The sequence below is a fragment of the Streptomyces aidingensis genome, from assembly GCF_900112355.1.
Lineage (GTDB): Bacteria > Actinomycetota > Actinomycetes > Streptomycetales > Streptomycetaceae > Streptomyces > Streptomyces aidingensis.
Genome location: NZ_FOLM01000028.1, coordinates 1 through 41671, shown reverse-complemented (window position 1 = coordinate 41671; position 41671 = coordinate 1). Strand labels below are relative to the sequence as shown.

Here is a 41671-nt window from a genome sequence, read left to right as displayed (position 1 = left end):
GCGGGTGGTCTCGTAGATGTCGTAGGTGCCGCCGTCGCTGTTGACGGTGCCCTTGTAGGTGCCGGTGGGCCGGTAGGTGCCCCAGTTGTCGACGATGTAGTACTCCACCAGCGGGTTGCGCGACCAGCCGTAGAGCGTCAGATAGGCGTTGCCGGAGGGGTTGAAGGTGCCGGAGTAGGTGACCGTCCGGCTGCTTCCGGTGCTCCAGCCCTTGCCGGCCACGAAGTTGCCGGTGTTGCTCCACTGGGTGGAGTAGTTGCCGCCGGAGCCGGTGTTCATGGTGACCGTGCCGGGGGCGTCGGTCCAGAACGAGTAGAAGTAGCCGCCGTCGGTGCCGGTGGAGTTCTGCGTGATGGTCGCGGCCTGGGCACTGCCGGCGGGCAGCAGCGCCGCCCCGACCAGCGCGGCACACGCGGCACTGATCAGCAGCTTGATCCGGCCGCTCGTCCGGCGGCTCCTGAGCAGCGGCCGGAAGCGGCCGAGCCCGCGGCGTTTCGTGGGGGGTGGGGCGTCGTTCACGTGCAAGCTTCCTCCTTCGGAAGGCTGGCTGGGAAGCCAGGAAGCGCGTTACGACCCGGCACGGCCGGTCGGTGGGCAGGGTGCGCCACCGCGCGACGGCGTCGTAAACGACGGTGGGGGGTGAACTCCCGGTCACCGAGCGGCCGGTGACCGGTGTTGTCCGGGTCGCGGCTCGTGACCCGGGTCGGCAGCGGCCGAGGCTGCCAACGGCCCATAGGTTGGCCCGCACACGACAAGTTGTCAACAGTTTTCGGAGAAGACCCGAAACTTTAACCGCCGAAGAAATGCGCACGTCAGGGCATTGGCACTGGTCATCCAAAGAAACAGGGCAGTTGAACAAGAGAGGGATCGCTGTTGAACGATCAAGAACCGGGGCTCCATGGCCACTTCTCCGGAAAAGTTCCGGAACCATTCCGGAAACTTTTCGGCGTGCAGTCGGGTCAGTCCGGGAACACCACCCGCGGACATGGCGGATGCCGCTGCCGCCGCGGATCGGTCAGCGGTCCGCGGTGCCGCGTGCGGCGTTCTCCTCACCCTGCGCCCGCGCCGCCGCGGGCCGCCGCCGGCGTGGTGGGCGGGGAGCGGGGGCCGCGGGGGCGGTGGCGAGGAAGGAGCCGGTGAGGATGGCGGCGAAGGAGACCAGGATGACGGCGGTCAGCGGCTCGGAGAGCAGCAGGACGCCCGCGGCCACGGCCACCGCCGGATTGACATAGGTGAACACCACGGCCCGGCCGGTGCCGACCTCGCGGAGCAGTTCGAAGAACAGCAGGAAGCCGAGCGCGGTGCAGACCGCGCCGAGCCCGGCGAGGGAGGCCAGCGCCTCGCCGGAGGGCACGGCCGAGGGCCGGGTGAGCCAGGCCGGGACGGCGTAGACGGCGGTGGCCACGGCCAGGCAGGCGGTGGTGAGCTGAAGCGTGGGCACCTCGCGCAGCCGGCGGGCGGCGATCAGCGGGGCGATGGTGTAGCCGAAGGCGGTCAGCAGGACCTCGCCGACCGAGAGCGCACTGCCGCCGCTCAGATGCGGGGCGGCCAGCAGGGCGACCCCGCCGAGACCGAGCAGCAGACCGGTCCAGCGGCGCGGCCCCAGCCGCTCGCCCCCGTCGCCGCTGCCGCCGCCGGTCAGCCGGGTCAGCCGGGTCAGCAGCGCGGTGAGGATGGGCACGGCGGCGATCAGCAGGCCGGTCATGGAGCTGGAGAGTTCGCGTTCCGCGTGCGAGAGCAGCGCCCAGGGGCCGACGATCTCGACCCCGGCGAAGAGCAGGACGGGCACCCAGTGGCCCCGCAGCGGGCCGAACCCGCCGGCGCGCAGCGCGAACGGCAGCAGAAGCAGCAGGCCCAGCGCGCACCGGGAGAAGACCACCATCGGCACGGAGACCTCCGCCACCGCGACCTTGATCATCAGATAGGGGATGCCCCAGACGACGCCCATCAGCGAGAACAGCGCCCAGCCGCGAGGTGACACCGCGCCCTCCGATCGCCCGTCAGCGGTGGTCCGGAAACGGACCGGGCTCAGGATGCGGGGCGGGCCCGGGCCGGGTCTTGAACGCTGTTGCGGTACGCGGCCGGGGTGACGCCCATCACCCGGCGGAACCAGCGGGTGAGATGGGCCTGGTCGGCGAAGCCGGCCAGCGCCGCGGCCTCGGCCGGGCGGTGGCCCGCGGCCAGCAGGGCACGCGCCCGGCCCACCCGGTACTGGGCCAGCCAGGCATACGGCGGCATGCCGCTGCCGCGCCGGAAGGCACGCAGCAACTGGTAGCGGGAGACGCCCAGTTCGGCGGCGAGCTCGGCCAGCGTCGGCGGGGCGAGCAGATCGGCGGCCAGCCGGTCCCTGACATGCCGCAGCAGCCGCCCGGCCGGGTCGGACAGCTCCCGCGGCGGCCGGGCCGTACCGGGCACGGCATGCCGCCGGGCCAGCGTGGCGAACAGCCACAGCAGCCGTGATTCGTGCTCCAGCGCGTCACCGGCGCCGGCGCCGCCGCCCGCCGCGCGATAGGCCCGGTGCAGCGCCACGGCCAGCGGCCCGTCCTCGATCACCGGCTGCCGGAAGTGCGGCGGCCCGGCGGCGGCCACCCCCTCGCGCAGCAGCGCCGCCGGCGGATACGCCACCCGGTAGGCGAAGCCCTCCTCCCCGGCCGGGCCACCGGTGTGCACCTCGCCGGGCTCCAGCACCACGATGCTGCCCGGCCCCGAGTACAGCCTCCCGCCGCGGTAGTCGATCACCTCCAGCCCGCCGAGCGTGACCCCGACGGCGAACTCCTCGTGCGCATGCGGCGCGTAGCGGTGCGCATGGAAGCGCGCGGCCATCAGATCCAGCGGACGCCGGCCGGCCCCCAGCACCAGCCGCGTCCACTCCGCCCGCTCCCGCGCCCGATCGCCTCCCCCGCGCTCCTCGCCCGATGGTAGGACCGGGCACCGACAGGCCGCCGGGCGGAGCGGGGCTCAGGCGGGGCTGTAGGTGAGGCAGTCAACCTCGGACTGGCGGTAGCCCACGGTGATACCGGGGGCATGGCATTCGAGGCGGTTGTTGTGACGGCAGTCGGCCATCTTGCAGGCACCGACCCGGCCGGTGGCGCCGGGCTCGCCGCCCTCGGGGCCGGTGCCGAGGAAGGTGTCGCAGTGCGGGTGGCGGCTGTCTCCCACCGTGATCGCCAAGGCGTGGCAGTCGCCCTCGCGGTTGTAGGCACACTCCTGCACGGCACAGGCGTTCACGGCGGGCATCTCGCTGGGCACGTCCATGGGGCCGAGGCTGGCAGGAGAGCGCGGCAGCGGCGCGCCGGAATGCGCCGTCCGGGTTACGTGCCAGGCTGGGAGCAGGACCAGGTCCGGCACACCACGCGTGGACGTGCGGCATTGCCCCCGCCGGGGCCGTCCGGCCCGGTCCGGCCGGCGGGCAGGCGGTGGAGAATGGGCTGGGCGGGGACCGGCACGGAAGGCGGTGATCAAGGATGGCCTGGGCATCTTGGACAACACAGGGCGTGTTCACCGGGCCCGGAGGCGTACGCACCGACGAGATGGGTGTGGTGACGGGTGACCTGACCGTCCACACCACCTGGGTCGGTGACCGCGCCGATGTGACGGTGCAGTACACGGGCGCGTCCGACTGGTTCACTCTCTCCGGCAGCCCGGTGGAGTGCCACTCGGAGGAGGCCAGCCGGGCGCTGCACCAGGCCGTGGTGGAGGTCGTGCGGGTGGGCGGCGGCCGGTCCACCCCCGCCGGCTGGGCCTCGGTGGGCTGACCGCCGCCGCCGGTCCGGGAGACCGCGTGCCGCCGCGCCGCCGCAGCGCCGGCCTGCTGCTGTTCCGGGTGACGCCAGGGAACGGCCTCGAAGTGCTGCTCGGCCACCTGGGCGGCCCCTTCTGGGCGCGCCGCGACGCCGGGGCCTGGACGGTGCCCAAGGGCGAGTACGAGCCGCCGGAGGAGGCCCGGGACGCGGCACCGCGCGAGTTCCGGGAGGAGCTGGGGGTGGAGCCCCCGGCGGGCGAACGGCTGCCGCTGGGCGAGGTGCGGCAGTCCGGCGGCAAGACGGTCACCGCCTGGGCGGTGGAGGGCGATCTCGACCCGGCCTCGGTGGTGCCGGGCACCTTCACCATGGAGTGGCCGCCCCGCTCCGGCATCTTGCGGGCCTTCCCCGAGCTGGACCGGGTGGAGTGGTTCCCGGTGGCCCGGGCCCGGGCGAAGCTGGTGCGCGCCCAGGCCGTCTTCCTCGACCGGTTGCGCGACCGGTTGCGCGACCGGTTGCGCGAGCGGCGGCCGGCCGCTGGCGAGCCGGAGCCGGGCGGCCCCGGCTAGCGCGACCGCCGGGCCGGCGGGAGCGGGACGGCGGACGCCGCCGGCCCCGGCGCGGGGGCGGCGGCGTCCCGTCACGCCGCGGGCCCGGTCAGCCGGGCAGGGAGATCTTTTCCGGCGGGGCCGGGCGGGGTTCCTCGTGCAGCCCGTAGCGGTGGTGCAGCCGGCGCAGCGGCGCCGGCGACCACCAGGCACGCCGGCCCAGCAGGCTCATGGTGGCCGGCACCAGCAGCATCCGCACCACGCTGGCGTCGATCAGCACCGCCAGCGTCAGCCCGAGCCCGATCTGCAGGATCGGCGAGAAGCCGCCGGTCATGAAGGCCGCGAAGACCACCGCCAGCAGCAGCGCCGCGCAGCTCACCACCCGGCCGGAGCGCTGCAGCCCGGCGACCACGGCCTCCCGCTCGTCCCCCGTGTCCAGCCAGGTCTCCCGCATCCGGGCCAGGATGAACAGCTCGTAGTCCATGGCCAGGCCGAAGGAGATGGCGATGATCAGCGGCGGTCCGGTGAGGGAGAGCGCACCCATCTCCTCGGCGCCGATCAGCCAGACCAGATTCCCGTCCTGGAACACCCAGGTGACCACGCCCAGCGCCGCGCCCAGGGAGAGCAGGGTGGTGGCGATGGTGCGCAGCGGGATCAGCAGCGAGCCGGTGAAGGCGAACAGCAGCAGGAAGACGGAGACCAGCACGGTGGCGACCGCCCAGGGGGCGCGGTCGGCCAGCATGGCCCGGAAGTCGACCAGCGCGGCGGCGTTGCCGGTCACCTCGACCGGCTCCGCGCCGCGCAGCTCGCGGACCTGCTCCACCAGCGCGGTCGCGGCCGGGCCGTCCACGCTGCCGGTGGGGGTGAGCTCCACCAGCAGCGTGCCGTCCGGCAGTTCCCGGCTCTCGGCCCGGGCCACGCCGGGCAGCTCCGGGAGCCGGTCCAGCAGCGCGGGGTCGGTGCCGGGACCGGCCAGCACCTCCACCGGGCGGACTCCGGTGCCCTCCGGGTAGTGCTCGGCGAGCGCATCGTAGAGCTTGCGGGCCTCGGTGTCGGTGGGCAGCTGGCGGGCGTCGCCCAGTTCGATGGTGGTGCCGGCGGCCGGCACGGCCAGTACCACCAGCCCGGCCACCACGGTGACCGCCACGGCCAGCGGGCGGCGGGCCGAGAAGCGGGCCAGGCGGGCGAAGAGATGGCCGGGCTCACGCCCCGAGCGGGTGGTCGCCGGGGCCGGGGTGATCCGGCGGCCGAAGCGGGCCAGCAGGGCCGGCAGCAGGGTGACCGCGGCCAGCATGTCCACGGCCACCACGGCGGCCACGGCCAGGCCCATGGAGCGCAGGAACGGGTTGGGGAACACCAGCAGCCCGGCCAGGCTGACGGCCACGGTCAGGCCGGAGAACAGCACGGTGCGGCCGGCCCGCACCACCGTGCGCCGCACCGCCTCCAGATGGTCCTCACCATCCCCGGCCGCCGCGCGTTCCTCGCGGTAACGGACCACGAGCAGCAGGGCGTAGTCCACCGCCAGGCCCAGGCCGAGCATGGTGGTGACCTGCACCGCGTAGACCGAGACATCGGTGACCAGGCTGAACAGGAACAGCGCCAGGAACGCCCCGGCGATGCCGCTGACCGCCACCACCAGGGGCAGACCGGCCGCGCGCAGGCCGCCGAAGACCACGATCAGCAGCAGCAGGACCAGCGGCAGCGAGATGATCTCGGCCCGGGCCACATCGCCCTGGGCGCGCTCGCCGATCTGGTCGCCGAGCAGGGCGTCGCCGCTGACCTGGACCTCGGCATCGGCCAGGCCGTCCAGTTCCCGGATGCGGTCGGCGGCCGTGGCCACCGCGTCCTCCTCGGCGCCGTCGTCCAGGGCGGCGTCGAAGCCGACGGGCAGCAGCAGCGCCTCGCCGTCCTCGGCGGCCAGACCGGGGGTGGTGTAGGGGTCGGGGACCTGGGTGACGCCCGGGATGGCGGCCAGATCGGCCACGGCGGCGGCGACGCCGGAGCGCAGCGCGGGGTCGTCCACGGCGGGTGCCACGATGACGGCGGTGAGCGAGTCCCCGGCCGGATCGAGGCCGTCGAGCCGCTCGGCGGCCTGTTCTGTCTCGCTGCCCGGGATACTGCTCACGGCGTCGTCGAGCCGCTCGAACACCCCGGTGCCGAGGCCGAATCCGAGCACCAGAAGGACCAGCCAGGCGAATATCACGGTCATCGGGCGGCGGGTCGCCACCCGGGCTAGTGCGGCGAGCATGGTGTCTCCTCGGCATTTCTCGGCGGTCTTCGCGAATGCCACACAGAGTGACGCCGCCGGGACCTGCGGCGGATCGCCCGGACGAGCGGTTTCCCGGCCTCCCCCCGGCGGGGGAGCCGGCGCCGCTCCTCCCCCTGCGGGGGGAGGCCCGGCGCCCGGTGCCGCCCTCGGCGGGCGGACGCGCGGGCGCGGGCCGCTGCCCGGCGGGCCGGCGGGCCGGCGGAGCAACGCCCGCCGGCGTGAACGGCCCGGGGCCGGGCGTACCGGGGCGCGGCGGGGCGTGCCGGGCCGGGCGGCGGCGACCGCGGAGCGGGGGTCAGGCGGGGTCGGGGGTACCGGGGGTGACCAGGCCCGCCTCGTAGGCGCAGATCACGGCCTGCACCCGGTCGCGCAGTCCGAGCTTGGTGAGCACGCTGCTGACATGCGTCTTCACCGTGTGCTCGCTGACCGTGAAGGCCGCGGCGATCTCGGCGTTGGTCAGCCCGCGGGCCAGCAGCCGCAGCGTCTCCGCCTCGCGGGCGGTGAGCACCGACAGCCGGCCGGCCGCGGCCTGCGGTGCCTGCGGCTGCGGCGCGGGCCGCTGCCGCTCCCGGCGCAGCCGGATGACGTCCGCGATCAGCCGCCGGGTCACGGTCGGGGCGAGCAGCGAATCACCGGACGCCGCCAGCCGCACCGCGTGCACCAGATCGTCCCGGCGCACATCCTTGAGCAGGAAGCCGCTGGCGCCCGCGGCCAGCGCCTCGTAGACGTACTCGTCCACGTCGAAGGTGGTGAGCATGACCACCCGGCAGTCACTGCGGGCGCACACCTGCCTGGCCGCCTCGATGCCGTCCATCACCGGCATCCGCACATCGAGCAGCAGCACATCGGGGCGGTGCTCGCCGACCGCCGCGACCGCCGCGGCGCCGTCGCCCGCCTCGGCCACCACCTCGATGTCGGGCTGGGCCTCAAGAATCATGGTGAAGCCGCTGCGGACCAGCTCCTGGTCGTCGGCGACCACCACCCGGATGCTCATCCGAATCCCTCAGCCCTTCAGCTCTCAGGCCACCGTCCGGCGCCGGCCGGCGGCCGGGAGCCGGGCCACCACCCGGAAGCCGCGGCCGTCCGGTCCCGGCCCGGTGCGCACCCGGCCGCCGCAGGCGGCGGCGCGCTCCCGGATGTTGACCAGGCCGTTGCCGCCGCCCTGCGCGGGCACCGTCCCCGCCGGGCCGCGGCCGTCGTCGGCGACGGTGAGCACCAGCATGTCGTCCTCGTCCTCCCAGTCCAGTTCCACCCGGACGGTGCGGGCACCGGCGTGCTTGACGGTGTTGGTCAGCGCCTCCTGGACCACCCGGTAGACGGCCACCTCGGTATCGGCCGGCAGCGGGCGCGGTTCGCCGCTGGTGTGCAGTTCGGTGCGCAGCCCGGTACTGCGGGTGACCTGCCGCACCAGCTCCGGCAGATCGGCCACGGTGGGCTGCGGCGCCCGCGGCGGGCCGCCGGTTCCGGGGCCGGGGCCGGGGCCGTCCGCCGCGGGGGCGGCGGCGCTGCCGTCCCCGTCCTTCAGCACGCCGAGAATACGCCGCAGCTGGGCCATGGCGTCCCGCCCGGTCCCGGCTATCGCGTCGAACGCCGCCTCGGCGCGGGCCGGGTCGCTGCGCACCACCACCGGACCGGCCTCCGCCTGCACCACCATCAGGGACACCGCATGGGCCAGGATGTCGTGCATGTCCCGGGCGATCCGGGCGCGTTCCAGGGCCGCGGCGCGGGCCACCTGGATCTCCCGCTCGCGCTCGGCCCGGCGGGCCCGGTCCTCGGCGGCCTGGGCGTATGCGTGCTTGACCCGGGTGAGCACCCCGATGCCGTACGCGCTGCCCACGCCCAGCAGGTGAAAGCCGTAGTCGATCGGGTCGGCGCCGCCCTTGACGGAGATCACGGCGGAGGTGCCGACCAGCCAGGCGACCAGGGCGAAGCGGCGCTGCCAGGGGCGGCCGGCGGCGGCCAGGGTGTAGACGATGACCAGGCCGCCGTAGAGCACATCGGGCGGCGGCTGGTGGTGGACGCCCATGCCGGTGGTGGCGGCGCCCACCGCCAGGCAGACCGCAAAGGGCGCGCGCCGCCGCCAGAGCAGCGGCAGCGCGGTGCCCGCCGCCAGCACCCAGCCCAGCGGGCTCACCGATTCCCGGCCGTCCGCCGGGAAGACGCACTGCAGCCAGGCGGCGCACAGCACGGCCACGGTCACGGCCAGGTCCAGCGCCAGGGGGTGGGGAAGACGGAGCCGGGCGGCGAGTGCGGCGGCGCGGTTCACCGCTGGAGGGAGACCCGGCGACGGAGCGAAGGGAACGGTCATCGGCGGCTCCTCGGCAGAGTTCCGGCCAGTATCCCGGCCGGCCCGCCGCACCGTCCTCGCCGGTGCGAGGGAGGTTCCGCCTCACCGGCGAGAGGGAGACGCGTGCCGCTCCAGCCGCTCCGTGCCACCCGCACCGCCCGGGGTCGCGCCGGCGCCCGCGGCTGTTGTCCGCTTCTCGCGGTCCGCGGCGGCGGTCAGCGGGCGGCGGCGTCCGCGGCGAGTGCGTCCCGGGCCGCCATCAGGGCGAAGCCGAGCAGATTGAGGCCGCGCCAGCGTGCCGGACTGCCCGCCCGCTCGTCGTCCGCGGCCAGGCCGATGCCCCAGATCCGGTCCAGCGGGCTGGCCTCCACCAGCACCCGCTCCCGGGTGGCCAGCAGATACTCGCGCAGCTCCGGGCGGGCGGCGAACTTGGCCGCGTTGCCCCGCGCCACGATGCCGGACCGGTGCTGCCGCCAGACGGCTTCGTCGAAGCCGCGGACCAGCCGGCCCAGCTTCTGCGCCTCGGCCGGATGCCCGGCCGCGAGAATCCGCCCGGCGGTCTCCTCGTCGCCGAACAGCCACGCCTTGTGGGCCATCATGTAGTGCTCCGCGGAGCGGTAGACCCGCCCGTCCCCGGCCGTGAACTCCTCCGGCCACCACTGGCTCAGGCAGCCCGGGCCGATCCCCCCGTCCCCGCCGTCCCCGGCCGGCTGCCCGTGGCGCCAGAAGAAGACGAAGCGCAGCCGCTGCCCGGCCGTCTCGGCGGCCACGGCGTCGGCGAGACTGCGCGGCAGCGCCGCTGCGGAGCGTGGGGTACCGGCCATGACCGGCAGCCTGGCATGCGTCCGGCCGGACGGGCCAGCGGTTTCCGCGCCCGGCGCCCGCGCGCGGCCCGGCCCGGCCGCTCCTACGCTTGAGGCATGGCTGGATCCGCGGCCCGGGGCACGGTGGGGCTGGCGCTGTGCGGCGATGTGATGCTCGGCCGCGGCATCGACCAGATCCTGCCCCACCCCGGCGATCCGGCACTGCGGGAGCCGTATGTGCGGGACGCCCGCGGCTATGTCGCGCTGGCCGAGGACGCCGCCGGCGTCCAGGTGCCGCACCCGGCCCCGCCGGAATGGCCCTGGGGCGAGGCGCTGCGCGCCATGGACGAGCAGGCACCGGACGCGGTGCGGCTGCTGAATCTGGAAACGTCCGTCACCACCAGCGCGGACTTCGAGCCCGGCAAGGGCATCCACTACCGCATGCACCCGGCCAACCTGCCCTGCCTGGCCGCGGCCCGCCCCGACGTCTGCGTGCTGGCCAACAACCATGTGCTGGACTTCGGCCGCCGCGGGCTGGCCGAGACCCTGGAGGCGCTGGCGGGCGCCGGGCTGCGCACGGCCGGCGCGGGCCGGGACGCGGACCGGGCCGGCCGGCCCGCCGCCGTCCCGCTGCCCGCCGACGGCGGCACGCCGCGGGGGCAGCGGGGGCAGCGGGGCCGGGTGCTGGTGTTCGCGCTGGCCATGCCGTCCGCGGGGGTGCCGCTGGAGTGGGGCGCCACGGCGCGCCGGGCGGGGGTGGACTTCCTGCCCGGCCCGTCGGCACAGGCCGCGGACGTCCTGGCGCACCGCATCGGGCAGGCCCGGCGGCCCGGCGATCTGGTGGTGGTCTCGCTGCACTGGGGGTCCAACTGGGGGTGGGAGATCCCGCCGGATCATGTGACCTTCGCGCACGCCCTGATCGACGGCGGCGCCGATGTCGTCCACGGCCACTCCTCGCACCACCCCCGCCCGCCGGAGGTGTACCGGGGAAAGCTGGTGCTCTACGGCTGCGGCGATCTGGTCAACGACTACGAGGGCATCGCGGGCTACGAGGAGTTCCGGGACGATCTGCGGCTGTGCCATCTGGCCCGGCTGGAGCCGGACACCGGGCGGCTCGCCGAACTGCGCATGGTGCCGCTGCGCGCCCGCGGCCTGCGCCTGGAGCACGCCTCGGGCGGTGAGACGGAGTGGCTGCGCCGGACCCTCACCGCCGCCGCCCGCCCCTTCGGCACCCACCTCTCCACCGACAAGGACGGCAACCTCGCCCTGCACCGTTGACAGCGGCAGCACCGCCCGCCTGCTCCGGCTGCTCCTCCGGCGGCCGGTTGTACGCGTCCAGCGTCGCCTTCGCGGTGGAGGCGTCCCGGAACACCGGCTCCCACGGCCCGGTGTTCACGTCGAAGTCCTTGCCGATCCCGACCCACTTCCCGGCCATCCGCCGCCCGGTCGGCTCCACCAGGAGCTGTACGGCGCCGTGATAGCGGGCCCCCTGGTAGTAGCCGTCCGGCGCGGTCTGCTCCGACCAGGTGCCCGTCAGTACGTTCCCGTCGGCCTCCAGGTCCATCGACAGCGGGGAGCCGGAGGAGCCGGGCAGGCTGCGGACCGTCAGCCGACCGCCGTGCTGAAGGATCACCACGTAGTGCAGTCCGGTGCGGGTGTTCTCACGGCTTGAGCTGTAGTACTCGTACCGGGAGAGCCACACCCCGGAGAAGCTGCCGCGCCCGGCCGCGGCCGCGGTTCCGGGCCGGCCGCCGGCGGCCGGCACACCGTCGGCGGAGGGGGCGACATCGTGCCCGCCATGGCCGTCGCCGGAGACACGGGCCATCGGCACCGGAGAGGCGAAGCCCAACGCCTCGATCGGCCGCCCGGTGACGCGTTCCAGAGCCCGGGCGTACATCGGGCGATCCACCACACCTCCCGCGTCGGACCCGCAGCAGCTACAGATCGTCGGGCAGGAGACGGAAGGCGTGAGTGCCGGTGAGCGGGGTGATGGCTCTGAAGTCTCGGCGGTCGAGCGTCAGGATGGTCTCGGTGTCGTATGCCTCGGCCAGGACGACGTTCACCGCGTCGGTCAGATCGAGTCGCAGGGCCGCGTAGCGGTTCTGGACTGCTCGGGCCTTGCGCAGGGTGACGGCGGACAACTCGGGAATGGCCACGCGCCCGGTACGTTCCTGCGACAGGAGCCAGTCGTTCACCGAGTGGGCCGCCCGGCGGTCGACGTTGCGAGTGGCGATGTGTTCGATCTCCAAGATCACCAGAGGTGAGACTACGGTGAGCGCGGCCTGACGCATGGCGGTGCGGGCGGGCTCGTGCTCGGCGTCCGAGACATTGAGGGCGGCGACCAGACCGGAGGTGTCGCCGATGACGATCACTCGGCGTCCGCCACGCCGTCCGAGACCGCTCGGTCGATCTCCTCGGCGGTGACCGGACCACCGAAGTCCAGGCGGGGAATGTCCCAGTCCTCGCTCCAGCGCCGGGTGCGCAGAGCCGCGATGTGGAACGCCTCCCGGAAGTACTCCGACTCCGGCCGGCCCTCGCGCGCCGCGGCCTCCTTGATCAGAGCCAGATCCTCTTCGTCGACCATGACGGTCGTCTTCTTCAAAGCCATATGGTTATGGTACCTCAGCCATATAGGCGCCACTTGTCGCTGACGAGCCAGACCGTCCGTCAGTAACCCCCGACCAACCCGGTTACACCACTCGTTTGACCCGGCACGGGGTCTGGCGCCCTCAGGGGTGGGTGGGGTGGGGGAGGGCGAGGCGGCCGTGGGCGACGACGGCGGTCCGGTGGGCCAGTCCGGCGGCCAGCGGCAGATCGTGGGTGATCAGCACCAGGGCGGTGGGCGGGGTTGTGGCGGTGCCGGTGGTGAGTCCGGTCAGCAGGGTGCGGATGGCCTGCCGGTTGGCGGGGTCGAGTCCGGAGGTGATCTCGTCGCAGAGCAGCACCCGGGGCCGGGCCAGCAGTGCGCGGGCGAGCGCGGCGCGCTGGAGTTCGCCGCCGGAGAGCCCGGCGGGGGTGCGGGCGGCGGTTGCGGCGTCCAGGCCCAGGGTGGTGAGGAGGGCTCCGGCCTCGTCGAGGGCCGCGTCCGGGGCGGCGCCGCGCAGCCGCACGGCGGTGCGGGCGACCTGCTCCCGCACCGGCCGGTATTCGTCGAACGAGGCACGGGCGTCCTGGAACACGTACTGCACGGCGGCGAGCTGGCCGCGGGTGCGGTCGCGCAGGCTGGGCGGCAGCGGCTGTCCGTCCAGCAGCAGCCGGCCTGACCAGCGGCGGTGCAGTCCGGCCAGGCAGCGGGCCAGGGTGGTCTTGCCGGAGCCGGAGGCGCCGATCAGGGCCAGGCACTCGCCCGGCCGCACGGTGAGCGCGACCTCCCGCAGCGTCACCGTCCCGGCGCGGCCGGGCCGCCGCTTTCCGCCGCCGTGCCATGCCGTGAGCCCGGCGGCCTCCAGCACCACGTCCCCGTCCGGCTCCGCGCCCGGACCGGCGGGACCGGCAGGACCAGCGGGACCGGCGGGAGCGGAGGCGGCCGTACCCGAGGCCGTCGGCCCGCCGGCAGCCGAGGCGGCGGTGACGGGGGGTGGTGCGGCCATGGCCGGTACCGGGGACGGGGCGAGCGGGGCGGCTGTCCACAGGCTGTGTACGGCGGGGAGGACCCGGCCCGCCGGTCCGGCCTCCGCCACCCGGCCGTCGCGCAGCGCCACCACCTCGTCGGCGAGTTCCCGCACCACCTCCAGGTCGTGGCTGAGCAGCACCAGCGCGATGCCGCGGTCCAGCACCGTCCGCAGCTCGGCCGTCACCCGCCGCTTGGTGTCCGGGTCCTGGCCCGTGGTCGGTTCGTCCGCGACCACCACCGGCGCCCCGGAGAGCAGCGCCTGGGCCAGCACCGCCCGCTGCTGCTGCCCGCCGGACAACTGGTGCGGATGGCGGCGCAGCACCAGCTCCGGATCCGGCAACTGGGCCGCGCGCAGCGCCTGACGCACCGCCGCCGCCCGGTCCGCCCGCCGCCGCGGGCCGCTGCCGTGGCGCTGCCGGGCGATGTCGCCGAGCAGCGCGCCCGCCCGCCGGGCCGGGTTGAGCGCCGCCGCCGGGCTCTGCGGGATGTACGCGGCGCGCCCGCCGGTCACCCGTACCGTGCCGGAGACCGCCGCCCCGTCCGGGTACTCGCCGAGCAGCGCCAGCCCGGTGGTGCTCTTGCCGCTGCCGGACGGGCCGATCAGCGCGGTGCAGCGGCCGGGCAGCGCGGTCAGCGAGACGCCGTCCACCAGGGCCCGGCCGGCCACCTCGACCCGCAGCCGGTCGATGCGCGCCGCGGGCGGGATCGTTTCGCGGTTCACGAGGTGACCGTCCTTCCGGGGGCCGCCGGGCCGCCGCGGCGGGCGGACAGCGCGGCGTCGGCGAGCAGATTGGTGCCGGTGGTCAGCGCCACGATCAGCAGGGCGGGGACCACCACCGCCCACGGCTGGATGAACAGCCCGGTGCGGTTGTGGTCCACCATCACCGCCCAGTCGGCGGCGTCCGGGGCCACCCCGACCCCCAGAAAGGCGGCCGTGGCGATCAGATACAGCGCGCCGGTCAGCCGCACGCCCGCGTCCGCCGCCAGGGTGCGCAGCATGGAGCGGCCGACATAGCCGATCGCCATCCGCCACCAGCTCTCCCCCTGGAGCCGCATCGCCTCCACGGCCGGCCGTCCCGCCGCCTCCGTCGCCCCGGCGCGCACGATCCGCACGGTGTCCGGCACATTGACCGCCGCCACGATCAGGGCCAGCCCGGCGGCGCCGGGGGTGAACAGCGCGGCGGTCATCAGCAGCAGAAGCAGCGACGGCACGGCCAGCACCACGTCCAGCGGGCGCAGCAGCGCCTCCTCCAGCCAGGTCCGGTGGGTGAGCGCGGCGGCCAGGCCGATCGGCAGCGCGGCCAGATACGCCAGCACGGTGGCGGCCAGGGCGGTCAGCAGCACCGAGCGCCCGCCGAGCAGCACCTGCCGCCACACGTCCCGGCCGGTGAAGTCGGTGCCCAGCCAGTGGCCGTCGCCCAGGGTGAAGGAGACGCCGCGCGGGCCGGGTTCGCCGGCCAGCCAGGGCCCGGCCAGGGCCAGCAGCAGCGGCACGGTCAGCAGCGCCGCGCCCAGCACCGCCTGTCCGCGTCCCGTCCGCCGCGCGGCGGCCCGGGGCTTCATGCGGCGGCTCCGGTGCGCGGCGCGAAGTGCCGGGCGACCAGGTCGGCGCCCAGGTTGAGCAGCACGGTGAGGGTGCCGAACACCACGGCCAGGCCCTGGATCACCGGGATGTCGCGGGCCGCCACCGCGTCCATCAGGATGGTGCCCAGCCCCTGGATCACAAACAGGGTCTCCACCACGATCACCCCGCCCAGCAGCCAGTCCAGGGTGCGGGCGAGCTGCTGGGCCGCCGGGGCGAGGGCGTTGGGCAGCGCGTGCGCCCAGCGGACGCGCCCGGCGGGCACGCCGTAGCGGCGGGCCTGCGCGCTGTACGGGGCGGCCAGCGCGTCGATCATCCCGGCCCGCACCAGGCGGCTGATGGAGCACACCGGCCGGGCCAGCAGCACCAGCACCGGCAGCACCAGCACGGCCGGCTCGGCCAGCGGGTCGGAGCCGTGGCCGACCGCGGTGGGCGGCAGCCGGCCCAGTTGCAGCGCGAACACCACCACCAGCAGCACGCCGAGCGCGAACTCCGGCACGGCGTAGACGGCCAGGGTGGCCGTGGAGATCAGCCGGTCGGTCCGGCCGCCCTCGCGGCGGGCGGCCAGCACGCCCAGCCCGACCGCGACCGGCACCAGCAGTGCCATGGTCAGCGCGGCCAGCACCAGGGTGGGGCCGAGTCCGGCGGTGAGATAGCCGGTGACCGGGCGGCCGGAGACCAGGGAGGTGCCCAGGTCGCCGGTGAGCAGTCCGGCGGCCCACTGCGCGAGGCGTTCGGCGGCCGGCTCGTCCAGATTCATGGTCTCGCGGATGCGTGCGATGCGTTCGGGGTCGGGGTGGTCCCCGGCGAGTGCGACGGCCGCGTCGCCGGGGAGGGCCTCGGTGAGGAGGAAGACCAGCGCCAGCACACCGGCGATCTGGAGCACCCCGACGGACAGCCGCCGCACCAGCCAGGCGCGGCGGTCGCTCATGTCCTTGGTTCTCTGCCGGTTCTCTGCCCGCTCACCCCTCGGCCAGCCAGACCCGGTCGAACCGGGCCCAGTCCAGGGTGTTGGCCGGGGCGTCCCCGGCGATGCCCCGCACGGAGTTCGCCGCGCCCAGAATCCAGTCGGCGAATCCCCAGATCAGGAAGCCGCCCTCGGCGTGCAGCCGGCGCTGCATCCGCTCGTAGAGCGCGGCCCGCTCGGTCTCGTCGCGGGTGGCCTGGGCCTGCTGGTAGAGGTCGTCGAAGTCGGCGTGGCGCCACTGGGTGGCGTTGGTGGGCGAGTCGGTGAGCAGCCGCTGCGAGATGTGCGACTCGATGGGCATGGTGCCGGAGCGGGTGCAGGAGAACATGCCGCCGTCCAGGGTGTCCGACCAGTAGGTCTCGGCGTTGCCGACCTTCACCTCGACGGTGACGCCGGCCTGCGCGGCCTGGGTCTTGAAGATCTCGGCGGCCTCGACAAAGCCGGTGGCGACCGGGGAGGTGTCCAGGGTGACGGTCAGTCCGGTGCCGTTGTCCGGGTCGTGGCCGGCTTCGCGGAGCAGGGCGCGGGCCCGGTCGAGGTCCTGCTCGCGCTGCGGGATGGCGTCGGCGTAGTACTGGTAGCCCTTGCCGAAGAGGTCGTTGCCGATTTCTCCGGCGCCGGAGAGGGCGCCGTCGATGAGTTCCTGCCGGTCGGCGATCAGGAAGAACGCCTCGCGGACCCGCTTGTCGTCGAAGGGGGCGCGGTCGGTCTTGAGGACGAAGCCCTGCATGGCGCTGTTGGCCAGCCGGATGATCTGTATCCGGCCGCCGGTCTCGTGGGCGCGGGCGGTGGCCGGGTTGAGTTCGTGGGCGTATTCGACCTGGCCGCCGAGGAGCGCGTTGATCCGGGCGGATTCCTCGTCGGCGATGACGAATTCCAGCTCGTCCAGGTGCGGGGCGCCCTCCCAGTAGTCGTCGAAGCGGGAGACCAGCAGGGATTCGCCGGGGGTGAAGGAGACGAAGCGGAACGGGCCGCAGCCGACCGGCTCGGTGAAGTCGGCGGCCGAGTCCTGGACGATGTAGGCGCCGAACGCGGCCATGACATTGGGGAAATCGGCGTAGGGGCGCTTGAGCTGGAAGACCACGGTGCGGTCGTCGGGCGCCTCGCTGGCCTGGAGGTCGATGGGCTCCAGCGCGGCCTTGGCGCGGAACGCCTGGCCGGGGTCGGCGATGCGGCGGTAGCTGTACAGCACATCGGCGGCGGTGACCGGCTTGCCGTCGTGCCAGAGGGCGTCGCGCAGGGTGATGGTCCAGCGGTCCAGGGCGTCGTTGGGTTCCCATCGTTCGGCGAGGCGGGGCTGGGCGGACATGTCGGAGCCGAACTCGGCGAGCTTGTCGAACAGGGCCTTGGCGCGGGCGGCGTCGGCGAAGAGGTTGGTCAGGTGGGGGTCGAGGGTTTCGCCCGCGCCGCCGCCGGCGAAGGCGGCGCGCAGCTTGCCGCCGCTGCGCGGCGTGGCGTCGCCGCCCTCGCCCGATCCGCCGGTGCCGCCGGAGGCCGAGCCGCCGGAGCCGGAGCCGCCGCAGGCGGCGAGGGCCAGGGCGGCGGCCGTGCCGCCGCCCGCCGCGAGGACGGTACGTCTGCTGGTTCCCGTGGTGCGCATGCTGGTCTTCCTGTTCTTACTGGTTCCTGGTGGTTCGGGTTGCTGCTGGTGGTCTCTGGTGAACTCTGGCAGTCTTTGATGATTTCCGGTGATTCCGGTGATTTCTGCGGGGACGGCCGGGGTGCTCCTGCTGTTGCGGTGACCGGTGCGGTGCTGCCGGCCGGGCTGCCCGGTCAGGCGGCGCGGGCCACCAGATGCAGCCGGTCGCCGTCGGCCGGGCCGTCCGGGGACGGGGCCGCCGCGCCCGGCTCGCCGCCCGGCCGCCAGGGGGGATCGGTGCGCGGCCCCGGCCCGTCATGGAGTTCCAGCACCCGGAATCCGGCGGTGCGCAGCACCTGCCGCAGCTCCTGCGGGAAGAGCAGCCGCCAGGCCGAGTGCTGCTCCACCGGCGGTGAGCCGTCGTCCGCCGTCCAGACCCGGCGCCGGCGCAGCAACTGGGCGGCCCGGTCCACCCACAGCGTGGTGACCGAGGTGCGGGTGACGCCCTGCCAGGTGAGGGAGCGGGTGCGCGGCGCGTCCAGCAGATCGGTGCGCCCGAGGAAGTACGCCCCGTTCCGCATCTCGGCGATCAGCAGCCCGCCCGGGGCGAGATGGCGCCGGCAGGAGGCCAGGAAACCGGCCAGTTCGTCGTTGCTGTGGCAGTACAGCAGCGCGCTGTCCAGGCAGAGCACCGCGTCGAAGACGCACCGGCCGAGGTCGAAGCCGCGCAGGTCGGCGGCGAGGTATTCCGGTCCGGGGTGGTGGGCTCGGGCGTGCGCCAGCATGGCCGGGGAGAGGTCGAAGCCGGTGACCCGGCGGCCCCGGCCGTGCCGGCCGTGGTGGTGCAGCCAGGCGGCGTCCCGGCCGGTGCCGCAGCCCGCGTCCAGCAGCCGGGGGCCGGCGGCGTGCCGGCACAGCACATCCTCCGCCCAGCGGGCGGCCAGCCGCTGCGGGTCGGGGAACTGCGCCTCGTACAGCTCCGGCCGGTCGGTCAGCAGATTGTCACCGGCGCCGCCGCCGGTGCTGCCGTGGCCGGAAACGGTGGCGGTCATGACACGGCCTCCCTGCTGTCGCGGCGGTGCGGATCGGCGACGGCGGCGGTGGTCTGCCGCTCCGGCTCCGGCCGGGGCTCGGGCCGGGGCTCGGGCTGGGGCTCGGGCTGGGGCTCGGGCTGGGGCTCGGGCTGGGGCAGCACGGCGCGGCGGTGCAGCACCGTCACGGCCGCGGCAGAGGCCAGGCCGACGGCGCAGCAGCACAGCCAGGGCAGCCAGGGCCGGCCGGTGCGTTCGCCCAGGTCCATGGCCCAGCCGATACCGGTGTTGCCGGCCGCGGCGGCGAGTCCGGACACCATGAAGAACAGGCCGAAGCAGGTGCCGGTGAGGGACGGCCGGCCGAAGGCGGGGATCAGTTCCATCACGAACGGCTGGGCCACCATCACCCCCAGATAGAGCAGGAAGGTGCCGGCCAGCACCGGCAGCAGCCGCAGCGCCGCCTCCGCCACCCCGTCCGGCGGCGGCCCCTCCCCGGCCGTGGGGTGGCCGGTGACCAGCAGCGGCGGCAGGAACGCCAGCCCGGTCAGCGCCATGCCGAGGGCTATCCAGCGGCCCCGGCTGCCGCGCGCCTTGAGCCGGGTGGTGATCCGCAGTTGCAGGCCCAGGGTGGCCAGGGTGCCGGTCAGAAAGAGCAGTCCGGCCGCGCCGGACCAGCCGGTGGCGGTCCGGGCGCCTTCCGGAAGCAGCAGATAGAGCTGGGTCTCCAGGGTGAACAGGCCGGTGAGCGCGAGGGCGAAGGCCAGGAAGCGGCGGTTGCCCAGCACCTCCCGCCAGTCGCCGAGCACCCCGCGCCGGCCGGCACCCGGGCCACCCGGCACCCCCGGCTCGCCCGGCTCGCCCGGCTCGCCCGGCTCCCGGGCGGCGGCCGGCTTCCGGGCCGGCAGCACCAGCGCCTGGGCGACGGTCAGCAGCGCGAACACCGCGGCGGCGGTCAGCGCCGAGACCCGGAAGTCGGCCAGCAGCAGCACGCTGCCCAGCAGCGGCCCGGCCAGCGCGCCCGCCGTGGCGAACACCTGGAACAGGGCGAACGCCTCGGCCTTGCGGTCCCGGGCCTCCAGCGCCACATAGGCGCGCACCGCCGGGTTGAACAGCGCCCCGGCCAGACCGCTGAGCACCGAGGCGGCCAGCAGCACGGCGAGGTCGTCGCCGAGGGCGAAGAGACCGAAGCCGACCGTGCGCAGGGCGCAGCCGGCGGTGATCACGCCGCGGGCGCCCAGCCGGTCGGCGGCCGAGCCGCCGATCATGAACAGGCCCTGCTGGCTGAGGGTGCGGGCCCCCAGCACCATCCCGATCACCGCCGCGGACATCCCCAGGTCCTCGTCCAGATGCAGCGCGAGATAGGGGATCAGCAGATAGAAGCCGACGTTGACGCCGAACTGGTTGACCAGCAGCAGCCGGACGGCGAGCGGAAAGCCGCGCATGGCGCGCACCGTGCGGATCATGCCGTGCTCCTTCCGGAACGCGCCGCGGCGGTCGCGGGCTCCGGGCCGCACCTCGGGCCGCACTCCGGGCCGGACTCCGGAGCGGACGGGGCGGGCGAGGCGGACGGGTGGGACGGGCCGGACGGGGGCGGGGCGGCGGAGGCGTCCTCGGACGCGGGCCGGACCCCGAGCCCGGGACGTTCCGAGGCCCGTACCGTGCCGTCGGCGCCGCCGATGCCCTGCCAGGGGTCGTGGGCGAGCAGCAGATGACCGTCCAGATCGGCCCAGCGGGCGCGGTCGGCCAGATGGACGGCCGGGGCGAGGGAGAGCGAGGAGGCGGTCAGGCAGCCGAGCATGACCCCGGTGCCGCTGCCCGCCAGCGCCGCGCAGATCCGCAGCGCCTGCTGGACGCCCCCGCACTTGGCGAGCTTGATGTTGACGCCCTGCACCCGGCCCGCCAGGCGCCGTGCGTCGGCCAGGCCGGCGGCGTCCTCGTCCGCGATCAGCGGCACCGGCGAGCGTTCCGCGAGCCGGGCCAGCGCCTCCGGATCGCCCGGCGCGGTGGGCTGCTCGACGGCGGCCACGCCCAGGTCGGCGAAGCGCGGCAGCAGCGCCGCGGCGCGGGACGGCGTCCAGGCGCCGTTGGGGTCCAGCAGCAGTTGCACAGCGGACGGCACCGCGTCCCGGACCGCGGCCACCCGGCGCAGATCCTCCTCCGGGTCGGCGGTGCCGGCCTTGAGCTTGAGCACCGCGAAGCCCCGGCCGGCCAGTTCCCGCGCCTGCGCGACGGCCTCGGCAACACCGGTGATGCCGATGGTCCGGGCGGTGCGCGCCGCGGGCGGGCGGACGGCAGGGAAGGCCGCGTCCGCCAGCAGCCGGTAGACCGGCTGCCCGGTCAGCTTGCCCAGCAGGTCCAGCAGCGCGGCGTCCACCGCGGCCGCCACCGACGGCGGGCACGGCGCGGGCAGCAGCTCCCCGGCGCGCAGCGCCTCCAGCGCGGTGTCCGGCCCGGCGTGCCGGGCCAGGGCGGGGGCGGCCTGTTCGCGCAGCAGCCGCACCGCCTGACGGGTGGCCACCCCCAGATAGCGGGAGCTGACCACCTCGCCGTATCCGACGGCCTCGTCCGCCGCGGTCTCCTCGACCGTCCCGGGCGGCGCCGTGGGGGCACCGCCCGGGACGGAGCGGCCGGCGGAACCGGTACCGGCCGCCGCCGCGCCACGCCCCGGCGTCCTCGGCTGACCGGGGGGCGGCGCGTCGTCCGGGAACACCGCGACACAGACCGCGTCGCGGTGCGTCATCACCGAGCGGGAGATGCGCAGCGGGGTGGCCAGCCGCAGCACGGTGGTACGCGTGGTGAGCCTCACGACCGGGCCTCCCCTGCCCCGGCGTCCGTCCCGGCTCCCGCCGCCGTCCCCGGTTCCGTCCCCGCCGCCGTCCCCGGCTCCGGCTCCGGCAGGGTCCGGTCCGCCAGCGGATCGGCCACCGTGCGGCAGCGGGCCCAGCCGGTGGCCTCCACCGCCTGCGGGTGCGGGATCTCCAGCGGCCGGTCGGCGACCGGCCCGCCACCGCTGCCGGTCAGCCCCTGCCGCAGGCAGTAGTCGTCGTCGAAGAGGGTGCCCAGGTAGCGGTGCGGGCCGTCCGGGAAGACGGTGGCGACCACCGCGCCCGGCCGGGTCCGGGCCGCCCAGGCCGCCACCAGCGCGACCGCGCCGGTGCTCCAGCCGCCGCTGACGAAACAGCCCCTGGCCAGCCGGCGGCAGGCGTCGGCCGCCTCCCGCGGCCCGACCCAGTGCACCTCGTCGAAGATCTCGTACCGCACATTGCGCGGATGGATGCTGCTGCCCAGGCCGCGCATCAGCCGGGGGCGGGCGGGCTGGCCGAAGATGGTGGAGCCGACCGAGTCCACGCCGATGATCTCCAGCCCCGGCCAGCGACGGCGCAGCGGGCCGGCCAGGCCGGCGCTGTGCCCGCCGGTGCCGACGCTGCACACCAGCACATCGAGATGGTCCAGGGCGTTGCCGATCTCGGCCGCCAGCCCGGCGTAACCGGCGGCGTTGTCGGGGTTGTTGTACTGGTCGGGCCAGTAGGCGCCGGGGAGTTCGGCGAGCAGTCCGCGCAGCCTGGCCAGCCGGGCGGCCTGCCAGCCGCCGCGCGGCGCGGGCCGGTCCACCAGCTCCAGCCGGACCCCGTGGGACCGCAGCAGCGCCCGCATGGCGGGCTCCAGTTCGGTGTCGCCGACCAGCACGACGGGGTGGCCCAGCGCCTGCCCGGCGAAGGCCAGGCCCAGGCCCAGGGTGCCGGAGGTGGATTCCACCACGGGCGCGCCGGGGCGCAGTTCGCCGCGTTCCCGGGCGCCGCGCAGCATGGCCACGGCGGCGCGGGCCTTGAGGCCGCCGGCGCCCAGCGCCTCCAGCTTGGCCCAGAAACCGGGGTGCCGGCTCGGCAGCGGGACGGTGATCCGGGCCATGGGCGTTCGGCCCAGCAGCTCCATCAGTTCGGGGGCGGCGGCCGGCGGCGCGGCGGGGACGGCGGAGGCGGACGGCTCGGCGGAGGCATGGGCAACGGTCGCGGTCATCGGGCGCTTTCCGTTCCGTCGGGTATGGGCTGACGCTCCGGGCGGCGGCCGAGGCGGTAGCGGTACAGCAGCCCGGGACCGCCGTCCAGCCAGAAGAAGGGGTAGGGCTCGGCGGAGACGGCGGTGACGCCCGCGCCGAGGAAGCGGGGCAGCACGGCGCTGCCCGTCTGGGCGAACATCACCAGCGGCTTGCCGGTGGCGCGGGCATGGGCCAGCAGCGGTTCGAAGGTGCCGTTGCCCAGGGTCATGCCGGAGACCAGCAGCGCGTCGCAGCCGTCGGCCTCCGGGGCGGCGTCGGTGCGGACCGGCTCGCCCCACTCGGTGCGGCCCCCCTTGAGATCGCACGGCACATAGGCCAGCCCGCGTTCCCGCAGTTGCTCCAGCAGTGAGTTGACCACCCCGACGACCAGCACCCGCCGCACCGCCGCCGGTCCGTCGTCCGGCAGCAGCGCGGCCACCGCGCGGGCCCGGGCCCGGGATCTGGCCAGGCTGGTGCCGGCGGGCAGCGGATACGGGGTGGCGCCGTGCTCGGGGGTGTGCGGCAGGGCGTGGCCGAGGTAGGCGTCCAGGGCGGCGGTGCGGACTGCGGCCAGTGGATGGTCCAGCAGTTCCGCGACGGACGCGCCGACGCACTCCTCGGGCGCGCCGCCCGGCAGGGTGCCGGGCTCCACGGCGCAGGAGCCGACCGCGGCGGCCAGCCGCAGGCTGAGCACCTCGTTGCGGTAGCCGGTGCCGCGTCCCCGGTGGCGCACGGCCTGGCTGGTGACAAAGGCGACGGAGATCCGCTCCCGCGCCGGGTCGGGCCCGTACTCCCCGGCCCGCACCCGCGCCACCAGCTCCGCGACCGAGCGCACGGGCGGTGCGGACCGCGCGAGCCGCCCGGCCTTCGCGGGCGGGCCGGAGGATGTCCCCGTGGCCCCTCCGGCTCCCGTGGCCGCCGTGGCCGCCGCCGCCCGGCTCATGCGGGGCCGCCCGCGTAGCGGGGGCGGAGCCCGGCCAGGACACCGGCCATCCGCTCCCTGGCCTGTCCGGCCCGCGGATCGGTCACCATCACATGGCCCAGATAGTCGTTGTTGCTGCCGGCCGCCCGCACCGTCCGGCCGGGCGCGGCCAGATCGACTTCCCGCACCCCCTCCGCGGCGGCGGCCCGCTCCGCGCCGTCGATCCCGGCCAGTTCGCCCGCCCGGTCCGGCAGCAGGAAGCCGATGGCGGCGCTGCCGACGCCGGTCGGCCGGGGCTCCAGGTCCGGGACGCGGCCGAGCGCCACGTCCACGGCCGCGCCGGGCAGGTCGATGCCGGTGACATGCCGCACCAGCTCGGTGATCCGGTTGCCGGCCGGGCGGGGGTTGACCTCGATCACCCGGGGGCCGCCGGGCGTCAGCCTGATCTCGGTGTGGGCGACGACCTGGTCCAGGCCCAGCGCGCGCAGCGCCGCCACCGCGGTCTCGGCCGCCGCCCGGCGGTCCGCCGGCTCCAGCGCGGCCGGGAACATGTGGCCGGTCTCGATGAACGCGGGTGCGCCGCCCAGGCTCTTGTCGGTCACCCCGACCACCCGGCAGGTGCCGTCGTACGAAACCGTCTCCACGCTGACCTCGGGGCCGGTGAGCAGTTCCTCCAGCAGCACGACCGGGTCCCGGCGCTGGCCGCGCGCATTGACCGGGAAGTCGCTCAGCGCCTTCCAGGCGTCCGCGAGTTCCCGTTCGTCACCGGCCTGCCGGACATACATCCCGGCGCACAGGTCGACCGGCTTGATGACCAGCGGGTAGCCGATCTCCGCGGCGGCGGCGGCGGTCTCCGGCCAGTCCCGGCAGAGCGCGTGCCGGGGGCCGGGCACCCCCGCCGCGTCCAGCGCCCGGCGGGTGGCGTCCTTGCGGCAGGCCGCCGCCACGGCCTCCGGGTCGGGGCCGGGCAGGCCCAGGCGGTCGGCGACCCGGGCCACGGCCGGCAGGTAGTAGTCGCAGGACGACAGCACCCCGTCGAAGCCCAGCACCCCGTGCAGCGACTCGGCCCGGTCCAGCAGTCCGGCGGTGTCGTTGGTCTCGGCGGTGAGCACGTTCTGCGCCGCCAGCAGCGGGTGCGGGCCGCCCCCGGGCGGATGGGCGCGCAGGTAGTGATGCAGGTCCCGGGTGAGAAAGGTGAACCGGTGCCCCGCCTCGCCGATGGCGCGCGGCAGCAGCCGGCTCATCGATCCGACCCAGCTTTCGATCATCAGCAGATGTCCCACGACCGAAGACCATAGCGATAATCATTTTCATTGTCACCTATGCCGGGACTGATGATTACGGCCGCGCCACCGGCGCCGGCGGGCGCCGGCACCCCTTCCCCGGTCCTCGCCGCCCGTTCTCAGGGAATTCCGAGCCGGAGGGTGTACCACTGGAGGAATGCCCGAGTCCGCCGCGTATCTGCTGATCGTCGACGACGAGCCCAACATCCGTGACCTGCTGGCCCAGACCTTCCGGCTGGCCGGATTCGAGGTGTCCTGCGCCGCCGGCGGCGCCGAGGCGCTGCACTCGGCCGCCGCCCGCCGCCCCGACCTGGTGGTGCTGGACGTCATGCTGCCCGACCTCGGCGGCTTCGACGTCGCCGCACTGCTGCGCCGCGACGGCGAACAGACGCCCGTCCCGGTGCTGTTCCTCACCGCCCGGGACACCGTGGAGGACCGCATCCAGGGCCTGTCCGCCGGGGCCGACGACTACGTCACCAAGCCGTTCAGCCTGGAAGAGGTGGTGCTCCGGGTCCGCGCCATCCTGCGCCGCACCGGCCACGGCAACGGCGGCAACGGCGGCGACGGCGGCGGCGGTCCGGCCGGCGCTCCGCCCCCGCTGCGCTGCGCCGACCTCACCCTGCGCCCCGACGCCCACGAGGTCACCCGGGCCGGCCGCCCGGTCGAGCTGTCGCCCACCGAGTTCCGGCTGCTGGCCTATCTGCTGGAGAACACCGGCCGGGTGGTCAGCAAGGCCCAGATCCTGGACCGGGTGTGGGGCTACGACTTCGGCGGCGACTCCCGGATCGTCGAGTCCTACATCCACTACCTGCGCCGCAAGATAGACAGCGGAGCCGGGCCGCCCCTGATCCACACCCTGCGCGGCGTCGGCTATGTGCTGCGCACTCCGCGCGAGGAGCCCACCGCATGACCGCCGGCCCCCCGCACCCCAGCCGGCCGCGACGCCCGCGGCTCCGGCGGCTCCGCTCCTGGCGGCCACGGCCATGGCGGCGCTGGACGCTGCGCGCCCGGCTGGTGGCCGTCACCGTGGCGCTCTCCGCCCTCGCCGTCACCGTGGCCGGCGGCGCCGGGGTGGTCCTGCTGCGCGGCTACCTCACCGACCGGGTGGACGAGGAACTCGCCGCCGAGAGCAGCGCGGCCGGCCGGTTCGTCTTCCTCATGGAGCTCCAGCAACTGCTGCTGCCGGAGGGCGAACCCACCCTGCTGGAACAGCTCCTGGCGGACCGCTACGGCGAACGCTCCCGCATCCATCTCCATCCGGCGGACGGCGGCGAGCCGCTGGTCTTCCCGTCCGGCATGGCCGGCTCCGGACCCGACCTGCCGGACCGGGCGGTCCTGGCCGAACGGTCCGGCAAGCCGTTCACCGCCCCCGACATCGGCTCCGGCGGCCACTCCTGGCGGGTGCACTCCACCGCCCTGGTGTCCGGGCAGATCCTGGTCACCGCGGTCTCGCTGGACCAGGTGGAGTCGACGGTCAACCGGCTGGCCGTGATCGCCGCCGGGGTCGCCGCCGCCGTGCTGCTGGTCCTGGCGGCGCTGGCCGCGGTGCTGGTACGGCTCGGCCTGCGCCCGCTGACCAGAATGGCCGCCACCTCCGGCGAGATCGCGGCGGGCGACTTCACCCGGCGGGTGGCGGACGCCGACCCGCACACCGAACCGGGCCGGCTGGGCCGCGCCATGAACGCCGTGCTCGCCCGGGTGGAGTGGGAGTTCGCCGCCCGCCGCGCCTCCGAGGAGCGGCTGCGGCAGTTCCTGGCCGACGCCTCGCACGAGCTGCGCACCCCGCTGACCTCGATCCGCGGCTTCGCCGAGCTCGCCCGCCGCGGCGGCGACCCGGGCGCGGCACTGGCCCGGATCGAGGCGGAGGCGGCCCGGATGGGGGTGCTGGTGGAGGACCTGCTGGTGCTGGCCCGGCTGGACCGGCAGCGGCCGGTCGAGCACCGCCCGGTCGAGCTGCGCGAACTCGCCGCCGATCTGATCCGCGACGCGCACGGCCGGCACCCGGACCGCACACTGCGGCTGACCGGGCTGGACGGCGGCGGGGCGGGGCGGCCGGCCGCCCGGCCGGACCCGGTGACGGTGCTGGGCGATCCGCTGCGGCTGCGGCAGGTGGTGGGCAATCTGCTGGCCAACGCGCTCACCCACACCCCGGCGGACGCCGGAATCACCCTGCGCGTCGGATGCGCGGACGCCGCGGCGGCCTCCGCGGCCGGCAGGCCGCTGGCCGCCGTCGGCGAGCTGGCCGCGCCGCCGGACGCCGCTGCGGCAAGGACGGCGACGCCGGTGGCGGTGCTGGAGGTGGCGGACACCGGTCCCGGCATTCCGCCGAAGGACGCCCGGCACGTCTTCGAACGCTTCTACCGGGCCGGCCCGGCCAGGGACGGCGGCACGGGACTCGGGCTGGCCATCGCCGCCGCGCTCACCGAAGCCCACCGCGGCCGGATCGAACTGCGGCCCGGCGACGGCGGAGGCGCCGTCTTCCGCCTCCTGCTGCCGCTGCCCGCACCACCGGCACCGCCGGCCCCCGGCGGGGACACGGCGGCGTGCTCCCAGCTTGTTCCCAGGTGACGCCCAGCCCCTTCCCACACCGGCCGCGCATCATCGGCCCATGACCACCACCACGACCACAGCAAGGAAGACGGCGGCAGCCGCGCTGCTGGCCCTGGGCCTGTTCACGGCGGCCTGCGGCGGCGGCAGCGGGGAGGATTCCGCCTCGGTGGCCTCGCTCGGCGACGACGCCTCCGCCGCCGCCGGCTCCGGGGCCGGCTCCGGGGCCGACGACACCGCCGAACAGGCCAGGGAGTTCGCCGAGTGCATGCGCGACCACGGCATCGAGCTCCCCGATCCCGACCCGGAGACCGGCGAGTTCGACCTCGCCGACATGCGGGGCGGCGTGGCGGACCTGGACTCCCTGGAGACGGCCATGGACGCCTGCCGCGACCTGGCCCCGCCGCAGCTCTCCGACCGGGACGGCCTCACCGACGAGCAGCTGGAATCCCTGGGCGACCTGGCCGAATGCATGCGGGAGCAGGGCATCGACGTGCCCGATCCCGACCCGGACAGCGGCTTCGGCCCCGGCCTCGGCGAAACCGGCATCGACCCCTCCTCCCCGGACTTCCAGGACGCCCTGGACACCTGCCGCGACGCGGTCAACGACCTCATCGGGGGCGACGAGTGATGCCGCGGCACGGCAGCGACCACGATCCGGCGGCGGCCACCGCGCCCGGCACCACCACCGGCACCGCCACCACCGGCACGGACCAGCCGCCCCCGGCCGCCTCCCGGAACCCGCCGGGCACCGGTGACCGCACCCCGCCCGGCCCCCGCCGCGGCACCACCGGCGGCGATCACGGCAGCGCCGCCGGGCGGAGAACCGCCGGCGGCCCGCCCCGCGGCAGCCTGCGGCGGCCCGGACGCACGGTGATCGCGGCCGTCGCCGCCGTCGCGGCGGCCGGGGCCGTCGGCGCCGCCGCGATCGGCTGGGGCGGCGGCAACGGCACCGCCGGGGCCGCACCGCCCGGCGGCCCGCCCGCCACCGCCACCGTGGAGCGGACCACCCTGGTCCGCACCGAGAAGGTCACCGGCAGCCTCGGCCACGGCGAGGCCACCACGGTGCAGGCCGCCGAGCCCGACGCCCTGCTCACCTGGCTGCCCGAGGCCGGCGATGTGATCGGGCGCGGCGAGACCGTCTACCGGGTGAACGAGCGGCCGGTGCCGCTGCTCTACGGCTCCCTTCCGCTCTACCGCCCGCTCGCCGAGGGCAGCGAGGGAAAGGACGTGCGGCAGCTGGAGCAGAACCTGGAAGCCCTCGGCCACACCGGCTTCACCGTGGACCACGAGTTCACCGGCGGCACCGCGGACGCGCTGCGCGCCTGGCAGCGGGAGCTCGGGCTCGCCGAGACCGGCACCCTCGCCCCGGGCCAGGCGGTGATCGCCCCCGGTGGGATCCGGGTGGACGCGCGGGCCGCCTCGCCCGGCGGCGCGGCGACCGGTCCGGTGCTGAGCTGGACCGGCACCGAGCGGGTGATCTCCGTCGATCTGGATGTCGCGCTGGAGGGCCTGGTCGCCGAGGGCACCTCGGCCACCGTCACCCTGCCGGACGGCACCGAGGCGCAGGCCGAGGTCACCGCCGTCGGCACCGCCGCCACCACCACCGGCACCGGCACCGGCACCACATCCACCGCGGCCACCGGCACGGCCGGCACGCCCACCGCCGTCATCCCCGTCGAACTCACCGCCCTGGACGAGGAGCAGCTCGGCGGCTACCAGGCGGCCCCGGTGGATGTGGTGCTGGAGGCCGAGCGGCGCGAGGAGGTGCTCGCCGTCCCGGTCACCGCGCTGGTGGCGCTGCGTGAGGGCGGCTATGCCGTGGAGGTCGTCGAGGACTCCGCCACCCGCTATCTGGCCGTGGACACCGGCCTGTTCGCCGACGGCCTGGTCGAGATCAGCGGCGACGGACTTGCCCCCGGCCTGACCGTGGGAGTCCCCGGATGACCGGCGCCCGCCCGCCCCGCCCGGTGGTCGAACTGCGCGGCGCCGGCCGGCGCTACGGCGAGGTCGCCGCACTGCGGGACGCCGATCTGACCGTCCGCCGGGGCGAACTCCTCGCCGTCGTCGGCCCGTCCGGCTCCGGCAAGTCCACACTGCTCAACGTCATCGGCACCCTTCAGCGTCCGTCCTCCGGCACCGTCCGGATCGACGGTCACGACATCTCCCGCCTGACCGACCGGCAGCTGTCCGCGCTGCGCGCCGCCACCATCGGCTTCGTCTTCCAGCAGTTCCATCTGGCGCCCGGGGTGCCGGTGCTGGACAACGTGGCCGACGGACTGCTCTACGCGGGCGTGGAGCGCGCCCGGCGCCGCGCCCTGGCCGAGACGGCGCTGCGCCGCGTCGGCCTCGGCCACCGGCTCGCGCACCGGCCGCACCAGCTCTCCGGTGGGGAGAAGCAGCGCACCGCCATCGCCCGGGCGGTGCTGGGCAATCCCCCGCTGCTGCTGGCGGACGAGCCGACCGGCGCCCTGGACTCGGCCTCCGGCGGCGGGGTGATGGAGCTGCTGCGCGAGCTGAACGCGGCCGGGACCACGGTGGTGGTCATCACCCATGACCGGGAGATCGCCGCCTCGCTCCCGCGCGCCGTCCACCTCAAGGACGGCTGCATCCTCCACGACACCGGCCCCGGCACCGGCACCGGCACCGAGACCGGCGCGCGGCTCACGGAGGTGACCGCATGACACGCAAGCCCGAACCCGAGCCCGCCCCGCCCGCCGCGGCCCGCATGGCCCCGGCCGATGTGCTGCGCACCGGCGCCGCCGGACTGCGCGCCCGCCCGCTGCGGGTCGTCCTCTCCGCACTGGGCATCGCCATCGGCATCGCCGCCATGGTCTGCGTCACCGGCATCTCGGCCTCCAGCCGGGAGGACCTCAACCGGCAGCTCGCCGAGCTGGGCACCAATCTCCTCACCGTCTCCCCCGGCCAGACCCTGGGCGGCGAGGAGTCCCCGCTCCCGGCCGAGGCACCGGAGATGATCGCCCGGATCGGCCCGGTGCAGACCGTCTCCGCCACCGGGAAGACCACGGCCCGGGTCTACCGCACCGATCTGATCCCCGAGGCGCAGAACAACTCCCTGGCGGTCCGTGCCGCCGCCCTGGACCTGCCCGCCGCCACCGGCGCCGAGATCGCCTCCGGAAGCTGGCTGAACGACGCCACCGCCGCCTACCCCGCCGTCGTGCTGGGCAGCACCGCGGCCGAACGCCTCGGCGTGCACCGCACCGGGACGGATGTCCTGGTCCGGCTCGGCGACCGCTGGTTCACCGTCACCGGCATTCTCCATCCGGCGCCGCTGGCCCCGGAACTGGACACCTCGGCGCTGGTCGGCTGGCCGGCCGCCGAGTCGGAGCTGGGCTTCGACGGATACCCGACCACCGTCTACGCGCGGACCGCCGAGCACGCCGTGGAGGATGTCCAGGCGGTGCTGGGCGCGACCGCCAATCCGGCCGCCCCCAACGAGGTGCAGGTCTCCCGCCCGTCCGACGCGCTGGCCGCCAAACAGGCGGCCGACGACACCCTGGGCGCCCTGCTGCTGGGCCTGGGCGCGGTATCACTGCTGGTCGGCGGGGTGGGGGTGGCCAACACCATGGTGATCTCGGTACTGGAGCGGCGGGCCGAGATCGGCCTGCGCCGCTCGCTGGGCGCCACCCGCGGGCAGATCCGTACCCAGTTCCTGGTGGAGTCCCAGCTCTTCTCCGCCCTCGGCGGCGCGGGCGGGGTGCTGCTCGGCATCGCCGTCACCGCCGGCTACGCGGCCTCCCAGGGCTGGCCCGCCGTGGTCCCGGCCTGGGCGATGGGCGGCGGCCTGGCCGCCACCCTCCTGATCGGCGCCTGCGCCGGCCTCTACCCGGCCCTGCGCGCCGCCCGTCTCGCCCCCACCGAAGCGCTGGCCACGGCCGCCTGAACGCCGCTCCGCGGCGGCGCAGCCGTCATGCGGGGGCGTCCGGGGGGACATCGGCGCGCCACCGGGGCGCCACCGGGGCGGCGGATAGTCGGGTGCCGTATGCAGACGTTCCGTTTCCCCACAGGGAGGCACCGGATGCGGTACCGGTCCACGACCAGGAACACCGTCCGCTCACTCGTCGCCGTGGCGCTGGTCGCGCTGTCGGTGACGGCCGCGGCCACACCCCACCACGGCGGCCACGGCGGTCATGGCGGCCGGCACGGTCACCACCACCACAAGCCGCACTTCGACCTCCAGGCGCACCGCGGCGGCCTCGGCCTGGTGGTGGAATCCACCCTGGCGTCGTTCGCGAACGGCCTGGAGACGGGGGTCAGCACCCTGGAACTCGATGTGCAGATCACCAAGGACGGCCAGGCGGTGGTCACCCACGACCGGCGGATTTCCGGCGCGAAGTGCCAGGACACCGGACCGGCCTTCGCGGGCGACCCGCAGTACCCCTACGTCGGCAAGTACATCGTCGATCTGACCCTGGCCCAGGTGCGCACCCTGGACTGCGGCTCCCGGACCCTGCCCCAGTACCCCGGGCAGCGGCCCAGCCCCGGCGAGCGGATGCCGCTGCTCTCGGAGGTCTTCGACCTGGTGAAGGACTACCGGGCCTACGGCGTCAAGCTCAACATCGAGACCAAGGTGGAGGCGGGCGCCCCGCACGAGACCGCGCCGCGCGAGCAGTTCGTGCAGGTGGTGGCCAAGGAGGTGCGCCGGGCCCGGATGCTGCGCCAGGTCACCGTGCAGAGCTTCGACTGGGGCGCGCTGATGCGGATGCGCGAGGTCGAGCCCCGGCTGCCGATCATCGCGCTCACCAATGGCCAGCCCTTCCTCCAGGTCGGCCAACCGGGCGCCTCGCCCTGGCTGGGCGGCATCGACATCGACGACTTCGGCGGCAGCCTGGTGGCCGCGGCCAAGTCCTTCGGCGCCGACGCCATCTCCCCGGTGCACGGCAGCCCGCAGGGCGGCGCGGTCGGCGACCCGGACTACCAGCCCTACGTCACCGCCGAACTCGTCGCCGAAGCCCACCGGGCCGGCCTGAAGGTGATCCCCTGGACCGTGAACGACCCGGCCACCATGCACAAGCTGATCAACGACGGTGTGGACGGCATCATCACCGACTACCCCGACCGTCTCCGCCAGGTGATGGCCGCCCACGGCCTCAAACTCCCCAAGCCCTACCGCACCCCCCGCCACTGACCCCCTCCGGGCTGCCGCCCGCGCCCGCAACGCGCAAGCCCGGCGGGCCGGCCCCTCTCAAGGGCCGGGCCGCCGGGCTTCCCCCGTTGCGGACAGTGGTCGGTGCCGGGATCAGGCAGGTGAGGCGGTGCCGCCCAGGTTCTCCGCCAGCAGATCGAGCAGCGGCTGCCGCCGCACGCAGTTGTCCAGGGCGAAGGAGTCCGCCAGGGCCAGCAGCTCCGGCTCGTCCAGCCCGCGGAACAGCTCCGCGTACTCCGGCAGCAGCGCCTGCGCGATCAGGATGTGCCGGATCAGGTCGTCGGTCTGGTAGCGCCCGCCCCACGGGTAGGCGAACCAGTCCGGCGCCTCGGTCTCGATCAGCCGGTGCAGCGGGGCCATCGCGTCCGCCGACTCCTCCATGGTGGAGCCCCAGCGGTCCGCGCCCAGCCGCTTCTTCTTGGCGATGAACGGGCCGAAGCGCTCCCGGTACGCCCCGTCCGGGCCGGGGCTGACCAGCCCCTGGAGCCCGACGTCCTTGTACGTCCACAGCGACCAGCCGGCCTGGTGCTCGTCGTACAGCGCGAGCTGGTCGCGCAGGATCTGGTACCGCTGGGCGTCCCGCTCCGGGTCGCCGGTGTACACCGGGCCGAATTCGCCCACCCACAGCGGGGTGCCGGTCTCCCGCTGGAAGCGGGTGCGCTTGTCGAACGCGGCCCGCAGATGGTCCGCGTCCACCCACTCACCGCGGGTATAGCCCGGGTACGGGCCGCCGTGCGCGAAGCCGGCCAGCGCGTAGTCGTGGCAGACGAACACGGTGTTCTCGTAGACCTCGCGGAAGACGGAGAAGTCCGTGGAGTAGGTGTTGCCGTCCAGGAACAGCACATGGTGCGGGTCGACCGCGCGGACCGCCTTGACCAGCCGGTCGTAGAACGGGCCGATGGCCTCGCCGCTGGGGTCGGCCGGCTCGTTGATGGGGTTGTAGCCGGCCACCCAGGGGTTGTCCTTGTAGCGGTCGGCCATGAACTCCCACAGCTTCACGACCCGGTCCTGGAAGTGCCGGTGCAGCCAGAAGGCGGCCACATGGGTCGGGTTGTCGGAGTGCCAGTGCTGGTTCTGCGCGCCGGGCAGGGCATGCAGGTCGATCACGCTGTAGATGCCGTGTTCGCCCAGCAGGCCGATCACCCGGTCGAGGTGCGCGAAGCCCTCCTCGATGATTTCGAAGGGCCGCAGATCGGATTCGAAGTGCCGGTAGTTGACGGGGATGCGCACGCAGTTGGTGCCCAGCGCGGCGAGCAGCGCCGCGTCCTCGGCGGTGAAGAAGGAGCCGAGCAGCCGGTCGAAGAACAGCCCGGCCCGGTCCGGGCCGAGTACGGAGGTCACCGCCTGGCGCATTCCGGCCTCGGTGCCGGGGTAGCCGGTGATGAAGTTCTCCATGTTCATCCAGCCGCCCAGGCCCACGCCGCGCAGCCGGACCGGGTTGCCCTCGCCGTCGGCCAGGCCGGTGCCGGACACCCGCAGCATCGGCCGGGCCGCTGCCCCCGTGCCCATGCCCGTGCCCGTGCCCGTGCCCGTTTCTGTTCCGGATGTCTGTGCCGTCACGGTCGGTCGTCCCCTCTCATCCCTTGGTGGCGCCGGCGGTCAGACCGCTGGCCAGGTGGCGTTCGGCGATCGCGAAGAACCCGAGCGCGGGCAGCATGGCGAGCACCAGATAGGCGAGAACCTTGGCGGTGTCGGACGCGTACTGGCCCTGGAACTGCTGAACGCCCAGCGGCAGCGTCCACCAGTCGGGATCGGTGAAGACGACCAGCGGCAGGAAGTAGTTGTTCCAGCTCACCACGAGCGACAGCACCGCGACGGTGGCCAGCGCCGGGCGGGACATCGGCATCAGGATGCGCCAGAAGAAGCCGGCCGGGGAGCAGCCGTCCAGAATGGCCGCCTCCTCCACCTCGTGCGGGACCTCCCGGAAGAAGCCGCGCAGGATGATGATGGTGATCGGCAGGCCGAAGGCGGCCTGCGGCAGGATCACGCCGAACGGGTTGTCCAGCAGGCTCATCTCGCGCAGCAGCACGAACAGCGGCAGGATCGCCACCGCGGGCGGGAACATCAGGCCGACGGTGAAGAGGGTGAAGAAGCCCTCCCGGCCGCGGAACGAGAACCGGGCCATCACAAAGGCCACCATGGCCCCGGCGATCACCACGATCACGGTGGTGCCGAGGGCGACCAGCGTGCTGTTGAACAACTGCCGCCAGAAGTCGCCGGCCGTGAGCACGTCGGTGTAGTTCTCCGGGCGCCAGGGGTCGGGCAGACCGAAGGCGTTGTCGGAGAGCTGGGTGGTGTCCTTGAAGCCGCCGATGATGGCGAACAGCAGCGGCACCAGTACCAGTGCCACCAGGATCAGGGCCAGCGCGTGCAGCGAGAGCGCGGCCGGCAGCGGCCTGCGCCGCCCGCCGTCGGAGGCGCGGCGGCGGATCTTGACCGGCCGGGCGCCGTCCTTGCTCACCCCGGCGGCCGGGCCGGCCGCCTGCTGGACGGTCTTGTCGGTGCGGGCAGTCACTTCCTGCCTCCCATGGTGGTGAGGGCGCCCGCGGTGTCACGGCGCATAACGAACCGCATGTAGAGCAGCGCGAAGACCATGCTGATCATGAAGATCGCCACGCTGAAGGCGCTGGCGTAGCCGATCTGGTAGCGCTGGAAGCCGTAGTCGAACATGGTCACGGCCAGCGTCTCGGAGGAGTGCACGGGGCCGCCCCGGGTGAGGATCCACACCAGGTCGAAGAGCTGGATGGTGCCGATCACCGACAGGAAGGCGCTGATCCGGATGGTGGGGCCGAGCAGCGGCAGGGTGATGTGCCGGAACTGGTGCCAGCCGCTGGCGCCGTCCAGCGAGGCCGCCTCGTACAGCTCGCCCGGGATGGACTGCCGGCCGGCCAGGTAGAGGATGGTGTGGAAGCCGAAGAACCGCCAGGTGATGACCACGAACAGGGCGATCATCACGGTGTCCGGCTCGGCCAGCCAGGCCTTCTGCCAGGACTCCAGGCCGACGCTGCCCAGGATCTGGTTGAACAGGCCGTCCTGGGGCGAAAGGATCAGGCTGAACAGCACACCGGTGATGACCTCGGAGATCACATACGGCGCGAAGAACAGCAGCCGGTACAGGGCACGGCCGCGCATCCGCTGGTTGAGCAGCAGCGCCAGGCCCAGCGAGAGCGGAAGCTGCACGAGGAGCGAGAGCACCACCAGCAGGCCGCCGCGGCGCAGGTCGCCGGTGAACAGCGGGTCCTCGAGCATCCGGGTGAAGTTGTCGAACCCGATGAAGTCGGTCGGCAGCCCGCCGAAGCCGTTCCACTTGAACCAGCTGAAGTAGATCGCCAGTGCGACCGGCACGAGGACCAGCAGCGTGTAGAGCAGCAGCGCGGGTGCCATGAAGAGGGCGATGGTGCCGCGGCGCCTGCTGCGGTTGCGGGCGGCGGAGCCCGTGGACGTGCGGGACTTCCGCACGCGGGCGTGTCCTCCGCCCGCGGCGGCGCTCCGCTCGCCGGTCATCACCGGAGGTGTCATGTCTCGTCGCTCCGATTCGGTACGAAAAGGTGTGCGGCCGGGGTTTCGGCCGGTTGCGCGGCTGGGGCGGGAGCCGACCCTGCCGGGGTTGCGGTCGGTGTCGCTCTGGCCGGCACCGCGCTGTGCCGTCGCGACCTGAGTTGTATGTGATCGTGCATGGGGCTGGCCGTTGTGCTGCGCCGAACGGGGGGTGCCCGGGGCGCTTTCGGGTGGTGCGGATGCGATCCGCCGGTTTCTGCGCTGTTCGGTTGTGCGATTCAGTTGAACGCGCGGCCCGGGGTCCGGAAGTCTCCGGGAGTTCTCCGGGAGTTCTCCGGGAGGAAAGGCCGCGCCGGACGGGACCGGCTCTCCTCTGTGTCCGGCGCGGCCGTCTGTGGGCCTCGGCCCTCGTCAGCCCTCGGTCTGGGCGGTGATCGAGATGGCCTCGGCGACCTCCTCCGGCGTCACGTTTCCGGCGATCAGCTCCGCGACGCTGTCGTTGACCTGGCCGCCCACCGCCGGCGGGAAGGCCTGGTCGAGGTAGAGCTGGAATCCGGTGGCGTCGGCGAGTTCCTGCGCGACCATCCGCAGGTTCTCGTCCTGGACCATGTCCACCGCGCCGGCCAGGGACGGCAGTCCCGCGCCGGACTCGACGAACTTGGCGTGCTGCTCCCGCTCCGAGATGAAGAGCAGGAAGTCCACCGCCTCGGGGGGCGAGTCCGCGGCGAGCGCGAAGCCGTTGCCGCCGCCGAACGCCTCCCTGATGTTGCCCTCGCCGCCCTCGACCTCCGGGAAGGGGAAGAAGCCGAGGTCCTCGCCGATGCCGCCGCCGGAGTCCGCCTGGACCGACGGGGCCCACTGGCCCATCAGCTCCATGGCGGCCTTGCCGGAGCCCATCAGGGCGGCCTGGCCGTCCGGGGTGGAGTAGGCGGCGCCCATGAAGCCCTCCTGGAAGGGCTCCATCGCGGCCAGCTCCTGAAGCTTCTCACCCGCCTCCACAAAGCCGGGGGCGGAGAAGTCGTTGCTGGTGGCGGCGGAGGTGAGCATGTCCAGGCCGCCGATGCGCATGGCCAGGTAGGCCCAGTAGAAGTGGCCCGGCCACTTCTCCTGGCCGGCCAGCGCGATGGGGGTGATGCCGGCGTCCTTCAGCGCCTGCACCACGTCCAGGAACTCCTCCCAGGTGGCGGGCGGCTCCTCGATGCCCGCCTCGGCGAAGAGAGCCTTGTTGTACCAGAAGCCGACCATACCGGCGTCGATCGGGATGGCGTAGACATTCCCGTGGATCTTGTACGGGGTGATGGCGGCGGTGGTGAACGAGTCCAGGGCGGGCGCGCCGACCACGCTCAGGTCGCGCACCAGGTTGGCGTCCACCTGCTGGGTCAGCACACCGCCGCCCCAGGTGGAGAAGATGTCGGGCAGGTCACCGGCCGCGATGAGGGTGGTCATCTTGGACTTGAAGGCCTCGTTCTCCAGGGTGGTGATGTCGATCTTCACCCCGGGGTTGGCGGCCTCGAAGTCCCTGGCCCACTCCTCGTAGATGGTCTTGTTCGGCTCGGTGGTGCCGATGTGCATCCACTCGATGGTCACCTCGCCGTCATCGCCCGACGCCACGCCGCACGCACTCAGCAGTAGCGAGGACGCGGCGGCCACGGCTCCCACAGCCAGCAGGCCCCGCCGACGCAAGGACATGTTGTGCCCCTTTGCACTCGTTCAAAACTTTTCGGCCACAATCCGAATTTTTCGTAGACGCACCCTATGGAGCCTTCTCCTCGCAGGTCAACGCCTGGCCGCCACATCACGCGAGATCGAAGCGGAAACGATTCCCTGCCCGCGTCGAAAGGCCACTCGACGACCACGAAATCTGTCGGAGAATCTGTCGGGATTCTTTCGGATCGGACCGGCGCCACCGGCCGTCCGGCGACCGCGGGGCCCGGGGCACACGGCACGTGCCCCGGGCTCCCGGCCGGCGCGGCCACCACTGCGGGGGGCGAGAGGGAGAGACGACCGCGCCGGACGGACCGGACCCGGGTCTCAGCCCTCGGCCTGCGCGGTGGCGGTGATCGCCTCGGTGACCTGCTCCGGCGTGGCGGTGCCGCCCAGCAGCTCGGCCACGCTGTCGTTGACCTGGCCGCCGACCGCGGGGGCGTAGGCCTGGTCGAGGTAGAGCTGGAAACCGGTGGAGGTGGCCACCGTCTCGGCGACGACCTTCAGGTTGGCGTCCTGGACCAGGTCCACGGAGTCCTGGAGCACCGGCAGACCGGCACCCGACTCGGCGAACGCGGCCTGCTGCTCACGCTCGGAGATGAAGGCCAGGAAGTCCACGGCCTCGTCCGGGGCGTCCTCGGCCACGGCGAAGCCGTTGCCGCCGCCCAGCACCTCGGTGCCGGAGCCGACGCCGCCCTCGACCTCCGGGAAGGGGAAGAAGGCCAGGTCCTCACCGATGCCGCCGCCGGCGTCCTTCTCCACGGACGGGGCCCACTGGCCCATCAGCTCCATGGCGGCCTTGCCGGAGCCCACCAGGGCGGCCTGGCCGTCCGGGGTGGAGTAGTCGGCGCCCATGAAGCCCTCCTGGAAGGGCTCCAGGTCGGCCAGCTCCTGGAGCTTCTCACCGGCCTGGACGAAGCCCTCGGCGGTGAAGTCGTTCGACTCCGCGGCGTCCTGCAGCATCTGCAGACCGCCCATGCGCATGGCCAGGTAGGTCCAGTAGAAGTGGCCCGGCCACTTCTCCTTGCCGGCCAGGGCTATCGGCGTGATGTCGGCGTCCTTGAGCTTCTGCACGGCGTCCAGGAACTCGGTCCAGGTGGCCGGCGGCGCCTCGATGCCCGCCTCGGCGAACAGCGCCTTGTTGTACCAGAAGCCGACCATGCCGGCGTCGATCGGCAGCCCGTAGGTCTTGCCGTCGATCTGGTAGGCCGACAGCGCGGCCTCGGTCATGGTGTTGATGGTGTCGGCGGCGGGCTCGCTCAGGTCCTTGACCAGGCCTGCCTCCACCTGCTGGGCCAGCACGCCGCCGCCCCAGGTCGAGAAGATGTCCGGCAGGTCGCCCGCGGCGAGCTGCGTGGTCATCTTCGACTTGAACGCCTCGTTCTCCATCTCGGTGATCTTGATCTTGACACCGGGATTGGCGGTCTCGTATTCCTTCGCCCAGTCCGCGTAAAGGCTCTTGTTGGGCTCGGCGGTACCGATGTGCCACCACTCAACTGTCACATTGCCGTCTGCGGACTCGCCCCCATCGTCCCCTCCGCACGCACTGAGGACGAGTGCGGAGGCCGCCGCAGAGGCAGCCAGGCCCATCAGACTTCGCCGACGCAACGACATGGTCGTGCCCCTTTGCACTCAGATCAAAAAGTTTCGGCGGGTTGCCGAATGTTTCGTAGGCGCACCCTAGGGAGACGCTGTCTCGGACGTCAACGGATCGGACGGAAGAAGCTTCGATTGAGGCCGAACCGCGATCTAGGCCAACCGAAATCTTTCGGAGTCGATCAGGCTCGAACGCACCGCTCGCCAGCCTCGGCCCCGTATACCCCTCGCGGTATGCGGGTGCGGGGCCGATGTGGGGCGGTGTCCCCGTGCCGCCGCCGGGCAACAGGGCGGCGGCGGGCGCTCGGTACCGGCACTCCTCTCGCGGACCAGATGTTCACAGGTACCTCTGCAAGTATCACTCGCCGCGCCGGTGAACGAATGATTCCGGCCACCGCGGCCGGTCACCCGGCACCGCCGGACCGCTACCGCGCGGCAGCGGCCGAGGCCTCCACCGGCCGCTCCCCAGGGGCCCGCCGGTGACCAAAATCACCATGCCGCCGATCACCATGCCGCCGGCCGCCGGGCCGTCCGGACACGCAAAAGGGCGGCTCCCCTCGCCATGGGAACCGCCCGCCCGCCCGGTCGCTCGCTCGCGCAGGGCCGGGGCCTACATCTCCATCCAGCCGCACACCGAACTGGAGCACACCCAGAACAGACCCTGCCCGTCCCGGTGGCGCCACATCGTGCCGCGGCACCGGGGACATCCCCGGGTCGCGATGCCGTCCGCACTCATCAGCGGCGGATCCGGCGTGCTCTCCGCGTACTGCCTGATCAATCTGCGCTCTTCCGGGTCGTCGCTGGCCATCCGGAGCAGGACATGCAGCCTCGGCCGCGCTTCGTCGGCGAACTGTGGCACATCCCCACGATAACCAGCCCAGGGCGATGGTGTGATCACTCCTGGCTACTACAAACGTTCCTGCGAACTGATGTGCCCGGCCGGGGCGCGGCGCCGGTGCGGCGCGGCGCGCGCCCCGGCCGGGCGGCCCGGGGGCTCAGGAGCAGGTGTTCCTGGAGGTGTTGTTCAGGGTGAGATTGCGGTAGACGACATTGGTGCCGCACGGACTCTCGCGCAGCGACGTGTTGTTGAAGGTCAGGTTCTGGATGGTGATGTCCCGGTTGCCCGGGAAGTCCGACCGTGCCGCCAGCCGGAACTCACCGCCGCGCGTGATGGTGCCGCTCTGTGCGGCGATCGTCACGTTGTAGCAGTTCTCGATCAGCACCGAGTTGTTTCCGGTGTCGGTCAGCGTCACCCGGTCGATGACCGCGCCGCCGCTCTCGGAGACGCAGAACACCCCGCGTCCGCCGCCGCTGGCGATCACCTCGCCGACCCGGATGTTGGTCGGGTAGCTGCTGCCGATCCGCCCGTTCCGGTTGGCCATCCGGAACGCGGCGTAACCCGTTCCGGTGCCGGCGTTCTGGGCGTCCACCTTCTGCACCGTGGCGTTGATGGTGTCGTTGAGCAGCAGCCCGGAGTAGGCGGTGTTCCGCGCGGTGACCGTGCCGATGGTCAGCCCGTCCACGCCGTAGGTCTCCACCCCGTGGTTGCCGGTGCCCGAGACATAGACGTTGTCGATCCGCACATTGGTGGTCCGCACGCTGCGGTTGTCGTGGTTGTCGATCCGGATGCCCAGGCCGCCGGAGAGCCGCAGGTCGATCTGGCCCAGATGCAGCCCGCTGACATTCCGGGCGAAGATCCCGAAGTACGGCGAGCCGGTGATGTTGACATACGGCACCGCCACATTGGTCACATTGCGGGCCCGGATCGGCGCATGGCTGTTGCCCACCGAACCGGTGACATTGATGGTGCCGCACACCTCGACCGAGGTGTGGCTCGGCAGGTCGAGCGAGGCGTTGGCCGGCACATTGCCGGAGCCGCGCACCACCACCCGCTGCATGGAGGTACGGCCGGGGGTGAGGCTGTTCACCGCGGCGCGCATGGCGGAGAGCATGTCGGAGCCGCTGTAGCCGGGCGCGTTCCAGGTGGAGCCGTTCTGCACCGCCTCGGCGTGGTAGCTGCCCGAGCCGCAGCCGGTGCCCGGGTTTCCGCCGCCGCCCGCGGGGACCAGCCGGAACTGCTGGTTCGCGCCGCCGACGTCGTCGTACTGGGAGATCCGGCCGCCGTCGGCGGTGGACCACTCCCACACATCGAGCGCCTTGCCGCTGAAGCGGTTGACGAAGCGGTAGTAGCCGTCACCGGCATCGACGGCCCGGAACTGCTGGTTGGTGCCGTTCAGATCGTCCCACTGCACGATCTGGGCGCCGTTGTCGGCGTTCCACTCGTACACATCCAGCACCTTGTTCGAGTGCCGGGCCTGGATGCGGTAGTAGCCGTCCCCGGAGTCCAGGAAGCGGAACTGCTGGTGGGTGCCGCCGTTGTTGGCGTACTGGATGAGCCCGGCGCCGTTGTCCTGGCTGCGGTCGGAGACGTCCAGCACCTTCCCGGAGTGCCGGTTCTCCAGGTAGTACCAGGTGCCGGTGGCGGGCTGGGCCTGGCTG

Annotated in this window: 37 protein-coding genes and 1 pseudogene; 10 read left to right on the top strand and 28 right to left on the bottom strand. The window is 74.0% G+C overall.

Translation table 11 applies throughout. The annotated features are described in order from the left end of the window. The 4 genes from BM242_RS27555 to BM242_RS27540 all read right to left on the bottom strand — a co-directional run. Positions 1–465: glycoside hydrolase family 11 protein (locus BM242_RS27555; RefSeq protein WP_281254726.1), on the bottom strand; the 465-nt coding region annotated here is incomplete at its 3' end. Between the two features lie 550 nt (positions 466–1015). Further along, positions 1016–1981: a DMT family transporter gene (locus BM242_RS27550; protein ID WP_093841670.1), complete on the bottom strand. Its 966-nt coding sequence runs from the start codon at positions 1979–1981 to the stop codon at positions 1016–1018. 47 nt (positions 1982–2028) lie between these two features. Next, positions 2029–2823, bottom strand: coding sequence for an AraC family transcriptional regulator (locus tag BM242_RS27545; RefSeq protein ID WP_093841678.1), 795 nt, complete (start codon positions 2821–2823; stop codon positions 2029–2031). 135 nt (positions 2824–2958) lie between these two features. After that, positions 2959–3255 carry a DUF1540 domain-containing protein gene (locus BM242_RS27540; RefSeq protein ID WP_093841669.1) on the bottom strand — a complete coding sequence of 99 codons (297 nt, stop codon included), beginning with the start codon at positions 3253–3255 and terminating at the stop codon, positions 2959–2961. Positions 3256–3464: 209 nt separating this feature from the next. Here BM242_RS27540 and BM242_RS27535 point away from each other — a divergent pair, with 209 nt between their 5' ends. Together BM242_RS27535 and BM242_RS27530 are read left to right on the top strand one after the other, a co-directional pair. Then, on the top strand, positions 3465–3755 hold the full coding sequence (locus BM242_RS27535) for a hypothetical protein (protein ID WP_093841668.1): 291 nt from the start codon (positions 3465–3467) through the stop codon (positions 3753–3755). Between the two features lie 26 nt (positions 3756–3781). Next, positions 3782–4309 carry an NUDIX hydrolase gene (locus BM242_RS27530; RefSeq protein WP_093841667.1) on the top strand — a complete coding sequence of 176 codons (528 nt, stop codon included), beginning with the start codon at positions 3782–3784 and terminating at the stop codon, positions 4307–4309. An 88-nt stretch (positions 4310–4397) separates the two neighbouring features. Here the strand turns inward: BM242_RS27530 and BM242_RS27525 are convergent, their stop codons facing one another. The 4 genes from BM242_RS27525 to BM242_RS27510 all read right to left on the bottom strand — a co-directional run bounded on the left by BM242_RS27525 (position 4398) and on the right by BM242_RS27510 (position 9668). Further along, on the bottom strand, positions 4398–6536 hold the full coding sequence (locus BM242_RS27525; RefSeq protein ID WP_093841666.1) for an MMPL family transporter: 2139 nt from the start codon (positions 6534–6536) through the stop codon (positions 4398–4400). Between the two features lie 316 nt (positions 6537–6852). Further along, the gene (locus tag BM242_RS27520; protein WP_093841665.1) at positions 6853–7551 is read right to left on the bottom strand and encodes a response regulator; all 699 of its coding nucleotides are present in this window, start codon (positions 7549–7551) and stop codon (positions 6853–6855) included. 24 nt (positions 7552–7575) lie between these two features. After that, the gene (locus tag BM242_RS27515) at positions 7576–8865 is read right to left on the bottom strand and encodes a sensor histidine kinase (protein WP_093841664.1); all 1290 of its coding nucleotides are present in this window, start codon (positions 8863–8865) and stop codon (positions 7576–7578) included. Positions 8866–9059: 194 nt separating this feature from the next. Further along, a complete protein-coding gene (locus BM242_RS27510; RefSeq protein ID WP_093841663.1) occupies positions 9060–9668 on the bottom strand; it encodes a riboflavin biosynthesis intermediates N-glycosidase in 609 nt (202 codons plus the stop codon). A gap of 96 nt (positions 9669–9764) precedes the next feature. On the opposite strand from BM242_RS27510, the gene BM242_RS27505 reads away from it, so the two are divergent. Further along, the gene (locus BM242_RS27505) at positions 9765–10925 is read left to right on the top strand and encodes a CapA family protein (protein WP_093841662.1); all 1161 of its coding nucleotides are present in this window, start codon (positions 9765–9767) and stop codon (positions 10923–10925) included. Between the two features lie 34 nt (positions 10926–10959). Here BM242_RS27505 and BM242_RS27500 read toward each other — a convergent pair. From BM242_RS27500 to BM242_RS27440, 13 genes and pseudogenes are all read right to left on the bottom strand, one after another. Continuing rightward, a pseudogene (locus BM242_RS27500) lies at positions 10960–11550 on the bottom strand (XRE family transcriptional regulator); the annotation flags it as partial. 34 nt (positions 11551–11584) lie between these two features. Then, entirely contained in the window at positions 11585–12019 is a 435-nt protein-coding gene (locus BM242_RS27495) for a PIN domain-containing protein (protein WP_093841661.1), read from the bottom strand. Further along, positions 12016–12255 (bottom strand): ribbon-helix-helix protein, CopG family, encoded by a 240-nt coding sequence (locus tag BM242_RS27490; RefSeq protein ID WP_093841660.1) that lies wholly within the window; start codon positions 12253–12255, stop codon positions 12016–12018. Before BM242_RS27490 ends, BM242_RS27495 begins: the two co-directional genes overlap by 4 nt. 121 nt (positions 12256–12376) lie before the next feature. Continuing rightward, positions 12377–13981 (bottom strand): ABC transporter ATP-binding protein, encoded by a 1605-nt coding sequence (locus tag BM242_RS27485; protein ID WP_245834567.1) that lies wholly within the window; start codon positions 13979–13981, stop codon positions 12377–12379. Beyond that, entirely contained in the window at positions 13978–14823 is an 846-nt protein-coding gene (locus BM242_RS27480) for an ABC transporter permease (protein ID WP_093841659.1), read from the bottom strand. Before BM242_RS27480 ends, BM242_RS27485 begins: the two co-directional genes overlap by 4 nt. After that, the gene (locus BM242_RS27475; RefSeq protein ID WP_093841658.1) at positions 14820–15773 is read right to left on the bottom strand and encodes an ABC transporter permease; all 954 of its coding nucleotides are present in this window, start codon (positions 15771–15773) and stop codon (positions 14820–14822) included. The genes BM242_RS27480 and BM242_RS27475 overlap by 4 nt, the downstream gene beginning before the upstream one ends. Positions 15774–15804: 31 nt before the next feature. Then, positions 15805–17409, bottom strand: coding sequence for an ABC transporter substrate-binding protein (locus tag BM242_RS27470; protein ID WP_093841657.1), 1605 nt, complete (start codon positions 17407–17409; stop codon positions 15805–15807). Positions 17410–17582: 173 nt separating this feature from the next. Next, entirely contained in the window at positions 17583–18440 is an 858-nt protein-coding gene (locus tag BM242_RS27465) for a class I SAM-dependent DNA methyltransferase (protein WP_093841656.1), read from the bottom strand. Then, on the bottom strand, positions 18437–19879 hold the full coding sequence (locus tag BM242_RS27460; protein ID WP_425443939.1) for an MFS transporter: 1443 nt from the start codon (positions 19877–19879) through the stop codon (positions 18437–18439). Before BM242_RS27460 ends, BM242_RS27465 begins: the two co-directional genes overlap by 4 nt. Continuing rightward, a complete protein-coding gene (locus BM242_RS27455; RefSeq protein WP_245834565.1) occupies positions 19879–21225 on the bottom strand; it encodes a mandelate racemase/muconate lactonizing enzyme family protein in 1347 nt (448 codons plus the stop codon). Before BM242_RS27455 ends, BM242_RS27460 begins: the two co-directional genes overlap by 1 nt. Then, complete coding sequence (locus BM242_RS27450; protein WP_245834569.1) at positions 21222–22352, bottom strand: PLP-dependent cysteine synthase family protein; 1131 nt, start codon at positions 22350–22352, stop codon at positions 21222–21224. The genes BM242_RS27455 and BM242_RS27450 overlap by 4 nt, the downstream gene beginning before the upstream one ends. A gap of 80 nt (positions 22353–22432) precedes the next feature. Continuing rightward, positions 22433–23290 (bottom strand): Rossmann-like domain-containing protein, encoded by an 858-nt coding sequence (locus BM242_RS27445; protein ID WP_093841654.1) that lies wholly within the window; start codon positions 23288–23290, stop codon positions 22433–22435. Between the two features lie 104 nt (positions 23291–23394). Further along, positions 23395–24660 carry an ATP-grasp domain-containing protein gene (locus BM242_RS27440; RefSeq protein ID WP_175541610.1) on the bottom strand — a complete coding sequence of 422 codons (1266 nt, stop codon included), beginning with the start codon at positions 24658–24660 and terminating at the stop codon, positions 23395–23397. Positions 24661–24817: 157 nt separating this feature from the next. Here BM242_RS27440 and BM242_RS27435 point away from each other — a divergent pair, with 157 nt between their 5' ends. The 7 genes from BM242_RS27435 (at position 24818) to BM242_RS27405 (ending at position 32356) form a co-directional block, all read left to right on the top strand. Beyond that, positions 24818–25570: a response regulator transcription factor gene (locus BM242_RS27435; RefSeq protein ID WP_093841653.1), complete on the top strand. Its 753-nt coding sequence runs from the start codon at positions 24818–24820 to the stop codon at positions 25568–25570. Continuing rightward, positions 25567–27228: a sensor histidine kinase gene (locus tag BM242_RS27430; RefSeq protein WP_093841652.1), complete on the top strand. Its 1662-nt coding sequence runs from the start codon at positions 25567–25569 to the stop codon at positions 27226–27228. Before BM242_RS27435 ends, BM242_RS27430 begins: the two co-directional genes overlap by 4 nt. 40 nt (positions 27229–27268) lie before the next feature. Beyond that, entirely contained in the window at positions 27269–27838 is a 570-nt protein-coding gene (locus BM242_RS27425) for a hypothetical protein (protein ID WP_093841651.1), read from the top strand. Then, the gene (locus tag BM242_RS27420; RefSeq protein WP_093841650.1) at positions 27838–29154 is read left to right on the top strand and encodes a peptidoglycan-binding domain-containing protein; all 1317 of its coding nucleotides are present in this window, start codon (positions 27838–27840) and stop codon (positions 29152–29154) included. The genes BM242_RS27425 and BM242_RS27420 overlap by 1 nt, the downstream gene beginning before the upstream one ends. Further along, on the top strand, positions 29151–29891 hold the full coding sequence (locus tag BM242_RS27415; protein WP_093841649.1) for an ABC transporter ATP-binding protein: 741 nt from the start codon (positions 29151–29153) through the stop codon (positions 29889–29891). Before BM242_RS27420 ends, BM242_RS27415 begins: the two co-directional genes overlap by 4 nt. Next, complete coding sequence (locus tag BM242_RS27410; protein WP_093841648.1) at positions 29888–31111, top strand: ABC transporter permease; 1224 nt, start codon at positions 29888–29890, stop codon at positions 31109–31111. The genes BM242_RS27415 and BM242_RS27410 overlap by 4 nt, the downstream gene beginning before the upstream one ends. Before the next feature lie 135 nt (positions 31112–31246). After that, positions 31247–32356, top strand: a complete 1110-nt coding sequence (locus BM242_RS27405; RefSeq protein WP_093841647.1) for a glycerophosphodiester phosphodiesterase — start codon at positions 31247–31249, stop codon at positions 32354–32356. Between the two features lie 111 nt (positions 32357–32467). Here the strand turns inward: BM242_RS27405 and BM242_RS27400 are convergent, their stop codons facing one another. The 7 genes from BM242_RS27400 to BM242_RS27370 form a co-directional block, all read right to left on the bottom strand. Next, positions 32468–33883: a glycoside hydrolase family 5 protein gene (locus tag BM242_RS27400; RefSeq protein ID WP_217652599.1), complete on the bottom strand. Its 1416-nt coding sequence runs from the start codon at positions 33881–33883 to the stop codon at positions 32468–32470. A 67-nt stretch (positions 33884–33950) separates the two neighbouring features. Beyond that, on the bottom strand, positions 33951–34766 hold the full coding sequence (locus BM242_RS27395; protein ID WP_093841672.1) for a carbohydrate ABC transporter permease: 816 nt from the start codon (positions 34764–34766) through the stop codon (positions 33951–33953). A gap of 119 nt (positions 34767–34885) precedes the next feature. Further along, positions 34886–35758 (bottom strand): carbohydrate ABC transporter permease, encoded by an 873-nt coding sequence (locus BM242_RS27390; protein ID WP_245834568.1) that lies wholly within the window; start codon positions 35756–35758, stop codon positions 34886–34888. 525 nt (positions 35759–36283) lie between these two features. After that, complete coding sequence (locus BM242_RS27385) at positions 36284–37561, bottom strand: extracellular solute-binding protein (protein ID WP_093841645.1); 1278 nt, start codon at positions 37559–37561, stop codon at positions 36284–36286. 342 nt (positions 37562–37903) lie between these two features. Then, positions 37904–39190 (bottom strand): extracellular solute-binding protein, encoded by a 1287-nt coding sequence (locus tag BM242_RS27380; protein WP_093841644.1) that lies wholly within the window; start codon positions 39188–39190, stop codon positions 37904–37906. A gap of 592 nt (positions 39191–39782) precedes the next feature. Continuing rightward, a complete protein-coding gene (locus BM242_RS27375; RefSeq protein ID WP_175541609.1) occupies positions 39783–40031 on the bottom strand; it encodes a hypothetical protein in 249 nt (82 codons plus the stop codon). Positions 40032–40167: 136 nt separating this feature from the next. Next, positions 40168–41671 (bottom strand): RICIN domain-containing protein (locus BM242_RS27370; RefSeq protein WP_107365195.1); only part of this gene is annotated, 1504 nt, incomplete at its 5' end.

Coding starts and splice junctions, on each gene's coding strand:
- BM242_RS27545 (WP_093841678.1), bottom strand. CDS start 2,823: ATGGCCGCGCGCTTCCATGCGCACCGCTACGCGCCGCATGCGCACGAG.
- BM242_RS27540 (WP_093841669.1), bottom strand. CDS start 3,255: ATGGACGTGCCCAGCGAGATGCCCGCCGTGAACGCCTGTGCCGTGCAG.
- BM242_RS27535 (WP_093841668.1), top strand. CDS start 3,465: ATGGCCTGGGCATCTTGGACAACACAGGGCGTGTTCACCGGGCCCGGA.
- BM242_RS27525 (WP_093841666.1), bottom strand. CDS start 6,536: ATGCTCGCCGCACTAGCCCGGGTGGCGACCCGCCGCCCGATGACCGTG.
- BM242_RS27520 (WP_093841665.1), bottom strand. CDS start 7,551: ATGAGCATCCGGGTGGTGGTCGCCGACGACCAGGAGCTGGTCCGCAGC.
- BM242_RS27515 (WP_093841664.1), bottom strand. CDS start 8,865: ATGACCGTTCCCTTCGCTCCGTCGCCGGGTCTCCCTCCAGCGGTGAAC.
- BM242_RS27510 (WP_093841663.1), bottom strand. CDS start 9,668: ATGGCCGGTACCCCACGCTCCGCAGCGGCGCTGCCGCGCAGTCTCGCC.
- BM242_RS27505 (WP_093841662.1), top strand. CDS start 9,765: ATGGCTGGATCCGCGGCCCGGGGCACGGTGGGGCTGGCGCTGTGCGGC.
- BM242_RS27490 (WP_093841660.1), bottom strand. CDS start 12,255: ATGGCTTTGAAGAAGACGACCGTCATGGTCGACGAAGAGGATCTGGCT.
- BM242_RS27480 (WP_093841659.1), bottom strand. CDS start 14,823: ATGAAGCCCCGGGCCGCCGCGCGGCGGACGGGACGCGGACAGGCGGTG.
- BM242_RS27475 (WP_093841658.1), bottom strand. CDS start 15,773: ATGAGCGACCGCCGCGCCTGGCTGGTGCGGCGGCTGTCCGTCGGGGTG.
- BM242_RS27470 (WP_093841657.1), bottom strand. CDS start 17,409: ATGCGCACCACGGGAACCAGCAGACGTACCGTCCTCGCGGCGGGCGGC.
- BM242_RS27465 (WP_093841656.1), bottom strand. CDS start 18,440: ATGACCGCCACCGTTTCCGGCCACGGCAGCACCGGCGGCGGCGCCGGT.
- BM242_RS27450 (WP_245834569.1), bottom strand. CDS start 22,352: ATGGAGCTGCTGGGCCGAACGCCCATGGCCCGGATCACCGTCCCGCTG.
- BM242_RS27435 (WP_093841653.1), top strand. CDS start 24,818: ATGCCCGAGTCCGCCGCGTATCTGCTGATCGTCGACGACGAGCCCAAC.
- BM242_RS27430 (WP_093841652.1), top strand. CDS start 25,567: ATGACCGCCGGCCCCCCGCACCCCAGCCGGCCGCGACGCCCGCGGCTC.
- BM242_RS27425 (WP_093841651.1), top strand. CDS start 27,269: ATGACCACCACCACGACCACAGCAAGGAAGACGGCGGCAGCCGCGCTG.
- BM242_RS27420 (WP_093841650.1), top strand. CDS start 27,838: ATGCCGCGGCACGGCAGCGACCACGATCCGGCGGCGGCCACCGCGCCC.
- BM242_RS27415 (WP_093841649.1), top strand. CDS start 29,151: ATGACCGGCGCCCGCCCGCCCCGCCCGGTGGTCGAACTGCGCGGCGCC.
- BM242_RS27410 (WP_093841648.1), top strand. CDS start 29,888: ATGACACGCAAGCCCGAACCCGAGCCCGCCCCGCCCGCCGCGGCCCGC.
- BM242_RS27405 (WP_093841647.1), top strand. CDS start 31,247: ATGCGGTACCGGTCCACGACCAGGAACACCGTCCGCTCACTCGTCGCC.
- BM242_RS27400 (WP_217652599.1), bottom strand. CDS start 33,883: ATGGGCACGGGGGCAGCGGCCCGGCCGATGCTGCGGGTGTCCGGCACC.
- BM242_RS27390 (WP_245834568.1), bottom strand. CDS start 35,758: ATGGCACCCGCGCTGCTGCTCTACACGCTGCTGGTCCTCGTGCCGGTC.
- BM242_RS27385 (WP_093841645.1), bottom strand. CDS start 37,561: ATGTCCTTGCGTCGGCGGGGCCTGCTGGCTGTGGGAGCCGTGGCCGCC.
- BM242_RS27380 (WP_093841644.1), bottom strand. CDS start 39,190: ATGTCGTTGCGTCGGCGAAGTCTGATGGGCCTGGCTGCCTCTGCGGCG.